The sequence below is a fragment of the Streptomyces sp. NPDC054786 genome (genome assembly GCF_053611685.1).
In genome coordinates, this window is sequence record NZ_JBSHAW010000014.1 from 1 (window position 1) to 56,417 (window position 56,417).

The 56,417-nt window shown below is 71.5% G+C and carries 50 protein-coding genes, 2 tRNA genes and 1 riboswitch; of the genes, 19 read left to right on the plus strand and 33 right to left on the minus strand.

Going from position 1 to position 56,417, the window contains the following annotated elements:
- Both ACWGI6_RS13775 and ACWGI6_RS13780 read left to right on the plus strand, forming a co-directional pair.
- A partial coding sequence (locus ACWGI6_RS13775; RefSeq protein ID WP_453267683.1) for an IclR family transcriptional regulator domain-containing protein occupies nt 1-436 on the plus strand: 436 nt, incomplete at its 5' end.
- A gap of 115 nt (nt 437-551) precedes the next feature.
- Nucleotides 552-625: transfer RNA gene (locus ACWGI6_RS13780), tRNA-Lys, on the plus strand.
- Nucleotides 626-812: 187 nt separating this feature from the next.
- Here the strand turns inward: ACWGI6_RS13780 and ACWGI6_RS13785 are convergent.
- The 4 genes from ACWGI6_RS13785 to ACWGI6_RS13800 form a co-directional block, all read right to left on the minus strand.
- Nucleotides 813-2,567 carry an AMP-binding protein gene (locus tag ACWGI6_RS13785; RefSeq protein ID WP_453267803.1) on the minus strand — a complete coding sequence of 585 codons (1,755 nt, stop codon included), beginning with the start codon at nt 2,565-2,567 and terminating at the stop codon, nt 813-815.
- Nucleotides 2,568-3,013: 446 nt separating this feature from the next.
- Nucleotides 3,014-3,607, minus strand: coding sequence for a lytic polysaccharide monooxygenase auxiliary activity family 9 protein (locus tag ACWGI6_RS13790; RefSeq protein ID WP_453267684.1), 594 nt, complete (start codon nt 3,605-3,607; stop codon nt 3,014-3,016).
- Nucleotides 3,608-3,914: 307 nt separating this feature from the next.
- Nucleotides 3,915-4,898 carry a hypothetical protein gene (locus ACWGI6_RS13795; protein WP_453267685.1) on the minus strand — a complete coding sequence of 328 codons (984 nt, stop codon included), beginning with the start codon at nt 4,896-4,898 and terminating at the stop codon, nt 3,915-3,917.
- A gap of 416 nt (nt 4,899-5,314) precedes the next feature.
- Entirely contained in the window at nt 5,315-5,734 is a 420-nt protein-coding gene (locus ACWGI6_RS13800; RefSeq protein ID WP_393906332.1) for an SsgA family sporulation/cell division regulator, read from the minus strand.
- Between the two features lie 458 nt (nt 5,735-6,192).
- Here ACWGI6_RS13800 and ACWGI6_RS13805 point away from each other — a divergent pair.
- From ACWGI6_RS13805 to ACWGI6_RS13815, 3 genes are all read left to right on the plus strand, one after another.
- Nucleotides 6,193-6,266, plus strand: a tRNA-Lys gene (locus ACWGI6_RS13805).
- Nucleotides 6,267-7,577: 1,311 nt separating this feature from the next.
- Complete coding sequence (locus ACWGI6_RS13810) at nt 7,578-9,545, plus strand: glycosyltransferase family 2 protein (RefSeq protein WP_453267686.1); 1,968 nt, start codon at nt 7,578-7,580, stop codon at nt 9,543-9,545.
- Entirely contained in the window at nt 9,542-11,494 is a 1,953-nt protein-coding gene (locus tag ACWGI6_RS13815) for a galactose oxidase-like domain-containing protein (protein WP_453267687.1), read from the plus strand. The genes ACWGI6_RS13810 and ACWGI6_RS13815 overlap by 4 nt, the downstream gene beginning before the upstream one ends.
- A gap of 87 nt (nt 11,495-11,581) precedes the next feature.
- Here ACWGI6_RS13815 and ACWGI6_RS13820 read toward each other — a convergent pair whose 3' ends face one another.
- The 12 genes from ACWGI6_RS13820 to ACWGI6_RS13875 all read right to left on the minus strand — a co-directional run bounded on the left by ACWGI6_RS13820 (nt 11,582) and on the right by ACWGI6_RS13875 (nt 24,182).
- Nucleotides 11,582-12,661: a glycoside hydrolase family 6 protein gene (locus ACWGI6_RS13820; protein WP_453267688.1), complete on the minus strand. Its 1,080-nt coding sequence runs from the start codon at nt 12,659-12,661 to the stop codon at nt 11,582-11,584.
- Nucleotides 12,662-12,804: 143 nt separating this feature from the next.
- Nucleotides 12,805-13,821 (minus strand): sortase domain-containing protein, encoded by a 1,017-nt coding sequence (locus tag ACWGI6_RS13825; protein WP_453267689.1) that lies wholly within the window; start codon nt 13,819-13,821, stop codon nt 12,805-12,807.
- Nucleotides 13,811-14,431, minus strand: a complete 621-nt coding sequence (locus ACWGI6_RS13830; protein ID WP_453267690.1) for a hypothetical protein — start codon at nt 14,429-14,431, stop codon at nt 13,811-13,813. Before ACWGI6_RS13830 ends, ACWGI6_RS13825 begins: the two co-directional genes overlap by 11 nt.
- A 448-nt stretch (nt 14,432-14,879) precedes the next feature.
- Nucleotides 14,880-15,659, minus strand: coding sequence for an HAD-IIA family hydrolase (locus ACWGI6_RS13835; RefSeq protein ID WP_393907266.1), 780 nt, complete (start codon nt 15,657-15,659; stop codon nt 14,880-14,882).
- Between the two features lie 366 nt (nt 15,660-16,025).
- A complete protein-coding gene (locus tag ACWGI6_RS13840; RefSeq protein WP_453267691.1) occupies nt 16,026-17,105 on the minus strand; it encodes a 2-aminoethylphosphonate ABC transporter substrate-binding protein in 1,080 nt (359 codons plus the stop codon).
- Nucleotides 17,106-17,180: 75 nt separating this feature from the next.
- On the minus strand, nt 17,181-17,978 hold the full coding sequence (locus tag ACWGI6_RS13845) for an ABC transporter permease (protein ID WP_453267692.1): 798 nt from the start codon (nt 17,976-17,978) through the stop codon (nt 17,181-17,183).
- A complete protein-coding gene (locus ACWGI6_RS13850) occupies nt 17,965-18,915 on the minus strand; it encodes a 2-aminoethylphosphonate ABC transporter permease subunit (RefSeq protein WP_453267693.1) in 951 nt (316 codons plus the stop codon). The genes ACWGI6_RS13845 and ACWGI6_RS13850 overlap by 14 nt, the downstream gene beginning before the upstream one ends.
- On the minus strand, nt 18,908-20,068 hold the full coding sequence (locus ACWGI6_RS13855) for an ABC transporter ATP-binding protein (RefSeq protein WP_453267694.1): 1,161 nt from the start codon (nt 20,066-20,068) through the stop codon (nt 18,908-18,910). The genes ACWGI6_RS13850 and ACWGI6_RS13855 overlap by 8 nt, the downstream gene beginning before the upstream one ends.
- Nucleotide 20,069: 1 nt before the next feature.
- On the minus strand, nt 20,070-20,723 hold the full coding sequence (locus ACWGI6_RS13860) for an HAD family hydrolase (protein ID WP_453267804.1): 654 nt from the start codon (nt 20,721-20,723) through the stop codon (nt 20,070-20,072).
- A 155-nt stretch (nt 20,724-20,878) separates the two neighbouring features.
- The gene (locus tag ACWGI6_RS13865) at nt 20,879-22,000 is read right to left on the minus strand and encodes a TIGR03364 family FAD-dependent oxidoreductase (protein ID WP_453267695.1); all 1,122 of its coding nucleotides are present in this window, start codon (nt 21,998-22,000) and stop codon (nt 20,879-20,881) included.
- Between the two features lie 164 nt (nt 22,001-22,164).
- Complete coding sequence (locus ACWGI6_RS13870; protein WP_453267696.1) at nt 22,165-22,938, minus strand: GntR family transcriptional regulator; 774 nt, start codon at nt 22,936-22,938, stop codon at nt 22,165-22,167.
- Between the two features lie 101 nt (nt 22,939-23,039).
- The gene (locus ACWGI6_RS13875) at nt 23,040-24,182 is read right to left on the minus strand and encodes an ROK family transcriptional regulator (protein ID WP_453267697.1); all 1,143 of its coding nucleotides are present in this window, start codon (nt 24,180-24,182) and stop codon (nt 23,040-23,042) included.
- A gap of 56 nt (nt 24,183-24,238) precedes the next feature.
- Here ACWGI6_RS13875 and ACWGI6_RS13880 point away from each other — a divergent pair, with 56 nt between their 5' ends.
- Both ACWGI6_RS13880 and ACWGI6_RS13885 read left to right on the plus strand, forming a co-directional pair.
- Nucleotides 24,239-25,360 carry a Gfo/Idh/MocA family oxidoreductase gene (locus tag ACWGI6_RS13880; RefSeq protein WP_453267698.1) on the plus strand — a complete coding sequence of 374 codons (1,122 nt, stop codon included), beginning with the start codon at nt 24,239-24,241 and terminating at the stop codon, nt 25,358-25,360.
- Nucleotides 25,357-25,845, plus strand: a complete 489-nt coding sequence (locus ACWGI6_RS13885; RefSeq protein WP_453267699.1) for a heme-degrading domain-containing protein — start codon at nt 25,357-25,359, stop codon at nt 25,843-25,845. Before ACWGI6_RS13880 ends, ACWGI6_RS13885 begins: the two co-directional genes overlap by 4 nt.
- A gap of 89 nt (nt 25,846-25,934) precedes the next feature.
- Here ACWGI6_RS13885 and ACWGI6_RS13890 read toward each other — a convergent pair whose 3' ends face one another.
- From ACWGI6_RS13890 to ACWGI6_RS13900, 3 genes are all read right to left on the minus strand, one after another.
- Nucleotides 25,935-26,792 (minus strand): fumarylacetoacetate hydrolase family protein, encoded by an 858-nt coding sequence (locus ACWGI6_RS13890; protein ID WP_453267700.1) that lies wholly within the window; start codon nt 26,790-26,792, stop codon nt 25,935-25,937.
- A 139-nt stretch (nt 26,793-26,931) separates the two neighbouring features.
- Nucleotides 26,932-27,951, minus strand: a complete 1,020-nt coding sequence (locus ACWGI6_RS13895; protein WP_453267701.1) for a YidC/Oxa1 family membrane protein insertase — start codon at nt 27,949-27,951, stop codon at nt 26,932-26,934.
- A 96-nt stretch (nt 27,952-28,047) separates the two neighbouring features.
- Nucleotides 28,048-28,383 (minus strand): DUF6412 domain-containing protein, encoded by a 336-nt coding sequence (locus tag ACWGI6_RS13900; RefSeq protein ID WP_453267702.1) that lies wholly within the window; start codon nt 28,381-28,383, stop codon nt 28,048-28,050.
- A gap of 162 nt (nt 28,384-28,545) precedes the next feature.
- On the opposite strand from ACWGI6_RS13900, the gene ACWGI6_RS13905 reads away from it, so the two are divergent.
- The 4 genes from ACWGI6_RS13905 to ACWGI6_RS13920 all read left to right on the plus strand — a co-directional run bounded on the left by ACWGI6_RS13905 (nt 28,546) and on the right by ACWGI6_RS13920 (nt 33,234).
- A complete protein-coding gene (locus ACWGI6_RS13905) occupies nt 28,546-30,444 on the plus strand; it encodes an AMP-dependent synthetase/ligase (RefSeq protein WP_453267703.1) in 1,899 nt (632 codons plus the stop codon).
- Nucleotides 30,445-30,586: 142 nt separating this feature from the next.
- Entirely contained in the window at nt 30,587-31,234 is a 648-nt protein-coding gene (locus ACWGI6_RS13910) for a DUF4142 domain-containing protein (protein WP_453267704.1), read from the plus strand.
- Nucleotides 31,235-31,381: 147 nt separating this feature from the next.
- Nucleotides 31,382-32,857, plus strand: coding sequence for a DUF1996 domain-containing protein (locus ACWGI6_RS13915; RefSeq protein ID WP_453267805.1), 1,476 nt, complete (start codon nt 31,382-31,384; stop codon nt 32,855-32,857).
- Nucleotides 32,858-33,030: 173 nt separating this feature from the next.
- Nucleotides 33,031-33,234: a hypothetical protein gene (locus ACWGI6_RS13920; RefSeq protein ID WP_453267705.1), complete on the plus strand. Its 204-nt coding sequence runs from the start codon at nt 33,031-33,033 to the stop codon at nt 33,232-33,234.
- On the opposite strand, the gene ACWGI6_RS13925 is transcribed toward ACWGI6_RS13920, so the two are convergent.
- Complete coding sequence (locus tag ACWGI6_RS13925) at nt 33,221-34,021, minus strand: PucR family transcriptional regulator (RefSeq protein WP_393907280.1); 801 nt, start codon at nt 34,019-34,021, stop codon at nt 33,221-33,223. The two genes, ACWGI6_RS13920 and ACWGI6_RS13925, sit on opposite strands and share 14 nt — an antisense overlap.
- Before the next feature lie 715 nt (nt 34,022-34,736).
- Between ACWGI6_RS13925 and ACWGI6_RS13930 the strand changes: the two genes are divergently transcribed.
- From ACWGI6_RS13930 to ACWGI6_RS13940, 3 genes are all read left to right on the plus strand, one after another.
- Nucleotides 34,737-35,348, plus strand: a complete 612-nt coding sequence (locus ACWGI6_RS13930) for a hypothetical protein (RefSeq protein WP_453267706.1) — start codon at nt 34,737-34,739, stop codon at nt 35,346-35,348.
- Nucleotides 35,345-36,883 (plus strand): NADH-ubiquinone oxidoreductase-F iron-sulfur binding region domain-containing protein, encoded by a 1,539-nt coding sequence (locus ACWGI6_RS13935; protein WP_453267707.1) that lies wholly within the window; start codon nt 35,345-35,347, stop codon nt 36,881-36,883. The genes ACWGI6_RS13930 and ACWGI6_RS13935 overlap by 4 nt, the downstream gene beginning before the upstream one ends.
- Nucleotides 36,884-37,070: 187 nt before the next feature.
- Nucleotides 37,071-38,039, plus strand: a complete 969-nt coding sequence (locus tag ACWGI6_RS13940; RefSeq protein ID WP_453267708.1) for an SCO0930 family lipoprotein — start codon at nt 37,071-37,073, stop codon at nt 38,037-38,039.
- Here ACWGI6_RS13940 and ACWGI6_RS13945 read toward each other — a convergent pair.
- From ACWGI6_RS13945 to ACWGI6_RS13960, 4 genes are all read right to left on the minus strand, one after another.
- Nucleotides 38,017-39,588, minus strand: coding sequence for a sodium:solute symporter family protein (locus tag ACWGI6_RS13945; RefSeq protein WP_453267709.1), 1,572 nt, complete (start codon nt 39,586-39,588; stop codon nt 38,017-38,019). The two genes, ACWGI6_RS13940 and ACWGI6_RS13945, sit on opposite strands and share 23 nt — an antisense overlap.
- Nucleotides 39,585-39,818 carry a DUF3311 domain-containing protein gene (locus tag ACWGI6_RS13950; protein WP_453267710.1) on the minus strand — a complete coding sequence of 78 codons (234 nt, stop codon included), beginning with the start codon at nt 39,816-39,818 and terminating at the stop codon, nt 39,585-39,587. Before ACWGI6_RS13950 ends, ACWGI6_RS13945 begins: the two co-directional genes overlap by 4 nt.
- 32 nt (nt 39,819-39,850) lie before the next feature.
- Nucleotides 39,851-40,639, minus strand: coding sequence for a class E sortase (locus ACWGI6_RS13955; RefSeq protein ID WP_453267711.1), 789 nt, complete (start codon nt 40,637-40,639; stop codon nt 39,851-39,853).
- Between the two features lie 70 nt (nt 40,640-40,709).
- Complete coding sequence (locus ACWGI6_RS13960) at nt 40,710-42,062, minus strand: DUF445 domain-containing protein (protein WP_453267712.1); 1,353 nt, start codon at nt 42,060-42,062, stop codon at nt 40,710-40,712.
- Between the two features lie 283 nt (nt 42,063-42,345).
- Between ACWGI6_RS13960 and ACWGI6_RS13965 the strand changes: the two genes are divergently transcribed.
- On the plus strand, nt 42,346-43,656 hold the full coding sequence (locus ACWGI6_RS13965; protein ID WP_453267713.1) for an SGNH/GDSL hydrolase family protein: 1,311 nt from the start codon (nt 42,346-42,348) through the stop codon (nt 43,654-43,656).
- 77 nt (nt 43,657-43,733) lie between these two features.
- Here the strand turns inward: ACWGI6_RS13965 and ACWGI6_RS13970 are convergent, their stop codons facing one another.
- From ACWGI6_RS13970 to ACWGI6_RS13985, 4 genes are all read right to left on the minus strand, one after another.
- On the minus strand, nt 43,734-44,414 hold the full coding sequence (locus tag ACWGI6_RS13970) for a DUF1707 SHOCT-like domain-containing protein (RefSeq protein WP_453267714.1): 681 nt from the start codon (nt 44,412-44,414) through the stop codon (nt 43,734-43,736).
- A 9-nt stretch (nt 44,415-44,423) separates the two neighbouring features.
- Nucleotides 44,424-45,452 carry an ABC transporter ATP-binding protein gene (locus tag ACWGI6_RS13975; protein WP_453267715.1) on the minus strand — a complete coding sequence of 343 codons (1,029 nt, stop codon included), beginning with the start codon at nt 45,450-45,452 and terminating at the stop codon, nt 44,424-44,426.
- Between the two features lie 47 nt (nt 45,453-45,499).
- On the minus strand, nt 45,500-46,264 hold the full coding sequence (locus ACWGI6_RS13980; protein ID WP_393907411.1) for an ABC transporter permease: 765 nt from the start codon (nt 46,262-46,264) through the stop codon (nt 45,500-45,502).
- A gap of 76 nt (nt 46,265-46,340) precedes the next feature.
- A complete protein-coding gene (locus tag ACWGI6_RS13985; protein ID WP_453267716.1) occupies nt 46,341-47,135 on the minus strand; it encodes an ABC transporter permease in 795 nt (264 codons plus the stop codon).
- A 287-nt stretch (nt 47,136-47,422) separates the two neighbouring features.
- On the opposite strand from ACWGI6_RS13985, the gene ACWGI6_RS13990 reads away from it, so the two are divergent.
- Complete coding sequence (locus tag ACWGI6_RS13990) at nt 47,423-49,624, plus strand: transglycosylase domain-containing protein (protein WP_453267717.1); 2,202 nt, start codon at nt 47,423-47,425, stop codon at nt 49,622-49,624.
- A gap of 170 nt (nt 49,625-49,794) precedes the next feature.
- On the opposite strand, the gene ACWGI6_RS13995 is transcribed toward ACWGI6_RS13990, so the two are convergent.
- The 3 genes from ACWGI6_RS13995 to ACWGI6_RS14005 form a co-directional block, all read right to left on the minus strand.
- Nucleotides 49,795-50,115 carry a DMT family transporter gene (locus ACWGI6_RS13995; RefSeq protein WP_453267718.1) on the minus strand — a complete coding sequence of 107 codons (321 nt, stop codon included), beginning with the start codon at nt 50,113-50,115 and terminating at the stop codon, nt 49,795-49,797.
- 33 nt (nt 50,116-50,148) lie between these two features.
- Nucleotides 50,149-50,209: riboswitch (guanidine-III (ykkC-III) riboswitch) on the minus strand.
- Nucleotides 50,210-50,339: 130 nt separating this feature from the next.
- A complete protein-coding gene (locus ACWGI6_RS14000) occupies nt 50,340-50,642 on the minus strand; it encodes a GroES family chaperonin (protein WP_048828920.1) in 303 nt (100 codons plus the stop codon).
- Nucleotides 50,643-50,874: 232 nt separating this feature from the next.
- Complete coding sequence (locus ACWGI6_RS14005) at nt 50,875-51,192, minus strand: DUF3618 domain-containing protein (RefSeq protein ID WP_393907294.1); 318 nt, start codon at nt 51,190-51,192, stop codon at nt 50,875-50,877.
- Between the two features lie 226 nt (nt 51,193-51,418).
- Between ACWGI6_RS14005 and bcp the strand changes: the two genes are divergently transcribed.
- On the plus strand, nt 51,419-51,886 hold the full coding sequence (gene bcp / locus ACWGI6_RS14010) for a thioredoxin-dependent thiol peroxidase (RefSeq protein WP_453267719.1): 468 nt from the start codon (nt 51,419-51,421) through the stop codon (nt 51,884-51,886).
- A 52-nt stretch (nt 51,887-51,938) separates the two neighbouring features.
- Here the strand turns inward: bcp and ACWGI6_RS14015 are convergent, their stop codons facing one another.
- Nucleotides 51,939-53,246 (minus strand): sensor histidine kinase, encoded by a 1,308-nt coding sequence (locus ACWGI6_RS14015; protein ID WP_453267720.1) that lies wholly within the window; start codon nt 53,244-53,246, stop codon nt 51,939-51,941.
- Nucleotides 53,246-53,752, minus strand: coding sequence for a hypothetical protein (locus tag ACWGI6_RS14020; protein WP_453267721.1), 507 nt, complete (start codon nt 53,750-53,752; stop codon nt 53,246-53,248). The genes ACWGI6_RS14015 and ACWGI6_RS14020 overlap by 1 nt, the downstream gene beginning before the upstream one ends.
- Nucleotides 53,753-54,093: 341 nt before the next feature.
- On the opposite strand from ACWGI6_RS14020, the gene ACWGI6_RS14025 reads away from it, so the two are divergent.
- On the plus strand, nt 54,094-55,632 hold the full coding sequence (locus tag ACWGI6_RS14025; protein WP_453267722.1) for an MFS transporter: 1,539 nt from the start codon (nt 54,094-54,096) through the stop codon (nt 55,630-55,632).
- 152 nt (nt 55,633-55,784) lie between these two features.
- Nucleotides 55,785-56,408 (plus strand): HNH endonuclease, encoded by a 624-nt coding sequence (locus ACWGI6_RS14030; RefSeq protein WP_453267723.1) that lies wholly within the window; start codon nt 55,785-55,787, stop codon nt 56,406-56,408.
- Nucleotides 56,409-56,417: the final 9 nt, after the last annotated feature.

Genomic DNA, 56,417 nt, shown 5'->3' on the forward strand with positions numbered 1-56,417 from the left:
CAGCCGGTACATCGACGGCGAGGTGAAGATCCTGCACTACGCGGACGGACCGCTGGCCCCCAAGGTCAACGAGTGGGCGGAGTTCCACCGCACGGCGCATGCCAGCGCGGTCGGCAAATGTCTGCTGGCGCAGCTCGACCACGACGGCCGCAAGGACCATCTCTCACGCCACAAGACCGCCCGGCTCACCTCCCGGACGATCACCAACGAGAAGGTCCTGTTCCACAAGCTCGACAGCCAGCCGGCCACGGTCCCCGTCCTCGACCTGCAGGAGTACGCCGTCGGCACGGTCTGCGCGGCCGTACCGATCACCGCCGGCGCGACGGTCGGCTGCCTCGCCCTCTCCATGCCGCTGGAGCACGCCCACCGTCTGCGCCAGGCCGCCGACGCCCTCAACCGTCAGGCCGCTCCGGTACTGCTGTCGCTGGCCATCTGAGCCGGGGCGAGCCGGGCGGACACGGGAGGGACCGGTCGGCGCCGCCGTTCGCCCTCCCCGGCCGCCGTGGTCATCAGCACCCCTCTCGGCCAGGTAGTATTTCTTTCGTCAGCGCGCGCCGCTAGCTCAGTTGGTTAGAGCAGCTGACTCTTAATCAGCGGGTCCGGGGTTCGAGTCCCTGGCGGCGCACGTATCGAGTGGGCGTTTCCGGTTCTCCGGGAACGCCCATTTTGTTTGTCGTGACGGGGTGGGCCGGATCAGCGGCCGGAGGCGGGGCGTCCGTCCGGGGCGGGGCGTCCGTTCCGGGGAGCGGCGAATCCGGTCCGGGGCTGGGCATCCGCTCCGGGGCTGGGCATCCGCTCCGGGGCCACCAGGGTCAGCGGTCCAGCAGAGGATCCCGGCCGTGCTCGCGATACAGCGCCAGCAGTGCGGCCCGGTCCCCGGCGGTGAACGGGCGGTACGCGCTTCCGGCCGGGACGGCAGGGGCGGCGGACCCGGCCGGGTCCGCCGAGGTGACCGGGGACCACCAGACCGGCTCCGGGCACCGGAAACCGGCCCGCCGCAGGGCAGCCCGGTGCACCTTGTGGGTGGCCGTCACCGGCAGCGCGTCCACGGTCCGTACGAACCGGGGCGCCATCTTCGTCCCGAGATCGGGCTGGGCGGCGAGAAAGGCCACGAAGTCGTCCGGATCGAACACGGCGCCGTCCCGCAGTGCCAGGGCCGCCATGACCTGGTCCCCGGCGACGGGGTCGGGCACCGCGTACACGGCCACGCCGGCGGCCGGGGCGTAACGGGCGAGGATGTTCTCGATCACCGCGACGGCCAGATTCTCGCTGTCGACCCGCAGCCGGTCATCCGTGCGCCCGGCGAAGTGGAAGAACCCCTCGGTGTCCCGGTAGAAGAGATCACCGGTCCAGTACCAGCCCGCGCCGACCTGCCCTTCGCCCCGGCCGCGGGTGCGGGCCGCGGTCGCCTCGGGGTTGCGCCAGTAGCCCTCGAAGGAGCTGCGGCCGCGGTTGACCAGCTCCCCTATCGCCCGGTCCCCGTTCAGCAGCCGGCCGGCCGGGCCGAGGCGGGCGCGCGGCAGCTCGGCGCCGGTCTCCGGGTCGACGACGGCGAGATCGTCTCCGGGCGCGGGCCGGCCGATGGCGCCGGGCGGGGTGTCCGGTGTGCGCTGGATCGCGGCGCCGCCCTCGGAGGAGCCGTACCCCTCCGTCAGGCGGACGCCGAACCGTTCGGCGAAGCGGGCGGCGTCGACGGCGCCGGCCTCGGTGCCGAACCCGCAGCGCAACCGGTGGTCCCGGTCGTCGGGGGCGGGCGGGGTGGCGAGCACATACTGCACGGCCCGGCCGACGTAGGTGAAGTAGGTGGCCCCGTAGTGGCGTACATCGGGGAGGAAGGCGGAGGCCGAGAAGCGGCGGCGCAGCGCCACGGCGGCGCCGCCGGCGAGTGCCGGGGCCCAGCCGGCGATCACCGCATTGCCGTGGAACATCGGCATACAGAGGTAGTGGACGTCGTCCCGGCGCACCCCGAGATACCCGGCCAGCGAGCGTCCGGCGGCGGCCAGCCGGCCCTGCGTGCACAGGGCGGCCTTGGGCGCGCCGGTGGAGCCGGAGGTGAAGTAGAGCAGCATCCGGGAGTCGGGCGTCGGGATACGGGTGCGGCCGTCGGTCATGATCTCGCCGGGCGTGGTGCCCTCGTACGGCGCGAGCAGCTCCCGGTAGGCAGGGTCGTCCACGACGAGGATCCGCTCGGGCGGGACGGGGAGGTCCAGGCCGGCGAGCAGCGGGAGCAGGGCGCGTTCGGTGATCAGCAGCGCGCAGTCGGTATGGCTGATGTCGCGGGCGAGCTCCGGCCCGCGGCGCGTGGGGTTGATCCCGGCGACAGCGGCCCCGGCGAGCGCCGCGGCACTCAGCCAGAGCGGGTACTCGGGCACATTGCCGAGCAGCACCCCGAGATGTGCCGGTGCACCACGCGGCAGCAGCTCCCCCAGCAGCGCCGCCCGCGCGGCGGCACCGCCCGCCAGCTCGTGATGGGTGAGCCGGAGATCCCCGTACTTCGCGCCCACCCGGTGATCACCCCACTGCGCCTGTACGAGCTCCGCGACGGTGGCGGCGCCGGAACTGCCCATACCGCTGGTGCCGTTGGCTGCCATGGCGCCGCAGGGTAGCTGACGTAGCGTCAGGTGTGGAGCGGGGCGGGCGGGCGTCGGGCGGGGGAAGGGGACTGCCGGTTCCGGCGGTGCGGTCGTGCGGACGGTTGATCTCGGCTGCGCGGGCTGCCGGTCCGGTCGTGCGTGCGGACGGTCTCGGCCGTGCGGGCTACCGGTCCGGTCATGCGGACGGCCGGTCTCGGCACCGTGTTGTCGCCGAGCTCGGCGCCACTAGGACCGCCGTCGCCGGCCGTGAGGACTACCGTCCTCGGCCAGGGGGCGAGCTCACCGCCCAGGGCGCCGGGCCGGCCCTCGGCCAGGCCGGACCCGCCGCCGACGGCGCACTGACCGGACCGGGCCTCCCCGGGGAAGCGGGGAGGCCCGGCTGGGGGGTGGCGTGCTGCGGTCCGGCGCGCGGGGTGGCCTCAGGAAAGGTCGACGTCCGAGCAGGCGTAGAAGGCGTTGCCCGTGTCGGCGATGTTCCAGACGCCGAGGATGATGTGGCGGCCGGACTTCTGGGTGGGGACGGTGCCCTGGTGCTGGACGGTCTCGCCCGGCTGCGCGCCGCCCATCGGGACCGTCATGAACGGTTCGGGTTCCAGGTCGGCGCGGGTGAGCGGCTTGCCGGGGTCGTAGCCGTCCTTGGTGATGAAGTACTCGAAGTCCGTGGTGGAGTGCCGTGCCGTCAGCCGCCAGGTGAAGGTGTAGCCCTGCCCGGGCGAGAGCTTGGTGCCGGGCCAGTTGCCGCCGCGCGGATCGTCCAGCTCGGCGAAGTTCTCATGCCCGCCGGAACAGATCTTGCCGTCCGCCGGGCCGGCGGCCGGGAAGCCCTTGGGGGCCTCGACGCTCTGCGGTTCGTACTGGATCGCGCCGCAATCCTTGACGGTGCCGTTGGCGCAGAGCGCCTGCCGACTGGGGGGCGCGTCGCTGTAGCCGTGACTGGAGGCGCTGCCCGTAGCGAGAAGGGAGACACCGAGGACGCCGAGGCCGATCACGGCAGCACTGATCTTTTTGCGCATGCTTCGCTCCTGAAGAACGTGGGGGGAGTTCCATGAGCCGGGAGAAATGCAGTGCACTGCGATGCCGAACTGCGGTCTAGACCAAACCGCAGACTAAAGGTGCGGCGTTGGCATGTCCAGACCAATGACCGGTTCTGTGCCGGACCGCGTCGACCGCCTGTCGGGAGCGGCGAGGCGGGCGCGACGGACCGGGCCGTCCGCGGGGCGGGCCGGGTATCGGAGCAGGCCGCGGGTCGGGCCGGATCGGGTCGGGCCGCGGATCGGGCGGTCGGGTCGGTCGGGCCGTATCGGGTCGGTCGGGGCGGCGTCAGGCTGCCGCCGTGAGCGGGGCCGTGGTGGGGCGGGCGGCGGCCTGTACGAGGGCCGTGTAGGTGCGGCGGAGCGCGATCAGGGACTCCTGGGCCTCGCGGTAGACGGCGGCATCGGGGCCGCCGCGGTGGGCGAGGGTGCGTACGGGTGCGCAGTGGCGGTCCATCGCGCTGAGCCAGGCACGGTGCTGCGCCGGGAGATGGCGTCGCAGCAGCTGGCGTCTGCCCTCGCCCATACGGCGTCCGCCGATGCCCAGCACCGCCTCGGCGGCCTGGAGTACCGGCGGCTCCAGGGCGCCCTGTTCGGCGAGCGCGCCGAGCACCGCACACTGCTGCGGCGTGGCCGGCGCGGCCGCCAGGTCCGTCGCCTCGGCCAGGAGCTGGGCGCGCAGCGCATGCTGGACACGGACCAGGCGGCGCAGCGCCGTCGGGGTGGAGGAGTCGTCAGGTGACCGGCCCGCAAGGGTCTCGGCGAGCCGGAAGAGCCAGATCCCGTGCGCCTCCAGGCGGGTGGCGGCCAGCATCAACCGGTCCAGCCGGCTGAGTGGCTGACCCTCCGGAGCCCAACGGACGATCGGCACGAGCACTTCGGTACGGGCCAGTTGATCGATGGGGATGTGGCGGCGGGGTTTGCGTTCGGGGACCCAGTTGTGGAGCGCGAGGGTGGGCAGGGCGACGAACTGATCGTGGTCGATACGGTGCGCGACCGCCGCCCACAGTTCGAGAAACGCCGCGTCGGCGACCTCGCGAGCGGCCGGAGCCTGCGGGTCGAGTCCACCCCAGCCACAGGAGACCGCGATCACCGCGATCCGCATGGCGGCGGCCTCCGCGTTGCGCAGGGAGAGACGGGAGACGCGCTGCCGCAGGGCGGACAACTCCTCGGCGCGATGAGCGCGTTCGACGAGCGCAATGGCGGCGTCCCGGTCGGGCGCGACGGCGGCCGCGCGCGCCATGGCGTCCAGCCGGGTCCAGGTTCCGATCATGGAACGGACGGGCGGCCGCTCGGGCAGAAAGCCGTGAGCACAGGGATCGTGCGGGGAGGAGGTGACGGGAACGGCGGGAGCCGCGGGAACGGACGACGCTATGCCGGGGCCGTGATCCGGTGTGCGGGCCGGGGTTCCGGAGCTCGCCGGCGGCACGGCAGACGGGCCGGCGGCACGGGACGTACCGGACGGGCCGGACCGTCCACCGGCCCCGGGAGCGATCGCCGGCACACCCGCAGGTCCGGCCGTGGTCGCCGGCCCGGTCGATGGCCCGGCCCCGGCCGTGACCGCAGACCTGGCCGCGGGCACCCCCGCAGCCCGGGTCGCGCCCACGGTTCCGGGCGCAGTCGTCGCCGGGGTCGGAGTCGTGCTCGTGGTCATGCTCGTGGTCGTGGTCATGATCGCCCTGTCCCCCATCAGCACTTCCCGGCGAACAGCCGGGCCAGGTGGGTGTCCATGTCGAGATAGCGGTCCTCATGGCCGGGCGGGACGATCGCCGCGGTCTGCTCCAGCCAGGCGGTCAGCTCGATCGCGCGTACCGACAGCTCGCACACGCTGTCATCGGTGGACAGCTCAATATGTACGCGGCGCGATGCGCCCGGCAGGCGGAAGGGCCACACCCGTACGTCCCCCTCACCTGCTTCGTCGTACAGCCCCGCCAGCAGCAGATCACGGGCGAACAGCCAGGTGGCCACCTTCTGGCCACGGCTGATGAACGCGACCTCGACCTCGTACGGGCGGTCACTGCGATAGCTGAACCGGCCGGCCACCGGAACTGCTTCGTCCGGCCCGAGGAGGAGCTGCATCTCAAGGGTGCGCTTGGCTGTCGACACCATGACGATCAACCTTTCCGACGGAGGGGCGAGTCCCGGGGACCCGGTCCGGGGCGCGCGTCCTGGCAGACGTAGCTGTGGAGGGTGGGGTTGCAAGAGGCGGCGGAGGAGTGACGGACGCCATGGCCCGGCACCCTCCGGGCGTGTTCAGTTCTTTCGTCCCGACGTTCGTCTCAGCCTCTCAACCGGCAGGAGATATCGCATGTTGACGGGGCAACTGATGATCTACCGCTATGGACTCGATGAACTCGATCTTCACGGAGCAATTCGGGCGAGCCAGCGGCCGAAGATCCCCGCACCAAGGGACTTTCGCCTCATACAGGACACCGTGCTCGTGAGGTATGACCGACGGACCGGACACCATCGCGCGTGGCCGGGATCACATGGGCCGGGCGCGTGAGCGGCGCGGTCGGGGGTACGGAGCAGCTCTTGAGTTCGTGTAAAGTTCTCCAGGTCAGCGCGCGCCGCTAGCTCAGTTGGTTAGAGCAGCTGACTCTTAATCAGCGGGTCCGGGGTTCGAGTCCCTGGCGGCGCACGTACGACTGAGGCCCCTCGCCATGCGGGGGGCCTCAGTCATGGGGTCGGCCGGACGGATGGCCGGCTCCTCCTTTCGTCGCGCATCGGGCCCGGAGGCCGAACGGCGCAAGCGCCGCCCTTGATGCCGCCGCACCCATGGCACCGCCGAGGCCATGGAGGCCATGGAGGCCACGGAGACCATGGAGGCCGCGCGGACGGTCGGCCACGAACCGGCCCGGGTCGCCGTTCTTCGCGATCCCCTGGACGGCAGTAGTCGATTTCCTTGCGATCACAAACAGTAATTGCCTGATCGCACACGGATTCGGTCGCCGGTGGTCTCCTTCCTTTCTCTCCGCAGGCCCGCCACCTTTCTCCGCGGGCCCGTCGTTCCGCCATTTCGCGCCTTTTCCGAGCCGCCCGGACCTGCCCACGGGCGGCGGCTGCCACCCCGGCCGCCAGGACGGCGAAGGCACCGTTACAGCAGGTACCGAAATCCCGGTGACACCGTCATGACGGGGGCTCACTTCCAGCGCCCCCACCGGCCGTCGCCGATGCATCGAGAGGAGAGGGATTCCCGGGGAGTGACCAGCACCTTCGGCCAAATCGGCGTACGCGGAGGTAACTTCACCTGGCCGACGCACGGGCCGAACGCGTCGCGGATCCGCCCCTCGCCCGTCCTGCCGGTAAATTCCCGCAGGCGCCGACCCCTCCCGCATGCATGGGCCCTCAAGTCACTTGATCAGGCCGTTCGTTCAGGTCAGGGCGATGTTGGCGCCCTCCGCCGTGCCCTGTCGGGGAATCCCCCGGCGGGCCGTTCGTCTTTGCCGGTTGACGGCGGATCGACGGGGGCATTACCGGTACGGAACGGCCCCATTACGCGCTGGAATCCGCCGCACACCGCAGAGTAATGGCCTCGCCGCCATTACCCCGAAATCCATCGACAGCGGGTAAATTAGCCCCACTTCCGGATCAAAGTAGTGTGCCCTGCGCCACACACGGCCCCGTCTTGCGCACTCTTGTACACAATTCCCTGGACAACTCTTGCCATCACGACGGCGGTTAGGGACCCTGACCTGGTAACTCGGCGCAAAGAGGATGCGTCCAGCCGAGTGGGACCAGACGGGCACGCCGGTTGGCGTGATGTGAACACGGGGAAATCGCCGCTTGGCAGGATCGCGGCAGCGTTGCATACGCAACCGGAAGATGGCTGCCACCGTCTGACGGTGCAGGCGGCCGGCACCAGAGCGCCCGAGTCGGTCGCGGGGGACCGTGGACTCGGGCCAGCAGCAAAACGGCACGCAGCCCAGGTTGCGTGCGGGGGGATGGACTCATGACCTCGCCGCCTGACGGCTCCCGGCCGCAGCGCCCGTACGACTCGTCGGCCACGGCTCGCCTGCGCGTGCCACGCCAGCACTGGCAGCGGCGGATACAGCGCAAGCCGCTGCCGCGCTATGACTACGAGCACTACAGTCGGCTGGCCGGGCCGCTCACCCGGCCCGACCCGGACAAGCCCTACCAGGTCCGCTACCGCTCGCTGCTCGCGGACGAACCGCACCGCATACGGGCGGCCCTGCTGCTCGGCGCCGCGCCGCTGCTCTCGTTCGGGCTGCTGGTCTGGCTGATGCAGCCGAGCCACTGGACCGAACGCGACTACCCCGCCTATGACTTCCTTCCGGCGCTGGACGTCGTCATGCTGGTCTCGATCGGGCTGATCGAGTTCTTCCGCTGCATGAATGTGCTGTCCAACGCGCACGCCACCCTGGTCGCCCGCGACCCCGTCCCGGTCATACCCGAGAGCGGCACCCGCGTCGCCTTCCTCACCTCCTTCGTGCCGGGCAAGGAGCCCCTCGCCATGGTCACGAAGACCCTGGAGGCGGCGGTCAAGATCCGCCACCGCGGTCTGCTGCACGTCTGGCTGCTGGACGAGGGCGACGACCCCGAGGTCAAGGAAGTGTGCCGGCGCCTGGGCGTCCACCACTTCAGCCGCAAGGGCGTCCCGGAGTGGAACCAGCCCAAGGGCCCGCACCGCGCCAAGACCAAGCACGGCAACTACAACGCCTGGCTGCAGGCACACGGCGACGCCTACGACTACTTCGCCTCCGTCGACACCGACCATGTCCCGCTGCCCAACTACCTGGAGCGGATGCTGGGCTTCTTCCGCGACCCGGACGTCGGCTTCGTCATCGGCCCGCAGGTGTACGGCAATTACGACACCTTCGTCACCAAGGCCGCCGAGTCCCAGCAGTTCCTCTTCCATGCGCTGATCCAGCGGGCCGGCAACCGCTACGGCGCGCCGATGTTCGTCGGTACGTCCAACGCCGTACGCATCAGCGCACTGCAGCAGATCGGCGGGCTGTACGACTCGATCACCGAGGACATGGCGACCGGCTTCGAGATGCACCGGCACCGCAACCCGCGGACCGGGAAGAAGTGGCGCTCCGTCTACACCCCGGACGTGCTCGCGGTCGGCGAGGGGCCCACGGCCTGGACCGACTTCTTCACCCAGCAGCTGCGCTGGTCGCGCGGGACGTACGAGACGATCCTCAAGCAGTTCTGGAAGGCGCCGTTCACGCTGCCGCCGGGCCGGCTCTTCAACTACACCATGATGGTGATCTTCTACCCGATGTCGGCGCTGAACTGGATTCTGGCGGCGCTGAGTTGTGCGCTGTTCCTGGGTCTGGGGGCGTCGGGTGTGCAGATCGATCCGGCGGTGTGGATGATGCTCTACGGCAATGCCTCGGCGCTGCAGATCGGCCTGTACATCTGGAACCGGCGGCACAATGTCTCGCCGCACGAGCCGGAGGGCTCCGGCGGGATCGCCGGCATGGTGATGTCCGCGCTGTCCGCGCCGATCTACGCCAGGTCGCTGTTCGACACGGTGCTGCGCCGCAAGAGCAAGTTCGTGGTCACGCCGAAGGGCGACTCCTCCAGCCCGGACACGCTCTTCGGGACGTTCCGGGTGCACCTGTTCTTCCTTCTCGTCTTCGGGGGCTCGCTGGGTGCATCGTTCGTGCTGGGGCACAGCCATCCGGCGATGGTCACCTGGGCCACCCTCGCGTTGCTGATCACCGCCGCGCCGATCATCGCCTGGCGGCTGTCCGTACGGGGTGAGCAGCGGAAGCGGAGGGCGGCGGCCGACACGGGCGCTGCCGCCGACCCGCCGCCGGCCACTGACCAGGCCCCAGACCAGGCCGCCGACCCGCCGCCGGCCACTGACCAGGCCGCAGACCAGGCCGCCGACCCGGCGCTCACCGCCGAACAGACCCTGCAGATCGCCCTTGGGGGACGTCACACATGAAGTACCGTCCGAGCCGTCGCACCCGCAGAGTGTCGATAGCGGCGGCGGTGGTGCTCGCGCTGGCCGCAATGAACGGGCCGGCCCTCTACGGCTTCGCCTCGGAGCAGTACCACCAGTACGAGATCAACAAGCCCGAGTACAAGGCGGCGAACGGCCACTGGGATGTCGTCAACGTCCCGGACAAGTACCGCATCAACACCATCCACGCGGCCCTGCTGCACACCGGGAAGGTGCTGCTGGTCGCGGGCTCCGGCAACAACGCGGCGAATTTCAAGGCCAAGTCGTTCCGTACGGTCCTGTGGGATCCGGAGAAGAACACCTTCAAGAACATCCCCACGCCCAAGGACCTCTTCTGCTCCGGGCACACCCAGCTCCCGGACGGCAAGCTCCTGGTGGCCGGCGGCACCCAGCGCTACGAGAAGCTGAACGGTGATGTGAAGAAGGCCGGCGGCCTCATGATCATCTACAACGAGGATCCGGACGGCCCGAAGACGTTCCCGGCCGGCACGCTCTTCACCGGCAAGCAGAACGGCAAGACCTTCGCCGCCAAGGACCCGGTCGTGGTGCCGCGGGCGAAGAAGACCACGAACCCGGCGACCGGCAAGGTCACCGTGGTGCACAGCGAGGCCCGGGTCTATGTCGAGGCCCTCAAGGACGGCCGCAGCCACTCCACCGGCTCCCAGGACAACTACCGTATTCACGGCCTGACCGGCGCGGCTGCCCACAACTTCTACGGCATCGCACAGAAGTTGTCCTTCGACAAGAAGGACTTCCAAGGGATCAAGGACTCGTTCGAGTTCGACCCGGTGGCCGAGCGCTACATACCCGTCGACCCGATGAACGAGGCCCGCTGGTATCCGACGCTCACCACGCTGCAGGACGGCAAGGTCCTCTCCGTCTCCGGGCTGGACGAGATCGGGCAGGTCGTCCCCGGCAAGCAGGAGGTCTACGACCCGAAGACGAAGAAGTGGAGCTACCTGCCCAAGCGGCGCTTCTTCCCGACCTACCCGGCGCTCTTCCTCACCGACCAGGGCCGGATCTTCTACACCGGCTCCAACGCCGGCTACGGCCCGGACAATATCGGCCGCACCCCCGGCATCTGGGACCTGAAATCCAACAAGTTCCAGGTCGTGCCCGGGATGAGCGATCCGAAGATCCTGGAGACGTCGATGTCGGTACTGCTGCCGCCGGCGCAGGAACAGCGGTACATGGTGCTGGGCGGGGGCGGGGTCGGCGAGGACCCGAAGGCGACGGACAAGACCCGCATCGTGGATCTGCACGCCCCGTCGCCGCGCTTCAAGGACGGTCCTCCGCTGTATGCGAAGGCCCGCTACCCGAGCAGCGTGATCATGCCGGACGACACCGTGCTGACCACGAACGGCTCCGGTGACTACCGCGGCCGCAGCGACTCCAACATCCTCAAGGCGGAGCTGTACGACCCGGCGACCAACTCCGCGCACCAGGTGGCCGACCCGCTGGTGGGCCGTAACTACCACTCCGGTGCGCTGCTGCTGCCCGACGGCCGGGTGATGACCTTCGGCTCCGACTCCCTCTACGCGGACAAGGACAACACCAAGCCGGGTGTCTTCCAGCAGCAGATCGACCTCTACACCCCGCCGTACCTCTACCGGAAGTCGCGTCCCGAGCTGACGGACAAGGGGCCCAGGACGGTCGCGCTCGGCAGCAGCGCGACCTACGGCTCCCCGCACGCCGCCGGCATCAAGAAGATGCGGCTGATCCGCCCCGGCTCGTTCACCCATGTCACCAATGTCGAACAGCGCTCGATCGCGCTGGACTTCACGGTGGCGAAAGGCGGGGACGGAGTGACGGTCACCCTGCCCAAGGACCCGTCGCTGGTACCACCCGGGTGGTACATGCTGAACGCGGTGGACGGGAAGGGGACACCGTCGAAGGCGGTGTGGGTGAAGGTGTCGGCGGACCGGCCCTGAGGGCTCTTCTTCCGCCGTGGCGGCGACCGGCCCCGGTCGCCGCCACGGACGCAGGCACGGGAGCGGTCGCCGCCACGGGTACGGACGCTACTTCGCGCTACGCGCCAGCCCCAGGGCGTACTTGGGCCACCACGCGCCCGCCTTGGGGCCGCCCTTGCAGGTGCCGTCGGACTCCCCCGGGCGTTTGATCCACAGGTAGGCGGCTATCAGGGGGTCATCGGTCTTGGTGGTCGGTGGGGTGCCCAGGGCGCGGCCGGGCGGGTTGCACCAGTTTTCCGGGTCGTCGCCGCCGGGGGCCGGGCCGTTGCCGTTGCGGCTGGTGTCGATAACGAAGTGCTTGCCGCCGACCATGGCGGACAGCCGCTTGCCGTACTTCGTGTTCTCCGCGGTGGTCTGGTAGTTGGAGATGTTCAGCGCGAAGCCGTCGGCGCGGTCGATACCGGCCCGCTTGAGGGGCTCCACCAACTGGCCCGGGTCCTTGATCCAGTGAGGATTGCCGGCGTCGAGATAGACCTTGGTGTGCGGCAGCGCCTTGAGCTTGCCGACCGCCTCCGTCAGCAGGGCGTAGCGCTCCTCGTGGAACTGCTGCGGGGTGCACTTGTCCGCGATGTGCGGTAGCGCGTCGGGCTCCAGGATGACAGTGGTGGCGCGGTCACCGATGCCCTTGAGCACGCCGTCCAGCCAGGTCCGGTACGCATTGCCGTCGGCGGCGCCGCCCTGGGAGTAGCGGCCGCAGTCGCGGTGCGGGATGTTGTAGAGAACGAGCAGCGCCTCGCGGTCGGCCTTTGCGGCCGCCTGGGTGAAGCCGCTCGCCTCCCCCTGCGGGTCGTCGACGCCTATCCACTCCGCGACCGGCTGCGCCGCGATCTTGTTGGCCAGGCGGGCGTCCGCGGACCTGCCCTCGTTGCCGTAGGCGGACACCTGGCGGGCCGCCTTGCTTTCCGGGTTGACCCAGAACGGTGCGACGGACTTGGGGCGTTGGCCCGGTTTGGCCGGAACGCTGTCGTCGTTGCCGTCGGACGAGGAGCAGCCGGCGAGCAGCAGCAGAGCCAGTGCCCCCACGGTCGCCCTCGTCGTTGCCGCCCTGGCATGCGCGGTGCGCCGCCGGCCGTCGCGGGGCCCGCCCGGCGGACCGACCCCGGCCATCCGTCGCAGATCGCCGTACATCCACTCCCCCTCGGAACATCGAACACGACCGGCGGGGACGCCGACCACAAACATCGTGGCACACGGCCGTCCGCCGAGGTCGGCCTGTGGAGGGGGCTGTCCACAGGCTGCTAAGAGGCTTGACGAATGACGTCCGTGGTGGTTCAGCCGTCACCCGCGCCCGCCGCCTGAAGGGACGTCAAGTAGGCGGAGACCACGACCACGTTCGCGAGGCCGTTGCCGCGCGCGTGTCCGGTGCCGTGGCCGCCGTGGCCGCCGTCTTCGAGGATCAGCCGGAGTTCGGAACGGCCCCGTTCTCGGGAGGCGTAGGCCTTGCGCGCGTCGAAGCGGTCACGGTCGTAGAGCTGGACGTCCTCGACGGTGAAGTGTGCGGTACTGCCGTCGGAGCGCTGGATGTCCACCCGCTCCCCCGGCTTGACGGCGGTCAGACGGTGGACGACGGTCCGCCGGGCGCGCGGGCCGCGATCGGCGCCGGCCCGGCCCACGAGCAACGCCGCGCCCGCCTCGCCCGGTTGCGGCCCTTCGGCGTACCAGCCGACGAGGTCCGGGGAGGTGCCCGGGGGCGGGGTGAGGATGCCGTGCTCATCGAGGCCTCGTTCGGCGATGCCGCCCTCCCGTACACCGAGTGCGTCGACAGTGATCCCGACGGGCTTCGCGGTCGCCGCGGCGGGCACCGGCGTGTGCGCATGCGGGGGCGCCTGACGGCCCAACGGGCGCCCGACGGCGGCGACATCGCCGGTCGTGGCGAGCTGCGCGGCCACCCCGTCCGCCAGATCTCGGCCCCACAGCCACAGGCCCAGCAGCAGCACGGCCCAGGCCACACCGGCGAGGAGCTGTCCGGGGGCGGGGCCGGGGGTGCGGCTGGGGCTGTGGGCAGGGCTGGGGGTGGTGGGGGTGGAGGTGGTGTGGGTGCCGGGCGGGGCGAGGGGGCTGAGGGTGTCAGGGGTGCCGGAGGTACCGGGCGCGCCGGACGTACCGGGTGCGCCGGAGGTACCGAATACGACGCTCATGCCGGGCGCAGCGGCCGCGCCATGTACGCCGTCCCGGCTCCGTACGCCGTCCCGGCTGCGTACGCCGTCCCCGCTGCGTACGCCGCCCGCGCCGGACAGGGCAGGCACCCCGACCACTGCCTCGGCCCGTCCCTGTTCCTCAGTGCTCATCGGCGTCGCCCTGCCGCTCGCGGCGCAGTCGCAGCCGGAGCCGGAGCAGTTGACCCGCGATGACCAGGATGGCGCCGCCGGCCAGCACCAGGCCGACGGCCGAGGTGCTGCTCAGCTCGCGACTCGGGGAAGCCTTGGCGGGCGCGTCGGGGTCAGCGGCCGAGGCGAGGTGGATGACCGGAATGGGGTGGACGGCCGAAGCGGGGTGGGCGGCCGGGACCAACTGGGTGGCCGACGCGGGATGGGCGGTCGAAGCGAGGTGGGCGGCCGGGGCCGCCGCCGTGGTGGCCGTGCCGGCCTGCGTCGTCCCCGCAGGGATTGCCGTGCGGCCGGTACCGACCGGACAGACGACGGTGCGCGGGTGGGCGCCGGGCAAGACATCGGGCAAGGCGTCGGGACGTATCCGGGCGCCGTCGGTCCGGCCCCCCGCGGCACGGACGAGCGGTACCGCGTCGGCGAAGGCCTCCGGTCGGATGGTGGCCCGCCCGGCGTGGCAGCCGGTGTCTCGCCGGGTGACCGCACCGCCGGGGGCGGCCGACGCGGGGGTGACCGAGACCGTTCCGGTCCGGGTGGCGCGTGCGTCCCCGGCGTACGCGGGCGGCGTCGTCACCGCGCAAGCCGCGACCGCGGCACAGAGAGCAAGTTGCCGTGAGCGCATGGTGAACCTCCGATAACTCCGAAGGTCCGCCCGCGCGCCCCCGGCCGCATCCGGTGCGGTCCGAGGCTGCGCCGTTCGAGTGGGGGTCCGGGACGTCCGGGCGCCGGAACGCCTGTGGGGGCGGTGGCCCGGGACGCCTGTGGCGACGTTCGACGACCACCATCCGGCCAGGTCGATCACGCCAGACGACGGCCAGGCAGTCACGACGACCGGCCGGCACCCTCACGCCCGACGACCGCCCGGCACAGCCAGGCCCGACGACCGGCCAAGGCAGTCACCACGACCGGCCGGCGCAGCCACACGCCCCACGCCCGGCCAGGGCAAGGCACCCCCACCGCAGCACCGCCCGGCCAAGCCCTCCAGACGCAGCTCCTGCCGGGTCACGCGCCCCCGACGCCGCTCACACCAGATCGATGAGGTCCGCGATCGAGTCCACCACACGGGAGGGCCGGAACGGGTGCCGGTCGACCTCTTCGGGGCGGGTCAGCCCGGTCAGTACGAGGAAGGTCTCCATGCCCGCCTCCAGACCGGCGAGCACGTCGGTGTCCATCCGGTCGCCGATCATCGCGGAGGTCTCGGAGTGGGCGCCGATGACATTGAGACCGTGCCGCATCATCAGCGGGTTGGGCTTGCCGACGAAGTACGGATCGATGCCCGTCGCCTTGGTGATCAGCGCGGCCACCGAGCCGGTCGCGGGCAGCGCGCCCTGCGGGGAGGGACCGGTCTCGTCGGGGTTGGTGGCGATGAACCGCGCCCCCTCGTTGATCAGCCGGATCGCCTTCGTCAGCGCCTCGAAGCTGTAGGTGCGGGTCTCGCCGAGGACCACATAGTCCGGGGAGTGGTCGGTCAGGACGTAGCCGATGTCGTGCAGGGCGGTGGTCAGGCCCGCCTCCCCGATGACGTACGCCGTGCCGCCGGGCCGCTGGTCGTCCAGGAACTGGGCGGTGGCCAGCGCGGACGTCCAGATCGACTCCCACGGCACCTCCAGCCCGATGCGGTTCAGGCGGGCGTGCAGGTCACGCGGGGTGTAGATGGAGTTGTTGGTCAGCACGAGAAAGGGCTTGCCCGACTCGCGAAGCCGCTTGATGAAGGCGTCCGCCCCGGGGACCGGAATGCCCTCGTGCATCAGGACGCCGTCCATGTCGGTGAGCCATGACTCGATCGGCTTGCGCTCTGCCACTGCCGGACTCCTGCCGTGCGTGTTGACCAGGGGCGCCGGCCGTCTCCGCGCGTGCCGTGGACCAGTGAGCGACCCACGCCTCGAACCTACGGCCGACGCCTCCACCCTAAGTCAGGGGGCGGAAGCCCTGACCCCCGCGATCACTCCGGATCTTCTGCCGGGGACCGGCCTGCCCCTCGGCGCTCCGCACTCCGCAGTCCGCAAATCCGCAATGCGCAAATGCGTCGCGCGGCGCCGTGGTCAGCCGTTCGGCGAGGAGGCACAGCTCGCCGTTCGACACCTGGCGACGAGTTCACGGCCGGATGCGGCCCGAGGCCCGTACCCACCCGGGCGGGCGGGTCGGCACGGGCACACCGGCCGCCGAGCTCAGCTCCCCGTCGCCGTCCTCCACGCCTCCACATACGAGTCCAGGTTCTTGTCGATGTCACTCCAGTCCGGCCGGAAGATCTCGACGTCCTTCATGATCCTGGCGAGTTCGGTGGCGTGGGCGTCGGTGGCCTTGATGTCCTTGCGGGAGGTGAAGCCGCCGCCCACCGAGGAGACCTGGCGCTGGACGGGGGCGGAGAGCAGGTAGTCCAGGAACTTCTTGGCGTTGGCGCTGTGCGGGGCGTTCTTGACCAGGCCGGCCGCGTACGGCAGGGCGAAGGTGGTGGGCCTGCTGCCGGACTTGGCGGCGGGGAAGAAGATGCCCTGGTGCGGCATCGACGTCATGTTGGCGTAGTTCATCTGGACATCGCCGTTGGCGACCAGGAGTTCGCCCTTGTCGGTCTTGGGGGCGAGCTGGCCGGTGGAGGAGGACGGGCCGACGTTGTTGGCCTGGAGCTTCTTGAGGAAGGCCATGGCCGGGCGCCGGCCGCCGAAGTCGTGCAGCGCCTTGATGAGGACGGCGGTGCCGTCACCGGCGACGCCGGGGGTGGAGTACTGGAGGTGGTTCTTGAACTTGGCGTCCAGCAGGTCCTGCCAGGTGGCGGGGGGCTGCTTGAGCTCCTTCTTGTTGTAGATGAAGCAGAAGTAGTTGTTCACGATCGAGGTCCACTTGCCGGACGGGTCCTTGTCCGCGGCGGCGACCTGGTCGGATCCCTTGGGGCGGTAGGTGTCCAGGAGGCCCTTGCCGTCGGCCTGCTGGATGAACGGCGGGAGGGTGACGACCACGTCCGCCTTGGTGTTGACCCGTTCGCGGGCCAGCCGCTGGACGGCGGCACCGGAGCCGGACTCGACGTAGTTGACCTTGATGCCGGTCTTCTTCTCGAAGTCCTTGAAGACGGTGTCGTAGAAGCCGTCGCCCTTCTCGCTCTTGAGGCCGTCGGCGCTGTAGACGGTGATCTCCTTGGCGTGGGGGTCGGCGGTGGAGGCGCCGCCGCAGGCGGTGAGCGAGACGCCGAGGACGAGGGCGCCGCAGCAGGCGGCGAGCGGCTTGCGGAGGGGGCGGGGGCGGGGGCGGGACATGGCGCGATAACTCCTCGGAAGGGCTTGGCTGTTGCGGGGAGGCGGCGGCAGGAGGCCGTGGTGCGGATACGGGGGTCAGCGGTAGGAGGCCCTGGTGCGGACGCGGGAGACGCCCAGCAGGACGAGCAGGGTGGTGGCCATCAGGGCGACGGCCAGTGCGGCACCGGCGAAGAGGGAGCCGCGGTCGGTGGCGGCGAAGATCTGGACCGGCAGCGGCAGCCAGTCCGGCGGATAGATCATCATCGTGGCGCTCAACTCGCCCATGGACAGGGCGAAACACAGGCCCACGGCCGCGGTGAGGGACGGCAGCAGCAGGGGGAGCTTGACCCGCCACAGGACGTAGGCGGGGCGGGCGCCGAGGCCGGCCGCGCTCTGTTCGTACGCCGGGTCGAGGCGGGCCAGCGCGGCCGTCACGGACTGATAGGCGAAGGCGGTGACCAGCACGGTGTGGGCGATGATCACGATCTGGGGGGTGCCGTTGAGCAGGAAGGGGGGCCGGGAGAAGGCCACGAGGAGGGAGAGGCCCACGACCACGGAAGGGACGGCGACGGGGAGCAGGAACAGCCCGTCCAGGAGGCGGCGGGCGCGGCGGCCGAGCTTTTCGGCGGCCAGGGCCGCCCAGGTGCCGGCGGTGAGTGCGAGGGCGCTCGCCGCCAGTGCGGTCAGGACGCTGGTGAGCAGGGCGTCCAGCGCATCGCCGTGGGCGATGTCCTGATAGTGCGTCAGGGTGGCGCCGGAGGGCAGTGCGCCGCTCCAGCTGCTCGCGAAGGACGCGGCGACGATCACCAGCAGCGGCAGGGCGAAGACGGGCAGGAAGAGGGCGAAGAAGAGGATGTGGACGGCCCGGCGGGCGGTCCTGCTATGCACCAGCACGGTGGGGTGCACCTCCTGTGCGCGGGCCGGTGCCGCCGCCCGTACGGGACATCACCGTCCGGTAGAGGGCGTAGAGCCCGACGGACAGCGCGACATTGACGACGGCGACGACGCAGGCTCCGGTGTAGTCGCCGTCGAGGATGGCCTTGGTGTAGACGAGCATCGGCAGGGTGACGACGTCCTTGGCGCCGGTGAAGAGCACGATCCCGAACTCGTTGAGGCACAGCACCAGTACCAGCGCGCCGCCCGCCGCGAGCGAGGGCAGCGCCTCCGGCAGGATCACCTTCCGTACGATCCGCCACGGCCGGGCACCGAGCGAGGCGGCGGCCTCCAGCTGCCCGGTCTCCACCTGCGAGAAGGCGGCGAGCAGCGGCCGCATCACGAACGGGGTGAAGTAGGTGACCTCGGCCAGCAGTACGCCCCAGGGGGTGTGGAGGAAGTCCAGCGGTCCGTGGGCGGCGCCGGTCGCCTCCGTCCACAGGCCGTTGGCCATGCCGACGGTGCCGTAGAGGAACAGCAGGGCGAGGGTGATCAGGAAGGAGGGGAAGGCGAGGAAGATGTCGACGAAGCGGCTGAGCGCCTTGCCGCCGGGGAACGGGACGAAGGCGATCACGAGGGAGAGCGTCAGGCCGAGGAGCAGGGCGCCGACGGTGGCGCCGACGGCGATCAGCACGGTGTTCGTCAGCGCTTCGCGGAAGGAGGCCTCGGCGAGGACCGTGGCGTAGGGGGCGGCGGAGTGACCGCCGTCCTCGGGGCTGAAGGACTGCCACACCACCAGGGCCAGGGGGTAGAGGAAGACCAGCGCGAGGGCGGCGACGGGGGGCAGAGTCCAGAGGGCGGTCCCGGTGCGGCGGGGGCGGGCCGGCGGGCGGGCGCTTCCCGCTGCCGGGACCGGTGCGGCCGTCGTGGCCGCCACCGCCGTATCCGTCCTAGGCATGCCGGGCACCGTCCTCCGTGAGCCCCGCCGGAATCAGCACCGCGTCCTCGGGCGCGAAGTGCAGTGCGACCTCCTCGCCCAGCGCCGGTGTCTCGCGCAGTTCGCGCACATCGGCCAGGACGCGGTGGCCGTCGACCGCCACATACAGCCGGTGCGTCGAGCCGCGCCACTGCACTTCGGTGATCGTGCCGCGCAGGGTATTGCCGTGGCCGCCGCCGTGCGGGCTCCCGCCGAGGCCGACGAGGTGCGGGCGCAGGCAGAGGGTGGCGGTGGCGCCCTCTGCCACACCGTCGCCGACGGGCACGGTCAGCGTCCGGCCGGCGAAGTCGACCCCGTTGCCGCGCACCGTCACCGGCAGCAGGTTGGCGGTGCCGACGAAGGAGGCGGTGAACTCGGTGCGCGGGCGGCGGTAGAGCTGCTGCGGGGTGCCGCAGTCCTGCAGCCGGGCCCGGTCCAGCACCGCGATCCGGTCGGCCAGGGTCAGCGCCTCCACCTGGTCGTGGGTGACATAGAGGAGCGAGACATCGGGCAACTCGCGGTGCAGCCGGGCGAGTTCGGCGAGCATGCCGGAGCGCAGCTGGGCGTCGAGCGCGGACAGCGGTTCGTCCAGCAGCAGCACGCCGGGACGGATGGCGAGCGCCCGCGCGATGGCGACCCGCTGCTGCTGCCCGCCGGACAGCTCCCGCGGGTGCCGGTCGGCGTAGGCGGCCATCCCGGTCATCTCCAGCGCCTCGGCGACCCGGCCGGGGACCTCGGCACGCGGTGTCTTCTGCGCCTTGAGTCCGAAGGCGACGTTCTCGGCGACCTTCATGTGCGGGAACAGCGCGTACTGCTGGACGACCATGCCGATGCCGCGCTTGTGGGGCGGCAGCCCGGTCACGTCCCGGCCGCCGATCAGCACCCGCCCCGAGACCGGCTGGACGAATCCGGCGACCGCCCGCAGCGCGGTGGTCTTCCCCGAGCCGGACGGGCCGAGCAGAGCCATCACCTCGCCCGGTTCGACGGTCAGGTCGAAGGAGTCCAGGACGGTGTGCTCCCCGTGCCTGCCGTACGCCACGGACACCTGGTCGAAGCGGATGCCCGAGGCGGGCGGGGCCTGAGCGGCGGACGGGCCGACGGTCCGGCCGGGTGCCGTGGCGGCTGGGGCGGGCATCTCACACCACTCCCAGCAGCGCGGGCAGTTCGGCGACCGAGCCGAGGACATGGGTGGCCCCGGCGGACACCAGCTGCGCCTCGTCGTGCGCGCCGGTCAGCACCCCGGCGACGACCGAGGCGCCGGCCCGCCGCCCGGAGAGCATGTCGTACGAGGTGTCGCCGGCCACCGCAATCCGCCGGACGGAGTCGGTGGCGTGGGTGCGCAGCAGCGCGGTGAGGACCATGTCGGGGTAGGGGCGGCCGCGACCGCCCGCGTCGGCCGGGCAGAGGGTGAGGTCGGCCAGGTCCTGCCAGCCGAGCGCGCCGAGGATGGCGTCCTGGGTGACCCGGGCGAAGCCGGTGGAGAGCACGACGGTGCGGCCGGCGGCCTGCAGCGCCTCGATGGCCTCGCGGGCGCCGGGGAGGGGCGCGATCCGTCCGCCGTCGACCAGTTCCCCGTAAGCCGCCTCGAAGGCGGTGTTGGCGCGCCGGGCGGCGGCCTCGTCGCCGAAGAGATGGCGGAAGACGGAGATCTTGGACTCGCCCATGGTGGCCCGCACATAGGCGAGCTTCTCGGCGTGATCGGGGCTGCCCGGCTCGACGCCCAGGTGGCGGGCGGCGACGTCGAAGGCCTGCTCCACCAGGCCGCCGTCGGCGACGGTGGTGCCGGCCATGTCGAGGACGATCAGCTCGATGGCGTGGTGGTCGGCGTGGTGGTCGGCGTTGTCGGCACCGTGGGTGTCGGCGGTGCTGTCTGTGTTATCGGTGATATCGGTGTTGTCAGCGTTGTCAGCGTTGTCAGTGTTGTCAGCGTTGTCGGTCAACTCACTCACCAGCCCAGTTCGTTCGCGGTGGTCTCGGCGATTGCCGGGGAACAGGTCATGCCGCGCCCGCCGGGCCCGGTGACCAGCCAGACGCCGTCGCGGACCTGCTGACGGTGCACCACACGGGAGGTGTCGGTGCACTGTGCGTAGACCCCGGCCCAGCGGTGGCGGATACGGGGCAGCGGGCGGCCCAGGATCGATTCGACGACGCCGGTCAGGTGCTCGTAGGGCTCCTCGACGGTGTCGAAGGCGAACGGCGCCTCGTACTCATGGGTGTCGCCGATGGTCAGTCCGCCGTCGGCGCGCTGGACCATCAGCAGCTGCATCTTGTGCTCGGCGGCGGTCGGCGCCTGCGCCTGGCTCGCGTTGAGCGCGTCCAGGGCATCGCTCCGGTACGCCGGGTAGTAGCGGAAGCTGTCGGCGTCGGCGACGGAGGTGGTCAGCGGTTCGCCGAGCGGGTCGGTCTGCATCATCTGCAGCCGCACCCGGCGCACCGGCAGCTCGGGGACCAGTTCACGGACCAGGCCGCCGAGCCAGGCGCCGGTGCAGAGGAGGACGGCGTCGCCGCGGTGGAGGTCGCCGTGGTCGTCGCGTACGGCGCGCTCGCCGGCCACCTCGCGGACCTCACGGCCGCCGAGGTAGGTGTACCGGCCGGACTCCAGCAGCGCCGCCTTCAGGGCGCGTTGGGCGATCCGCGGCTCGACGGCGGCGTCCCGCTCGCACCACAGCGCGCCCGCGAACGCGCCGCGCAGGGCGGGGTTGCGGGCGCGGGCCTCGTCGGCGTCCAGGAGCCGGTAGCCGCGGGCGACGGCGTCGGGGCGGCGGGTGGCGGCCTCGGCGACGGCCAGCTCCGCGGCGTTCTTGACGACGGTCAGCGAGCCGATGGCCCGGAAGCCGGTCTCGGGGACGCGTGCGCCGATGCCCTCCCACAGCTCGCGGGCGCGCAGGGCGGTCGTCAGCTCCTCGCCGCCCGCCCGGCCGCTGATCCAGATCTGGCCGAAGTTACGGACCGAGGCGCCGCGGGCCTCGGCCTCGCGCTCGATGTGCAGGACGTCATGGCCCCGCTCGACTGCGTGCCAGGCGTGCATGGTTCCCAGCACACCGGCTCCGACAACTATGACTCGCATGCCCCAGACGGTCGCGGCGGTGGGTGGCCCGTGGGGGGTGAGTGGGCGACGCGACGGTGAACAGGGTCTCAAGCTTGGCCTAGACCCGTTACCTTCTCGTGATATTTGGAGCTCGGATGCCGCGCGGCGGCGAACCGATTGCGGACCTGCCCCGGGCCGCGGCCTCAGTCCGACGTCGCCGGCTTCCCCAGGTGGGCGGTGAAGGAGAACCGGTCCCCCCGGTAGAGCGAGCGCACCCGCTCCAGCGGGCGGCCCCGGGTGTCCCGCGACAACCGGTGGATCAGCAGCATCGGCAGTGCGCCCGGCGTGCCGATCAGCAGCGCCTCGCGCGGGGTGGCAAGGACGGTCTCCAGCCGCTCGTCCGCGTCGCCGAAGCCGATGCCCAGCCGCTGGTGGAGATAGGCGTAGAAGGACGAGCCCGGTTCGAAGCCGCTGGCCAGGTCCGGCACCCGCTCGACCGCGACATAGGTGCTCTCCAGTCCGACCCGCTCGTCGTCCGCGAGCAGCACCCGCTCCATGTGCCATACGGCGTCGCCCACTTCGAGCCCCAGATCGCCGGCGAGCTGCGGCGGGCACGGGAACCGGTCCAGGCCGACGAGGTGCCGGCCGGGTCTGCGCCCCTGGCCGCGTACGCCCTCCGTATAGCTCGCGAGCGACAGCGGCTGCTCCATCTTGGGGCCCGCGACGACCGTGCCGCGCCCCAGCCGCCGCAGCCGCCCCTCCAGGATCAGCTCACGCAGCGCCTGGCGCAGGGTCTCGCGCGAGACCTCGAAGCGCAGCGCCAGCTCGCGCTCGGTGGGCAGCACCTCACCCTCACCCAGCTCCGCCAGCAGGGCGGCGATATCGACCTTGACCGCGTAGTACTTGGGAATGCGTCCGTGCTCGGGGATGCCGGACCGGACGGGTGCGCCAGGATCCTGGCCGTACGGGAACTCCACGGCGTGATCCTCGCACCACGGGGCGGGGCGGGCGGCGGCGGGCGGCGGCTGTGGCGCGGATGGCTCCCCCGCCCCGGGTGAGGGGCGCCCCGGAGCTCCCCTCAGGGCGCGAGCGCGGACTGCCGCGCCCCGAACAACGGCGCCAGCACCAGCTCCGCCGCCCCGTCAGCGACCACCCGCGCACCGCCGCGCGCGAGCGCCACCGGCACCACCTCCCCGGCCCCGGCCCTGCCGCGGGTACGCGCCTGCTCGTCGAGCGCCTGGGCCACCCCGCTCAGGAACGTCTCGGGGTGCTCCAGCACGGTGCGCCCGCCGAGCAGCACCCGGTCGATGTCCAGCAGCTCGACGAGGTTGGCGGCGCCCACGCCCAGCGCCCGTGCCGCGCCCGGCAGATCGCCGCCGGCCACCGCCGCCAGGCACAGCGCCTCGATGCAGCCGCGCCGTCCACAGCTGCAGCGCGGCCCGTCCCACTGCACGATCTGGTGGCCGAACTCACCGGCGCCGGTGCGCGGACCGCGGTAGAGGCTGCCGTCGAGTACGAGCCCGGCACCGAGGCCGGTGCCCAGGTGGAGGTATCCGAACGAGCCGGCGCCGGACGGTATCCCCTGAGCCAGGCCGAGTGCCGCCGCGTTGGTGTCCTTGTCGACGACGACGGGCAGGCCGAGCCGTTCGGCGAGCGCCTCCCGCAGGGGGAAGCCGTCCCACCGGGGTGCACCGGTGACCCGGTGCAGGACGCCGGTGGTGTGGTCCAGCGGTCCGGGGCAGGCGACCCCGGCGCCCAGCACCGGCGGCCCGCCGGCCTCCGCACGCAGCGCGGCCACCTCCCGTCCGGCGGCGGCGAGCACCTGCCCGGCGCCCGCCTCGAAGTCGAGCGGGGCACGGCGTACGGCGACCGCTTCGCCCGTGAGGTCGGCGAGTACGGCGGTGAGCTCGTCGCGGTCCAGATGGAGCCCGACGGCGTGCCGGGCGCCGGGGACCAGCCGCAGGACGGTGGCGGGCTTACCGCCCGTGGACGCGCGGCGGCCCGCCTCGGCGACCAGGCCGTCGGCCCGCAGCCGGGCGGTGATCTTGCTGACGGCCTGCGGGGTCAGCCCCGTGTGGGCGGCGAGTTCCAGCCGGCTGACCCCCTCCTCGCCGGCCGCCCGCAGCAGCCCGAGCACCAGCGCGGCGTTGTGGCCGCGCAGGGCGGGGAGATTGGCGCCCGGATGGCCGGCGGCGCCGTGGGAGAGGTCGTTGCTGCTCACCCACCCATTGTCCGCATCGCTTGCACTTTGGCAACACCGTTGCTTAAGTGGAGGCCATGAGCGAGATGAGCGACTCCACCGGCACCGCTGCCCCCCACGACCCGCTCCGCGTCGGCCTCATCGGCTACGGCCTGGCGGGCTCGGTCTTCCATGCCCCGCTGATCGCGGCCACCGAGGGCCTGCAGCTCGACACCGTCTCGACCGCCAACCCGGAGCGGCAGGCGCAGGCCCGCGCCGAGCATCCGGGGGTCCGTACGGTCGACACCCCCGAGGCGGTGCTCGAACGCGCCGCGGACCTCGATCTGATCGTGCTGGCGACGCCCAACAAGACGCATGTGCCGCTCGCCACCGCCGCGCTGGAGGCCGGTCTGCCGGTGGTGGTCGACAAGCCGCTGGCCGCGACCGCCGCCGAGGCCGAGAAGCTCGCCGCGCTCGCCGAGGACCGCGGCCTGCTGCTCTCCGTCTTCCAGAACCGCCGCTGGGACAACGATTTCCGCACCGCCCGCAAGCTGATCGAGGAGGGCACGCTCGGCGACATCTACCGCTTCGAGTCCCGCTTCGAGCGCTGGCGGCCGCAGCCCAAGGGCGGCTGGCGCGAGTCCGGCGACCCGGCGGAGATCGGCGGACTGCTCTACGACCTCGGCAGCCACCTCGTCGACCAGGCGCTGGTGCTCTTCGGCCCGGCCGTCTCCGTGTACGCCGAGTCCGCCGTCCGCCGACCGGGCGCGGAGGCCGACGACGACTCCTTCATCGCCCTCACCCATGCGGACGGCGTCCGCTCCCATCTGTGGATGAGCGCCACCACCGCCATGCTGGGCCCGCGCTTGCGGGTGCTGGGCAGCAAGGCCGGCTATGTGAAGCACGGCCTGGACCCGCAGGAGGCCGCGCTGCGCGAGGGCAGCCGGCCCGGCGACGAGGGCGGGGAATGGGGCGTGGAGCCGGAGTCCTGCTGGGGCCGGCTCGGTGCCGGGTCGTCCCCGCAGACCGGTGGCGGCGAGCGGGTACCGACGCTGCCGGGCGACTACCCCGCCTACTACGCCGCGATCGCCCGTGCGCTGCGCGAGGGCGGCCGGCCGCCGGTGACCGCCGCCGAGGCAGCGGCCGCGCTGCGCGTCCTGGAGGCCGCGAAGCTCTCCGCCGCCGAAGGCTGTACGGTCCGGATCGAGGCCCGCGCATGAGCCCGGCCGGCGGACGGACGGCGGGCGAGGAGATCGGCGAGCTGACGGCGCAGGAGGAGCGGCTGGTCCTCGACGCCTTCAGCAACGAGGATGCCTGGCAACTGGGCTCGCTGCTGGTGGAGCTGGCGCGGGAGCGCGGCGCCGCGGTGACGGTCGACATCCGGCGCGGTGCCCAGCAGCTGTTCCACTGCGCACTGGCGGGGACCTCCGCCGACAACGACGCCTGGATAGCCCGCAAGTGCGCCGTCGTCGAGCGCTACGGCGAGTCCTCGTACCTGGTCGGCGCCCGCTTCCGTGCCAAGGGCCGCACCTTCGAGGAGTCCTCCCGGCTGGACCCGGACCGCTATGCCGCGCACGGCGGGGCGTTCCCGGTCCGGCTGCGCGGGACGGGTGTGGTCGGGGTGGTCGCGGTGTCGGGGCTGCCCCAGGCCGACGACCATGCGTTGGTGGTGGAGGCGCTGGAGCGGTTTCTGGCGGCGGGCTGAGCGGGTCACCACGGCCCAACTGCCCCTGCACGGCAGGGCGAGAGCCCCGGGCGGACCGGGGCTCTCGCGCTGCCGTGGCACCGACCGGCTCAGGCGTCCTTGAGTTGCTGGCGCTGGCGGCCCAGGCCGTCGATCTCCAGCTCCACGACATCACCGGCCCGCAGATACGGTTTGGGCTCCGGCCGGCCCATGGCGACGCCGGCCGGGGTGCCGGTGTTGATTACATCGCCCGGATAGAGGGTCATGAACCGGCTGACATAGCGGACCACTTCGGCCACCGGAAAGATCTGCTCGGCGGTCGTGCCGTCCTGCTTCAACTCGCCGTTGACCCACAGCCGCAGGCCGAGGGCCTGCGGGTCGGGCACCTCGTCGGCGGTCACCAGCCACGGCCCCAGGGGGTTGAACGTCTCGCAGTTCTTGCCCTTGTCCCACTGGCCACCGCGCTCGATCTGGAAGGCGCGCTCGGAGACATCGTGCGCCACCGCATAGCCGGCCACCGCCGCCAGCGCCTGCTCGTCGCTCTCCACGTAGCGGGCGGTGCGGCCGATGACGACCGCCAGCTCCACCTCCCAGTCGGTCTTCACACTGCCCCGCGGCACCAGCACGGTGTCATCGGGGCCGACGACCGTGTCCGGGGCCTTCATGAAGAGGATCGGCTCCTCGGGGGGCGCGGCCCCCGTCTCCCGGGCGTGGTCGTGGTAGTTCAGCCCGATGCACACGATCTTGCCGATCCGGGCCAGCGGCGGACCGGTGCGCAGCCCGGCCGCGTCGAGCTGTGGCAGCTCACCGGATGCGGCGGCGGCGCGGATCCGCGCCAGTGCCCCGTCGTCCGCGAGCAGCGCTCCGTCGATGTCCGGCACCAGGCCGGACAGGTCCCGCAGGACCCCTGTCCCGTCGAGCAGCGCCGGGCGTTCCGCCCCCACCGTGCCGACTCGCAGCAGCTTCATCGGTTCAACTCCCGTGGTCGAAGGGTCGGCCCGGGAAAGGGATTTCCGGGCCGGCCGATGGGGGACGGCCATCGAGCGATTTGGCCGATCGTCCAAGAAGGGGGTCCGGTCCGCAAGACCCCGTTCAAGGACTGGACCGTTACCGAGCGGTAGTGGCGATCTCCCCGGGAGCCCCGCCGGCCTGCGGCTTCGCCCCGTCGGACGGGCGGTTCCCGGCCTGGGAGTTGGCCCGGGCCCGGGCCGCCCGCTGCCGGGCCGCGCGGCTCTTCGGCGCGCCCTTCCGGTCCGCACGCTGCGGGACCGGAGGCTGCTGCGGGGACCGGGTGCCCGACGCACCGTCAGCCGCGGCGCCCGCCGGCTGACCGGACGGAGCCGTCCGCGCCGCGGCCGGGGCCGGCTTCCCCTTGGCGGGGGCCGCCGCGGTGGCCGCGTCCCCGTCGCCGCGCGCCCGGTCCCGGTGCAGCAGCGCCCGCTCGCACGCCGTCCAGGTCGTCGTCGTGACCATGTAGAGCCCGGCGGCCAGCGGCACCACGGCCACCGTGATCAGCGTGCCGAAGGACAGCAGCGGCATCACCTTGGCCATGGAGGCCATACCGGGCAGTGCCGCACTGCCGCCCGCGGCCGGCTGCGGGACCTTGGCCGCCGCTGCCCGGGCCCGCCGGAAGTTCCAGGTGGCGACCGCCGCGATCAGCACGAACAGTCCGAGGTAGACCAGCCCGTGCGGCCCGAGAACCCCGCCGTCGGCGAGCGCCTCGCTCCAGTGACCGCCGAGCGGCGCACCCAGCAGCGTGTGGTCCAGGAGGCCGCCGCCCCCGGTGGAGAACAGGTGGTACATCACGAAGAAGACGGGCAGCTGCAGCAGGCTCGGCAGACAGCCGGCCAGCGGCGAGGAGCCGGTCTGGGCGTACAGCTCGGACGTCGCCTTCTGCAGCCGTTCGGGGTTGCCCTTGTGCTTGCGCTGCAGCTCGGTGATCTGCGGAGCGAGCGCCGAGCGGGCCTTCTCGCCGCGGGCCGCGGCGCGGGCGAGCGGGTGCAGCGCGGCGCGGACGCCGAGGGTGAACAGAACGATGGTGGCGGCCATGGCCGCGGTGCCGAAGAGCGGGGCGATCGCCTCGGCGCCGTGCGCCAGCGCCTCGCCGAGAAAGCCGAACATGGACATGGATGAGCCCTCCACGGGTCTCGTCGTGCCGGGATGTGGATTCGGCGTGACGAGCCGCGCGGACGCGGAATGCGGTGCGGTGACCGGACCGTGCGCCTACGCGGCCGTCGGGAGGGGACGGCCCGGTGCTCGGGGGCGCGGGCGGCCGGCCGCGTCGGGATCACGTTGCGGCAGGAAGGCCGTACGCCGCTGGCGGTCGCGCAGGGCCGTACGGATCCGGCCTGGTGGTACGGGCCGGGCGCAGGCCGCGATCAGGAAGGCGCGGCACAGGAGCAGCAGCGCGCCGGTGGTCGCGGCGGCGGTCAGGGCCGTGGTGAGCCCGCTCTGCGTGAGCAGGAACCCGGCCAGGACGAAGAACAGCGCCGTGGTGCAGCGGACGCCTGGGCGCACCGCCCGGACGAAGTCCAGGGGAGAGCCGACGATGCGGTACATGCGGCGCCCTCCTCAGGTTGTCCGGTCGTCAAGACTTATCGGCTTCCGCTCAAGAGTAGCCACACCTCTGGGCAGCCGGGAGACCGGCCGATAACTTGCCCACCTTGCCGTTGGGGACGACGGCGGACCAGGGGGACCAAGGGGGAACACCTAGGAGGTGCTGTGCGCGACATCAGCGTTCCGGCCGTCGCGGCTCCACTGCGGACCGGCGGTCTCGCCGACTCCGTTTTCGACACCGCAACTCACCAGCCGGATTTCGCTCAGCTCGCCCGCCGCGACGGCAGAGCGTCCGACGGCTGGCAGGAGGTGTCCGCGGCGGAATTCCGGGACGAAGTGATGGCCCTGGCCAGGGGGCTGCTGGCGGACGGGATCAGGCCCGGCACCCGGGTCGCACTGATGTCCCGGACGCGTTACGAGTGGACGCTGTTCTCCTATGCGCTGTGGGCGATCGGCGGACAGCTCGTACCGGTCTATCCGACCGCATCGGCCGAGCAGCTGCGCTGCATTCTCGTCGGGGCGAAGGTCGCCGCGATCGTCGTCGAGCACGAGGCGCAGGCCATGACGGTGGCCGAGGCCTGCAACGACCAGGCCACGCTGCGCCGGCTCTGGCAACTGGACCTGCACTGCGTCCAGCGGCTGACGGAGGAGGGCACCCGGCTGCCCGAGGCGGATGTGCACCGGCTGCGCCACCTGGTCTCGCCGAACAGCGTCGCGGCGATCGTGTACACCTCGGGGACCACCGGGCGCCCGCGCGGCTGTGTGATCACCCACGCCAATCTCGCCGCCGAGTGCGACACCCTCTACGCGGGATGGGGCGGGCTGCTGGCCGCGCCCGGTGAACGCCCGTCGCTGCTGGCCTTTCTGCCGTTCGCGCACATCTACGGGCTGATGGTGCAGGTGGCCTGTCTGCGCGGCGGGGTGAAGCTCGCCCATCAGCCCGATGTGACGTCGGAGGAGCTGCTGCCGGCCCTCGCCTCGTTCCGTCCGACCTTTCTGTTCGCGGTGCCGTACGTCTTCGAGAAGATCTGCACCCGCGCCCGGCTGACCGCGGAAGCGGCGGGCCGGCGGCGGACGTTCGACGCGGCGATGACGGTGGCGGTGCGCTACGCGGAGGCCCTCGCCGAGGAGGCGCGGGGCACCGGGCGCGGGCCCGACCCGTTCCTGCGGGCCCGGCACGCGCTCTACGACCGGCTGGTGTACTCCCGCATCCGGGAGACGCTGGGCGGCCGGGTGCGGACCGCGGTCTCCGGCGGCTCACCGCTCTTCCGTGAGCTGGGGCTGCTCTTCGCCGGGATCGGCATCACCGTCTACGACGGCTACGGCCTGACGGAGACCAGCGGCGCGATCACCGTGCAGCCGCCCGGCAGGGTGCGGTTCGGGACGGTGGGCCGCCCGCTGCCGGGCAGCGCGGTGCATCTGGCGCTGGACGGCGAGGTGTGGGTGCGCGGTCCGGTGGTGTTCGCCGGCTACCTCGACGAGGGCGGCACACCGGGCAGCGGGCTGTACGACGGCTGGCTGCCGACCGGCGACCTGGGCCATCTGGACGAGGACGGCTATCTCGTCATCACCGGCCGCAAGAAGGACATCATCATCACCAGCAACGGCAAGAGCGTGGCCCCCCAGGGTCTGGAACAGCGGCTGTGCGCCCACCCGTTGATCTCGCAGTGTGTGGTGGTCGGCGACAACCGGCCCTATGTCACGGCGCTGATCACGCTGGACCCCGAGGCGCTGACGCACTGGCGCAAGCTGCGTGACGAGCCCGGCCCGGACTGCACGGCACCGACACCGGAGGAACAGCTGCAGGCGGAGGTGCGGCGGGCGGTGGCGCGGGCGAACGCGTCGGTGTCGCGGTCCGAGTCGATCCGCGCCTTCCGGGTGCTGCCGGGCGAGTTCAGCCAGGAGTCCGGGCTGATGACGCCCTCGCTCAAGCTGCGGCGGGCGGCGATCGTACGGACGTATGCGGCGGAGATCGACGCCCTGTACGCGGAGGGCAAGCGCGAGGAGCCCGGCACGCGGCGGGACCGTCGCAGATGGGCGGCGGCGGGGCTGTACGCGCGCTGAGCGCAGCTCAGGCAGCACTGGGCGGGCCCGGCCGGGCATACGGAAGCCGGCGCACGTCACCCGTTCCCCCGGCCGGGCCCGCGGGCCCGGTACGGCACTTAGCGTCCGGTGAGATTCCAGTAGTGACGAACCGGGAGGCCGTGTGCGGTCGATCCTCAGCAATTCCGCAACATCCGGGCGGACCATCGCCACCGGACTGGTGGTAGCCGCGCTCGTCGCCACGCTTGCGGCGCTGCTGCTGCCCGTCCAGCTCTTCGGCGAGTCCGCGGCCGCGGCGACCACCACCCTCACGTACGACGACGACGGCGGGGGCACGGTGGAGACCCGCTACGGTCCGCTCACCGCGATGGACCGGGACTTCGTGCGCAAGGTCAAGCTGGCCGGGCTGTGGGAGCTGCCCTCGGGCCGGATGGCCCAGCAGCGCGGGACGACCACCGCCGTCCGCACGGCCGGCAACCATCTCGTGGCGGGACACACCGAGCTGGACCGGCGGTCGAACGAGGCCGGACAGGCGCTGGGCGTCGACCTGCCCTCGGAGCCCAACGTCGCCCAGCAAGGCTGGCTCGGGCAGCTCAAGGCCGCCCAGGGAAAGGAGTTCGACGCGACGTTGGCCGAGTTGTTGCGCCGGGCCCACGGCAAGGTCTTCGGGCTGATCGCCCTGGTCCGCGATCAGACCAAGAACACGATGGTGCGTGCCCTGGCGGACCGCGCCAACAGCGTCGTGCTGGACCACATCACGGTCCTGGAGAAGACCGGGGACGTCGACTTCAACACCCTGCACACCAGCTGACCAAGCGCAGCTGCCGCGTTGCGGCTGCGCCCCACCCCCGACCATCTGTCAACCGAAACAGGACGACACCCCTCACATCGGACGAAGCGAAGTGATCTCATGAGGCAACGGCAACAGGCCCATAAACGCTCGCGTTTGACGAACAGAATGCTCATCGGCGCCACCGCCCTCCTGCTGGGCGGCGGCGGACTGGCCGCCTACGCCACCACGGCGCTGGCGGGCAACAACACCCCCGGCACGACGTCCGGCCATCAGCACACCGCGTCCGGCATCACCATCTCCTGCCCCGATGTGGGCGAGCGGCTGCGGACCGTCCCGCGCAGCGCCCAGCTCCCGGTCTCCAAGGGGCTGTCCGCCCTCGACAAGCAGGTGCACGACGCGTACCACAAGATGATGGGCGGCAGCGGTACCGCCGTCATGTCCCCGCTCAAGGCGCAGCGGCAGAAGACCATCAAGATGATGGTCACCGCGATCGCCAAGAACACCAAGCGGCCGGGCTATCTGCTGAAGATGAGCGGCTGTACCACCAAGCCCGTGAACGAGGGCGCCGGCGCCGGCGGCAACGACTCCACGAAGTCCGTGCAGGACGGCTGGTACCAGGGGCAGAACCAGACCCAGGACGGCCAGCAGCAGGGCCAGGACCAGCAGGGCCAGGACCAGGGCCAGCAGCAGGGCCAGGATCAGGGCCAGCAGGGCCAGCAGGGCCAGGACCAGAACGGCGGCCAGCAGGGCCAGGCCGGCGGCCCCTCCCCCGACGACTTCGTCGACATCAACGACGTCCAGCCGAACGCGGACCAGCCGCCGTTCGCCGCCCCCCAGGGCGACAACGCCTCGACCGGCACCTTCACCACGGAGTGCGGCCGCAACGAGGAGGGCCACTTCAACTCCGACAACGTCATCGTCACCCCGGGCGTCAACAACGGCGCCCACCACACCCACGACTACGTCGGCAACACGACCACCGACGGGAACTCCACCGACCAGTCCCTGGCCGCCTCCGACACCACCTGCAACAACGGCGACCAGTCGACCTACTACTGGCCGGTACTGCGCAAGCTGGACGGGAACGCGGAGCAGAAGCCGGGCGCCGGGCAGGACGGCAACGTCGGATCGGTGCTCACCCCGGCCACGGTGACCCTCACCTACCGCGGCAGCCAGGCCGGCCAGGTCGAGGCGATGCCGCGATTCCTGCGGATCATCACCGGTGACGCCAAGGCGTTCACCAACGGCACCAAGAACGCCAACGCCTCCTGGAGCTGCACCGGCTTCGAGGACCGGCAGCTGAAGGACAAGTACCCGCTCTGCCCCCAGGGCTCCCAGGTCGTGCGCAACTTCGCCTTCCAGAACTGCTGGGACGGCCGGCAGACCGACAGCGCCAACCACCGCGACCACATGGCGTTCTCGGACCAGAACGGCACCTGCCCCAACGGGTTCAAGGCCGTGCCGCAGCTGGTGGAGCGGATCACCTACGACGTCCCGCAGGGCGACAGCTTCGCGGTGGACAGCTTCCCCGAGCAGCTGCACAAACCCGTCACGGACCACGGCGACTTCATCAACGTGATGCAGGACGACCTGATGAGCAAGGCCGTGGACTGCATCAACAACGGCAAGAAGTGCACATGACGGACGTCCGCACCTGATTGGACACGGTGCCCCTCAGGGAGACCCCCTGAGGGGCACCCGGCATCCCGGAACCGGGCACGGCAGCGGCTCCGCACCGGACAACGGCAGCAGCCCCTCGGGGGGCAGGACACGGGACCGGCCCCAGGGCCATGACGAGGCGGCGGCTCCAGGACATGGCACGGCAGACACCCCACGGCCACACGGCGGCGGCCCGGCGGGCACGGCACAGCGACGGCCCCGACCCGGGATTCCCGGGGATCGGGGCCGCCGCTCTGCGCCGGATGACGCTCGCCGTACCGGAGGGCTTCCGCCGTACCGGCCGGCTGTCAGCTCAAGGGGCGCGGTGGTTCAACCGTCGGTTCCTCAAAGACCGTTGACGCGGGCCTCACGCGCCATGCCCAACGGGCGTATGGACGAGGCGACGGCCCGTGCGCGGCGGCCGGCCCGTGCGCGGTAGCTGCGGACATGCGCCATCAGCCGGCGGCTGCGCAGCGCCATCTCCAGCTCGAAGCGGGTACGCGGATCGCGCAGCACCGGACCGAAGAGCTTCTCGATCTGACGGAGACGGTAGCGGACCGTCTGGGGGTGCACATGCAACAGCTTGGCCGCCTCGGGGGCACCGCCGCCCTCCAGCCACGCCAGCAGCGTGACTTCGAGCCGTTCGCTCTGCCGGGGCGTCAGCTCCTCCAGCGGGCCGAGCCAGCGGGAGGTCAGCGCGTCCGCCAGCGACTCGTCCTGGAGCAGCAGCAGCGCCGAGAGATGGTCGTCGACGAACGCGGGCCGCGACTCCGGGCCGACCCGGCCCGGCGCCAGCGTGAGCAGATAGCGGGCCCACCGCAGCGAGGAGGCGGTGTCGGTGGCCGGAACGACGTGTCCGACCGCGGCCGGCCGCCCCTTGAGCGCCGCCTCCAGGCGGGCCCTGGTCTGAGTGGCCGGGTCGGGGACGAACAGACAGGTGTAGCCGTCGACGGAGCCGATGAGGGCATGCCCGAGCGCCGCGGCGAGTTGGGCCGCCTCGGCAGGTGTGGCGAGGACGACGGCCTGGAGGGTGTCAGGGACCGGCCAGCCGGCCGCACGGGCCAGCTCGCTCAAACCCTCCTCCGGCAGCTCCCGTTGTCCGGCGAGTACGTCGAACAGGTCCTGGCGGGCCCGTGCCACCGGCATCGGAGTGACAACGGACGGGACCGCCCTAGGTTTACTCTCCGACTCTTTTTGGTACCCAAGAACTGTCAGCAAGGCCTGTTCAAGCGCCCATTGTGCCTCTTCTACGGGAGTATCCCCGAGAAGTGCGGACAATGCGGGAAATCCGCGTTGCAACTCCACGACCAACTTGTCGGCGAGATCCGGAAGTTCATTTCTGACTACCCGGTTCCACTCGCCTCGGGGACGCGACCAGATGCGGTTCAGGAGATCACACATCGCTACCTCGATCCTGGCGGGGATGCGGCTGTTACTGGGGATTGGCGCCCCCCGGGCGCCTGAGTCGGCATCATCCGGAGTCACGCCGCGCGACCGCGATGCCAGTGCAGGAATTTGTCACAGCGCGATAAACCTTACGAAAGCCTGAACGCGTTCGGAGATGCTTTTACACATCCGGATTACGGCCCTGCGTATCCGACCGGTTACAGAATGTTTAGTGTTACCGGGGGTCACCCGAACAAAAGCCCCGGGCAAATTGCACCCCCGGGAGATTTCATCGAAATTCGCATCCCGCACCCGCGCCCTGACACCGGGAGGTCCGATGTCCGCACCGCGTATGCAGAGCCGCCGCGCCGCACACCGAGCCCGACCCTCGCCCTTCGTGCCTCGCCCCCGGCGTCCCCCGACCGAACCCGGGCCGCCGGCCCGACGTCCGGCCGGCGGCTTCGCCGGAACTGCCATGCTCCGTCCGGCACTTCCGGCCGCACTGCTGCTCTTCATCGCGGTCATGCTGCGCTCCGGCGCGATGGACGCCCTGCTGAGCTTCCTCGACTACGGCGCCGGGGTGCTCGCGCTGGTCTCCCTGTCGGTCACCGTGCTGTGGGGCCTGGCCGCCACCGACCGGATGGTGCTGCACTCCGGCCACCGGCTGCTCGCCCAGGCCGTGCACCGCGGCACCGGCGTCGCCGGCCTCGGCTTCCTCGGCCTGCACATCTGGGTGAAAATCGCCCAGGCCCATACCGATGCGACGGCCGCCGCGGTGCCCTTCACCGATGGCGCCCGCCCCGGCCTCATCGGCCTCGGCACCCTCGCCGCCTACGTGTTCGTCGCCGTCGCGGTGACCGGTGCGGTGCGCGGCGCCTTCACCGGCATCACCGCCTCCCGGTGGTGGCGGGGCCTGCACATGAGCGCGTACGTCGCCTGGGGGCTGGCCCTGGTGCACGGCCTCAGGGCGGGCCGCGGCGCGGCCGGCTATGCCCTCGTCGGCTACGCCATCTGCCTCGTCGCGGTGGCCGTACGACTCGCGCTCCGTATGCGCGACTCACGCAGGAACACAGGAGAACTCCCATGACCGCCCCCGCTCCCACCCGCCCGCTCCCGGCCGTCCGCGACCCGGAGCCCGTACCGACGCTGGCATCCTTCGGCCCGCCGCGCCTGCTGGCGGGCCTCGACGAGTTGCCGCGCATGAACCGGGTGGCACACCTGTCCCGGCACGGCAGCCTGCCCCAGCTCAGCTCCACGGAACTGGTGGCGCTGGCCGAGGACATCGACCTGCGCGGCCGGGGAGGTGCGGGCTTCCCCTTCGCCCGCAAGCTCACCGCCGTCATGGACGGGATGCGCAAGGCCGACGGCAAGGGCGCGGTGGTCGTCAACGGCAGCGAGGGCGAGCCCAGTTGCCTCAAGGACACCGCGCTGCTGCTGCGCGCCCCGCATCTGATGCTCGACGGCGCCCTGCTGGCCGCCGACGCGCTCGGCGCCCAGGAGATCGCGATCGGGGTGACCCGTACGGACGTCCTGAACTCCGTGCAGCAGGCCATCGACGAACGCGGACCGGTGCGGCCGACGTTACGGGTCACCCTGCTGACCGAACGGTTCGTCACCGGCGAGGGCTCCGCGATGACGAACGGGCTGGGGGGCGGCCCCGGGCTCCCCTCCGGCCGCAAGATCCGCTCCAGCGAGCGCGGCCTGAACGGTGTGCCGACGCTGCTGTCCAACACCGAGACCTACGCCCAGCTCGCCGTGGCCGCCCGGCTCGGTGCGCTGGGCTACCGCACCACGGGCCTGCCCACGGAACCCGGCACGCTGCTGCTGACGGTCGCCGGCAGCCGGGTGGTGGAAGTCCCTTACGGCGTCTCGCTGGCCCGGGTCCTGGCGCTGTGCGGCATGGACCAGGGCCAGGGCGTGCTGATCGGCGGCTACCACGGCACCTTCGTGTCGCCCACCGACGCGCTGACCGCGACGCTGTCGAAGGAATCGCTGGCCGAGTACAACGCGGTGCTCGGTGCCGGTGCGGTGCTGCCGCTGCCGTACGACACCTGTCCGGCGGGCGAGACGGTACGCGTCGCGCAGTGGATGGGCGCCGAATCGGCCGGCCAGTGCGGCCCCTGTGTGCTGGGCCTGCCCGCGCTCGCCGAGCAGCTCGACCGCGCCGTCCGGGGCGGCGGTACCAGCGCCCTGGAGGCCGTACAGGCCCGGATGCGGGCGGTCGAGAAGCGCGGCGCCTGCAGCCATCCGGACGGCACCTCGCGCTTCGTCGCCTCGGCCCTCGCCGCCTTCCCCGAGGAGTTCGAGCGTCATGCGCAGGGGTTCGGATGCGGCCGCCCGGTGACCGGTGCGCTGCCGGTCACCGGGCACACGCCGCCACCGATCGCCACGCCGCTGCCCGCTCCGGCGCCTGCGCCGCCGCAGGAACGGCTGCTGGTCGACTGGACGCTGTGCCGCGGCCACGGCCTCTGCGCGGACGTGGTGCCCGGCGTCGTGAAGCTCGGCCCGGACGGCTATCCGGAGAAGGCCAGCATGCCGCTGCCGGCCCGGATGCGGCGCCGCGCGCAGCTCGCGGTACGCCGCTGCCCGGCACTCGCGCTGCGGGTGCAGGGCGGCAACTGACCCGCCGGGCACGGTTTTTGCCCCCGGAGAAAATTCTTCGGCCCCGTTGAACACCCGGCACCCCGTAGCGCGTATTCCCCCGGCGACGGCACCCCGCCGGGGGCCCCGGGCCACACCGGCACCCGGGCCACCGTCGCAGCCCTCACCTCAGCAAGCGACGGAATCACCACCCGACAGAGGAGACACAATGATCACTCGACGTCGTGCGGGTCTCGCGGCCACCGCGGTCGCCACCCTGGCCCTGACCGCCGCCTGCGGCAGCAGCGCCAACCAGAGCGCCGGCACCGCCACCACCGACAACGTCCAGCCCGCCGGCCAGGGCACCAGCGACTACGGCTACGGCTCCTCCGGCGGCTCGGGCAGCAGCAGCTACGGCGGCCAGGCGGGCGGCGACAACGGCGGCAAGGCCCCGCAGGCCGCGCCCAGCGCCGGCACGCTGGCCCTGCACCAGGACAGCGAGCTCGGCCCGGTCGTCACCGACTCCAAGGGCATGACCCTCTACCGCTTCGACAAGGACACCCCGGACCCGTCCAAGTCCAACTGCTCCGGCTCCTGCGCCACCACCTGGCCGGTGGTCCCCGCCGACGGCGCCAGCGCCCCGGCCGGCATCGACAAGAGCAAGCTGGGCTCGGTCACCCGCGCCGACGGCACCAAGCAGCTCACCATCGGCGGCTGGCCCGCCTACCGCTACGCCAAGGACACCAAGGCCGGCGACACCAAGGGCCAGGGCGTGGGCGGCACCTGGAACGCGCTGGCGGCCGACGGCAAGAAGGCCGGCGCCGAAAAGCCCGGCGACGTCTCGGTGTTCAACCACCCCCAGCTCGGCTCGATCCTCGTCGACGGCGAGGGCCGCACCCTCTACCGCTTCAACAAGGACAGCGCCTGGCCGATGAAGTTCGGCTGCAACGACGCCTGCCTGGACACCTGGAAGCCCGCCAAGCCGGCCGACCGCTCCAAGCTCAACGGCATCGCCCCCAAGCTCATCTCCACCGTCACCCGCCCCGACGGCACCCGCCAGCTGGCCGTCGACTGCTGGCCGGTCTACTGGTTCACCGGTGACAAGCAGCCCGGTGACATCAACGGCCAGGGCAAGATGGGCCTGTGGTTCGCGGTCTCCAAGGAGGGCAAGAAGATCACGACGACGCCGGCGGGCTGACCGTCCCGCCCCGCGAGGACGCACCGTCCCGGGGGAACTCGTCGTCCAGCGCCAGCACCTCGGCGTCCGGCCTCTCGTCCCTGTCGCGCGGCCCCAGCCAGGTGACCACGAGCGCCACCGCCACATTCACGGCGAGAGCGACGATCCCCGCGTTCATCCCCCAGACCGGGTCGTGTCCCCCGAAGACCAGGACACAGACGAGCGCAAAGCCCGCCACCAGGCCGCTCACCGCGGCGCACAGCGTCAGCCGCCGCCACACCAGCCCCAGCAGCAGCATCGGCACGAGCTGCGCCATGCCCTCGTACGAAATCAAGGACAGCCGGACGAGGGTGTCGGGGGCGGTGTAGGTCAGCAGCAGCGCCAGCGCGCCGGCCACCACCACGACCAGCTGCGCCCACAGCTTCTGACGCCCGCCCGCCGCCAACCGTCCTTCCCCGGAGGCCTCCCCGGCCGGCCCGCCGCCCGGACGCGGTAGCGCGCCCAGCACGCTCCTCCCCCACATCGTGCCGATGACCAGCATGAATACGGCCATCGGCACGATGGAGGAGAGGGCGGCGGCCACCCCGATCAGCCCCACGGCCCAGGCCGGAAGGGAGTCCACCACCAGTTTGAACAGCGCGAGATTGGAGTCCGCGCCCACCAGCCCGGGCACCACGAACAGCGCCGCCATCCCCAGCAGCATCGGCACGAACAACAGCACGTTGTAGAAGGGGAGGTAGAGGGCGTTGCGGCGCAGCACATCGGCGTTGCGGGCACCCAGATAGCCCGCCACGGTCGTCGGGAAGATCACCACCGTGAGGGAGTTGACGACGGTGGTGGTGGCGAACCAGACCGGGCCCAGTCCGCCCGACGCATGGCCCGGGAAGGTCAGCCACTGCGGCTTCTCGGCGACGATCCGGTGCAGGAAGGGCCCGTAGCCGTCGAAGTAGTGCAGCGGCACATAGACCGCGAGGAAGCCGAGGGTGGCGATGACGAGGATGTCCTTGAGCACCGACACCCAGGCGCTGCCGCGCAGCCCGCTGATCACGACGAAGCCGGTGGTGACGGCGAAAGCGAGGAAATAGCCCCAGTTGAGACTGATGGCGCCATAGGAAATGGTGGAGACGACCACGCCCATGCCGGTGATCTGCAGCTGGATGTACGGCAGCAGACAGACGGTGGCCAGGAGGGCGACGGCGGCGCCGAGCCAGGGCGCGCGGTAGCGGTGCGCGACCATGTCGGTGATGCCGACCAGGTGGTGCCGGCGGGCGTAGGCCCACAGCATCGGCCCGACGACGTAGCCGATCGCATAGCCGCACGACATATAGGCCAGGACGTAGAGCACCGGGGCGCCGGAGTGGTAGCCCCAGCCGGCCGCGCCGAGGTAGCTGAAGCTCGTATAGCTCTCGCCGGCCATCAGCACCCAGATGAAGACGGTCCCCAGACTCCGGCCGCCCACCGACCACTCGGCGAGCCCCCCACCGGAGCCGCCGCGCACCGCGAGCAGGCCGAGGGCGACGGTGAGCACCATGAAGCCGCCGAAGACGGCGGTGGCAACCGTGGCGTTCATATCCGGCCCCGCTTGAGGTCGCCGCGCCGCGCCAGCCACACCGACAGCGGTGTCGCCAGCGTCGCCACCAGCATCCAGAAGAACAGGAACGGCAGCCCGAGCACCGTCGGTGTCACCCGGTTCACCAGCGGCAGCACCGCCAGGAACAGCACATACGGCAGCAGCAGCCACAGCAGCGCCGGGCGCTTTCTCGTACCCGGGGTTCGCCCGCCGGAGGACTCGTTTCGCACGTGGCCAGAGCCTAGGCCACCCGTGGCCGGGCTCACCGTGACTGTGTCGACCGCAACACGCCCCACACCACCAGCCGGTAGGTGGAGGTGTACTCCGGCGTACAGGTCGTCAGGGTCAGATAGGCGCCGGGCTCCGTGAAGCGGTAGGCCGGGTGCACGCTGCTGTACGGGACCGTGGCCAGGACCGTGCCGTCGGCGGGTGTGGTCCGCGGCAGGGTGCGCCGGACGGCATAGGTGTAGCGGGCCTCGGCGGTGTCGATGAGGACGGTGTCGCCGGTGCGCAGCCGGTCGAGGCGGCGGAACGGCTCGCCGTGGGTGTTGCGGTGCCCGGCCAGCGCGACGTTGCCGGCCTCGCCGGGCTGCGCGCTGTGCGGATAGTGGCCGACGTAGCCCTTGTTGAGGACCGCGGCCTTGCCGACGCCCTGGGCGACGGGGGCGGTGATGCCGATCCGCGGGATGCGCAGGACGGCGTACGCCAGGTTCCGGGGCGGCGACGGTGGCCGGCCGGCGGCGCGGCGGGCGGGCGTACCCGGCGGCGCGGCGCTCTCCGCGGTCCCCGCCGTCGCTGCGTCGTCGTCACCGCGTGCCGGGGGCGCGACGGGTGACGGCGGCCGCGCGTCCCACTGCCGCTCCAGCCGGTCCACCTGGTCGTCCGCCGCGTGCTGCGCCTGACGGTTCGTCCACCACAGCTGGTGGACCACGAGGAGCAGGAGTACGGCGCCGAGCGTCACGGCCAGCTCCGCACCCGTCCACAGCGCCCGCGCGGCACGGGAGCGACGGGTGCGCCGCCCCTGTACGACTACCGGTATCCGCTCCCGCACGCGGGCACCGTAAGCCCTGCGGGCACAAGCCACCAGAGGCGGCGCACCCCCGGCCCCCGCCCTGGCGGGGTCAGCCGCCGAAGGCCTGGGAGACGGCGTAGATGGCGAGCCCGGCCAGGGCACCGACTACCGTGCCGTTGATGCGGATGAACTGCAGATCACGGCCGATGTGCGCCTCGATCTTCTTCGAGGTGTGCTCGGCGTCCCAGCCCGCGACGGTGTCGGTGATCAGGGAGGTGATCTCGCTCTGATAGGTCGTCACCACATAGACGGCCGCGCCCTCCAGCCAGCCGTCCACCTTGTGCTGCAGCCGCTCCTCGCCGGCCAGCCGCCGGCCCAGGGACAGCAGCGCCGCCCGCACCCGCAGCCGCAGTTCGCTGCGCTCGTCCTCGGCCGCGGCGACGATCATGGCGCGCACCGAGCCCCAGGCCGAGGCGATCAGGTCCTGCACCTCGCCGCGCCCCAGCACCTCGGACTTCAGCCGCTCGACCTTGGCGCGGGTGTCCGGGTCGGACTGCAGATCGTCCGCGAAGTCCCGCAGGAAGCGGTCGATCGCCCCGCGTGCCGGGTGCTCGGGCATATCGCGCATTTCGGTGACGAAGCGCATCAGCTCCTTGTAGACCCGGTCGCCCACCTTGCGGTCGACGAACCGCGGGGTCCATCCGGGCGCGCCGCCGGAGACCGCGCTCATCACGGAGTCGCCGTGCTCGACCAGCCAGTCATGGGCGCGGGCGATGACCAGATCCACCACCCGCCGGTGGCCGCCCTCGGCGACGACCTTCTCCAGCATCGTGCCGATCCCGGGCGCGATCTCCTGGGCGTCGGCGCGGCGGGTGATCGCCTCGCCGACCACCGCCTGTACATCGGAGTCACGCAGCACGGTCAGCGCGCCGCGCAGTGCGGTGGAGAGCTCGGCGGTGACCCGGTCGGCGTTCGCGGGCTCGGCGAGCCAGCCACCGACCCGGCGGCCGATGCCGACGGAGCGCAGCCGGCTGCGGACGACCTCGCCGGAGAGGAAGTTCTCACCGACGAAATCACCCAGACTCTGACCCAGTTGGTCCTTTTTGGTGGGAATGATCGCGGTATGCGGGATCGGCAGTCCCATCGGCCGTTTGAACAGCGCGGTGACCGCGAACCAGTCGGCCAGCGCACCGACCATCCCGGCCTCCGCCGCCGCCGCGACGAACCCGGTCCAGCCGCCCACCCCGGAGGCGCCGGCCCATTTCGCCAGGACGTAGACCAGCGCGACGGCCAGCAGCAGGCCGGTGGCCAGCGTCTTCATCCGGCGTACGGCGCGCCGGCGCTCCTCGTCGGCGGCGCCGTACGCGAAACCGCCGGCCGGCACGGGCCGGCCCGCCGGCGTCGAGTGCGGCACCGGTGCCCGTTCCGCTTTCGGCGCCGTATCCGCATTTGTGCGTTCCATCCGCTCCACCGCTCCCACCGTGCCCCCCGCCATCCATCCGGACCGTCCCGCTCCGCACACCGGCCGCCGGTCCGGCCGTATATCCCACTGTGACCTACTCCTGGAACGAACCACGAGTTCCCCGCGTCCATGCCATGGGGGCATCGAGCGGGGCGCCGGGCGGCGCGCCCGAGGTCCGTGGGATCATGAAGGATCGATCGGACCGCAACGGTGCCGCTGATCATCCGCTGCCCTTGCCCGCCCGGAGCGCGCTGCTCCGCTTTACCCAGGAGACCTCTCCCGCATGAAGAAAAGTGTGGGTTACTCCCTGCTCGCCGGTCTGGCGGCAGTGGTGGTGCTGATCTCGACCGCGATATTCGTCGGCTTCGGCGGCGATGACGGCGGGCTGGGCAGCTCTCCGCACAAGCCGCGCGACCCGGCGGCGCCGGCGGTCTCCGGACAGTGGATCGGCACCTGGTCGGCGGCCGCGGCGGCGGCCGAGCCCGGCACCCTGAACGGCTACGCGGGGATGTCCATACGCAACGTCGTGCACACCAGCGTCGGCGGCTCGGGCGTCCGCATCCAGCTCTCCAACCTCTACGGCACCCGTCCGCTGGTGGTCAGCCACGCCACCCTGGCGCTGGCCGCGGCCCCCAGCAACCCCACGGCGGCGAGCGGCACCATGCGGCGGCTGTCCTTCGGCGGCAAGCCGGCGGTGACCATCCCGGCGGGCGGCGCGGTCACCAGCGACCCGACCCGGCTGAAGGTGCCCGGCGACGCGGACCTGCTGGTCACCACGTACTCCCCGTCCCCCTCGGGGCCGGCCACCTATCACCCGTACGCCCGGCAGACCTCGTACCTGGCGCGCGGCGACCGCGCCGAGGACGCCACCGGCGCGGCCTACACCGAGCAGAGCCCGTACTGGCGCTATCTGACCGGTGTGGACGTGTGGAGCACCCAGGCCCGCGGCTCGGTCGTCGCGATCGGCGACTCGATCACCGACGGCATCACCTCCACCGCCGGCGCCAACCACCGCTGGACGGACTTCCTCGCGGCGAGGCTGCGCAACGAACCCGGCGCGCCCCGCTACGGCGTCCTCAACCAGGGCATCAGCGGGAACCGTCTGCTGGTCAACGGCTCCCGGTTCTCCCCGAACAACGGGCCCAGCGTGCTGACCCGCCTGGAGCGCGATGCGCTGTCCCGTACCGGAGTGAAGGCGGTGATCGTCGAGATCGGGCTGAACGACCTGTTCAAGACCCCGCGCCAGCTCGACCCGCAGAAGGTCGTCGCGGGTATGCGGGAGCTCGTCCGCCAGGCCCACGCCCGCGGTCTGCGCGTCACCGGCAGCACCCTTACGCCGTTCGGGGGGCACCGCGGTTACTCCACGCTGCTGAATTCGGTCCGCGAACGGGTCAACCGCATCATCCGCTCCGGCACCGTCTACGACGAGGTCGTGGACTTCGACAAGGCGCTGCGCGACCCGTCGGCGCCGCTGCGGCTGCGGCCCGCCTACGACTCCGGTGACCATCTGCACCCGAGCGACGAGGGCTTCCGGGCGATGGCCAACGCGGTGAACCTCGCCCACCTCAAGCTGGCCGCGCCCGCCGCACTGTAGGGCCGGTCCGATGGATCAGCACCGCCAGGGCCGTGATCCGTCGGACCGGCCCGCAGGCGAACGGAGCAGCCGCCGCCTCAGCCCAACTCCTTGCGCGGATTGCCCTCCAGGCGGCGCTGCTCCTCCTTCAGCCGGCGCTTCTCGGCCTTGAGCAGCTTGCGCTCGACGCCGACGCCGCCCATCAGCGCCAGGCCCCGGACGATCACGCGGGGCGCACCGGGCTCGCCCGGCACCCCGTCCTCACGCGAGTCGAAGCCGCCCATGATGCCCAGACCGCGCACGTCGACATCGACGCCCGGCGGCACCACGATGTTCACCCCGCCCATGAGCGCCCAGCAGGTGATGACGACTTCGGACCCGGCGAAGTTCGCCTCGCGCAGATCGATCTCGCCGCCGCCCATGAGGCAGAACGCCGTGAAGCGGCGACCGATCGTCCACCGGCCCTTGCGCTGGAAGCCGCCCAGGAGGGCGATGCCGACCGCGGAACCTTCCGCGCCGTCCACGATCCGCTCCGCCCACGGCGTCGGTGCCGCGCTCTCCTTGCGTAGCGACAGCGGGGCCGGGCCCGCCGCGGCCACCGGCAGATCGGCGGTGAGCGGCTCCAACTCCCCGTAGGTGCGGGCCTGGTACGTCGCATCGAGCCGCTCGTCGAACTCCTCCATCGCCAGCCGCCCTTCCGCGACGGCGTCCCGCAGGACCTCGGCGACCCGCTCACGGTCGGCGTCGGAGGCGCGCAATTCAGGGAGGTCTTCAGTCATACGGACACGTTAGAGGGCGCGGCCCCCCTTGCTCCCGCTCCGCCCGGTATCCGCCCGCTTCCCGCCCCCCGCGTACAGCTCGGCGATCAAGGTCTCGATGTCCGGCTCCCGCACCGACAGATCCACCAGCGGATAGCGCGCGGCGACCGCCGCGACCAGCGGCGCCGCGCTCTGCGACGCCGGGAACGCCAGCCACTGCCGGGGCCCGTCCACCTTGACCGTCCGGGCGCCCGGTACGCCCTCGATCGGCGGCAGTTGCCGCTCCAGGTCCACCACCAGCATCCGCTCACCGTCACCGGCCGCCCGCAGCCCGTCGAGGCCGCCGTCGTAGACCAGACGGCCGTGGTCGATGACCATCACCCGGCGGCACAACTGCTCGATGTCGGTGAGGTCATGGGTGGTCAGCAGGACGGTGGTGCCCCGCTCGGCGTTCACCTCGCGCAGGAACTCGCGCACCTTCGCCTTGCTGATCACATCGAGGCCGATGGTCGGCTCGTCCAGATACAGCACCTCGGGGTCGTGCAGCAGCGCCGCCGCGATATCGCCGCGCATCCGCTGCCCCAGCGACAGCTGCCGCACCGGTACGGCCAGCAGCGGGCCCAGGTCCAGCAGCTCGACACAGCGCTCCAGGTTGGCGCGGTGGACGGCGTCCGGGATCCGGTACATCCGCCGCACCAGCTCGTAGGAGTCCTTCAGCGGCAGGTCCCACCACAGGGTGGTGCGCTGCCCGAAGACCACCCCGATCCGGCGGGCGAGCCGGGTCCGTTCGCGCGCCGGATCGATGCCCGCGATCCGCAGCCGGCCACCGCTGGGGACCAGAATGCCCGTCAGCATCTTGATCGTGGTGGACTTTCCGGCGCCGTTGGGACCGATGTAGCCGACCATCTCGCCGCGCGGCACCCGGAAGGAGATGCCGTCCACGGCCCGGACCTCCTGGCGTACCCTCCGCAGCCGGCCCGCCTTGCGCCGCACCGAGAAGACCTTCTCGACGCCGTCCACCTCGATCAGCGGCTGTGCCGCGGCCCCCTCGCCCACCACGCGTCCTCCTCCGTCGTCCCGTTCGTCGTCCACTACTTGATAGGCCGTCAGCTTCCGGTGCTGCGGTACGACCGGAGCCCCAGCCGCCACGCCAGCCCGGCCCCCGTACACATCAGCGCCGCCACCACGGGCCCCAGAAAGTCCACCCAGCCCGGCAGCCCCAGCGGATCGGGGCGGCCCAGCAGTCGCAGCGCGGGCAGCCAGTTCACGAAGGCCAGCGGGACGAGGAAGGTGACACCGCGCACCAGCTCCTTGGCGAACACCGTCGGCGGGTACTGCAGCATCGCGTTGCCGCCGTAGGTGAAGGAGTTCTGCACCTCGGCCGCGTCCTGCGCCCAGAACTGGAAGGCTGCGCCCGCCGTGAAGACCGCAGCGAAGATGGCCGTTCCGCACACCGCCATCAGCGGCACCATCAGCACCCGGCCCACCGTCCAGTCCACCTGGAGGCGGGACAGCGACCAGCCGAGCACCAGCAGCGCCTGGGTGATCCGGCCCAGCCTGCGCAGCGCGAAACGGTCCGCCGCGATCTGCGCGAAGACCGGTGCGGGGCGCAGCAGCAGAACGTCCAGGGTGCCGTCCCGCACCCGCCGGCCCAGCCCTTCGATGCTGCCCAGCAGCAGATCCGCCAGACCCAGCGAGACTCCGGACGTCCCGTACAGGAAGGCCACTTCGGGCAGCGAGAACCCGCCGAGGGCGTCGATCCGCGAGAACATCAGCATGATCGCGACGAAGTCCAGGGCGTTGGCCGCGAAGTTGCCGAACGCCATCATCAGGAACGAGGTCCGGTAGGCGAGGGCGGAGCGCACCCACATCCGCACGATCAGCCCGTACGCGAAGAGCCCCTGGGCGAGGCGGCCCCCGCCGCCGGCCCGGTCCTCCGGCCAGCCGCTAACCACCGTGCACCACCACCTTGCGGGTCGCCGCCGACTGCACCAGCCGCCCCAGCGCCAGCAGCGCCCCACCCCATGCGGCCTGGAACACCAGTCCCCGCAGCACCGCACCGCCAGTGCGCGCACCCACCAGCACATCGGCCGGCACCTGCAGGACCGCCGCCCATGGCAGCAGCTGGGCGACCTCGCCCAGACCGCCGGGGAAGACCCGCAGCGGCAGCACCATCCCCGAGAAGAACATGCAGGCCAGGCCGCTGATCAGGGCCAGCCCCGCGCCGTCGAGGAGCCAGAACGACGCCAGTGCGACGAGATAGCGCAGCGTGAAACTGACCAGCACCCCGAGCAGCACCGACAGCAGAAAGCAGCCCCAGGTCAGCGGATCGCCGGGCAGTGCGAGCGGAAAGGCCAGGGCGCCCACCGTCATCGGCACCACCCCACGGCCGAGCAACTGCAGCCCGGCGCGCCCCAGATCAGCGGCCAGCCACCACAGCTGCAGATCAGCGGGCCGGTAGAGGTCCACCGCGATATCGCCGGTACGGATCCGCTCCTGCAGCTCGTCCAGCCCGCCGCCCATCAGCCCCGTGGTGGCCAGCAGCGCCTGCGCGGTCCACACGAAGGTCAGCGCCTGCGCCTGGTCATAGCCGCCCAGATGCGGCCGCTCGTCCCACAGTGCGATATACGTGAAGGCGACGATGAAGCCGAAGACGGTGTTCGTGAACACGCCCGCCACGGTCGCGATCCGGTAGGTGGCGTACCGCCGGAAGCTGCCGGCCGCCACCGCGACGTACCACACGACGCGTTCCCCCAGCCCCGTTGTCGTCGGACGGCCAAAGAACCGGAGCCTAGGCCCCGGGGCGCGGCAGCCGCCATCGCATTATCACCGCTTCGGGTGAGCCGTGGGCGCCGTTCAGCCGGTCAGCTGGCGGACTTCGGTGCGCGCCACCCCACCTGACCGGGGCATTTGATGCGAGAGTTTCCCAACGGGCGGCAGTTGCTCTTGCGGCGCACCGCGCGAAACCCCCGACACGACACGACCGCCGCGGTACAACCTTCGGCGGCGGCCGAGGAGTCCTTACCTACATGAGCGGACAACGCACGGGCTGGCGCCGTGTCCTCCCCACCTGGCGCATGGTGCTGGGCACCGTGCTGCTGTTCCTGCTGCTCATCGTCGGCGGGCTGGTCGCCGGCTATCTGCTCGTCGGCATCCCGCCGGCCAACAGCGCCGCCAAGGCCCAGAGCACCGTCTACCTCTACTCCGACGGCTCCGAGTTGGCCCGCGACGGTGAGATCAACCGGCAGAACGTCACCCTCAGCCAGGTCCCGAAATCCGTCCAGCAGGCCGTACTCGCCGCCGAGGACCGCGACTTCTACGCCGAGTCCGCTGTCGATCCCGCCGCGATGCTCCGCGCCGCCTGGAACACCGTGACCGGCAAGGGCAAGCAGTCCGGCTCCACCATCACCCAGCAGTACGTGAAGAACTACTACCTCGGCCAGGAACAGACCGTCACCCGTAAGGCCAAGGAATTCTTCATCGCCATCAAACTGGACCGCGAGGTGAGCAAGGACAACATCCTGGAGGGCTACCTCAACTCCAGCTACTACGGCCGCAACGCCTACGGCATCCAGGCCGCCGCGCAGTCCTACTACGGCCGCAACGCCGATCAGCTGACCCTCGCCCAGGGCGCCTACCTCGCCACCCTCCTCAATGCCCCCAGCGCCTACGACATCACCGCCCACCCCGGGAACCGGGCGCGGGTGCTGGCGCGCTGGAACTACGTCCTGGACGGCATGGTGAAGCAGAAGTGGCTCACCAAGGCCGACCGGGCGGCGCTGGAGTTCCCCATGCCGAAGGCCGCCAAGCCGTCAGCGGGACTGTCCGGCCAGCGCGGCTACCTCGTCGAGGCGGTCAAGAACTACCTCACCGACAACAAGATCCTCGACGAGGACACCCTGCGGGCCGGCGGCTACCGCATCACCACCACCATCAGCAAGAAACGCCAGAACGCCTTCGTCAAGGCGGTCAACACCCGGGTGATGGACCGCCTCGACGACTCCCGGAAGGTCGACCGCTACGTCCGGGCCGGCGGCGCCTCCATCGACCCCGCGAGCGGCCGGGTCGTCGCCCTCTACGGCGGCATCGACTACGCCAAGCAGTTCGTCAACGGCGCCACCCGCAGCGACTACCAGGTCGGCTCCACCTTCAAGCCGATCGTCTTCGCCTCCGCCGTACAGAACAACTCCACCACCCAGGACGGCGCCCGGATCACCCCCAACACCCTCTACGACGGCACCAACAAGCGGATGACGATCAGTCACGGCTCCCGCACCGGCTTCGCGCCCGCCAATGAGGACGACCGCTCCTACGGCCCGATCACCGTCACCGAGGCCACCGACAAGTCCGTCAACGCCGTCTACGCGCAGATGGGCATGGACGTCGGCCCCGGCAAGGTCAAGGCCACCGCCGTCGACCTCGGCATCCCCGCCCGCACCCCCAGTCTCGCCTCGTCCCAGGGCGCGATCTCGCTGGGCACCGCCACCCCCAGCGTCCTGGACATGACCCAGGTCTACGCCACGCTCGCCCACCACGGCACCCACCGGCCGTACACCCTGGTCGACAAGGTCACCAAGAGCGAGGAGGACCTCGAACTGCCCGAGCGCGAGGAGACCACCGCCGTCCCGCGCTCCGCCGCCGACACCACCACCTCGATCCTGCGCAGCGTCGTCGACGGCGGCACCGGCACCGCCGCCCAGGGCGCCGGGCGGCCGGCGGCCGGCAAGACGGGAACCGCCGAAGAGGACAAGGCCGCGTGGTTCGCGGGCTACACCCCCGATCTCGCCACCGTCGTCGCGGTGCTCGGCCAGAACCCGGAGAGCGCCGCACAGGAGCCCCTGTACGGCGCCGGAGGGCTGTCGCGGGTCAACGGCGGCGACTACCCCGCCCAGGTCTGGGCCGACTACACCGCGGCCGCGCTGAACGGACGCCCGGTCCGCGACTTCGACCTGCAACTGGAGGCAGGCGCTGAGTCGGTGTCACCGTCGCCGTCCAGCAGCGACTCGGCCTCGCCCGGCGTCTCGGGCTCGCCGTCCACCGGCCCCAGCGACTCGCCCACCCTCCCCACGCCGACCCCCGGCGGCCCGACCCCGCCGACCGGCCAACCGCCCACCCCCACCCCGCCGACCCCACCCGCACCGACCGCCGAGCCCACCAACGACTTCCCGACGTTCGAGCCCCAGAGCGACGACCTGGAGCAGCGGCTGCGGTGGCGGTGGGGCGGCGGGTAGCGGAGCGCCGTACGGCAGGCGGCGGGCAGCGGCCGGGCCACCGTACGGGGACGGGGAAGGCCGTAAGGGGACAGGGAAGGCCGTACGGGGACCGCGTACGGGGACCGCGTACGGGGACCGCGTACGGGGCACGCAGCACGGCAGGCGCGCGCCACGGAGCCGACGTCCCGTCAGTGCCCCGACGTGGCCTTGAGGCCGACCACCGCCACCAGCAACAGGCAGATGAAGAAGACCCGGGCCGCCGTGGCCGGTTCGCCGAGCACCATCATGCCGACCACCGCCGCACCCGCCGCCCCGATGCCGACCCACACGCCGTAGGCCGTACCGATCGGCAGGGTCCGGGCCGCGTACGAGAGCAGCAGCATGCTGGCGACGATGCCCGCGCCGGTGAACACACTGGGCCACAGCCGGGTGAACCCATCGGTGAACTTCATCCCGATCGACCAGCCGACCTCCAGCAGGCCGGCGACCATGAGCAGGATCCATGCCATGACGGGCACCTCCGCGAAAAGAGCTTCAACAGGGGTGCGTCGTCTTGTCGTGACCCGGTACGGCGCGTCTCGTCGGGTGCTTCCCGAGGCTAGCAAAGGGCAGCGAAACGGGCGGTGACCTCGGTCACCGCCCACCGGGCCCCGGACAAGGGCCCGGAAAAACCAGGGCTACCGGCTCCACCTTGGCGACGTACCGACCCGCCCGGGGGGAACCGCGGACGGGGCTACAGGTACAGCCCGGTCGCGTCCTCCGCGCCCTCCAGCCGCTCCGCGGCCACCGCATGCAGATCGCGCTCGCGCATCAGCACATACGCCACCCCGCGCACCTCGACCTCGGCCCGGTCCTCCGGGTCGTACAGCACCCGGTCGCCCACCTCGACGGTCCGCACGTTCTGCCCGACCGCTACCACCTCGGCCCAGGCCAGGCGACGGCCGACCGCCGCGGTCGCGGGAATGACGATGCCCCCCGACGAGCGGCGCTCGCCCTCGGGGATGTCCGTCCGGACCAGCACACGGTCGTGCAGCATCCGGATCGGCAGCTTGTCGTGGGTGTCCTTGGTGTTATTCGGGCTCACGGCATGACCGTACCTGCCCGCGGACGCCCGGCACGCACCGCGGCCGCCCCGGGCCCCGCCCCGAGCGGCCTCGCCGACGTCCGGTGCGACGGGGTCGCACCCCGAAGGGGCGCGGGGAACCGCGCGACCCGCCACGACGCAGCCACGGACGGGACGGCACCGCTCGGCACTTCCCGCCGAACGCTCAGCCGCGCCGCCTGGCGCGCAGCGTCAGCAGACCGATCACGGCCACGCCGGCCATCGCCACCGGAACGATCCGCTCCAGCCGCGGCACCCCGTCCTCCGACACGAACTGGGCCCGCACATCCGAGATCGCTCGATTGGCGGCCACGTACGCCCGCCCCGCCGTACGGTCCACGGCGGCCGCCGTCCTCGCCTTGGCATCGTCCATGATCGTCTTCGGGTGCAGCCGCACACCGATCTCGTCGAGCGTGACGGCGAGCTCCTGCCGCCTGCGGACGATGTCCGCCTCGATCTGCGCCGGGGTCCTGGCTTCCGCCACCGCGCTGCCTCCGTCGTCTCGCGCCGATGCGTACGAGGGCCGGGCACGAGGCCCCGTACGGAACCGGCCACATAGCTGACTGCCGATTCGTGATGGACAGTCTGTCAGCTCACGCCCCCATGCGCCCCACAGCACCCCCGTTTCGCACCCCCGAGACGCCCCTGGCACCGTTCCGCACTCCGGCTGGCTAATGTCGGGGGCGTACGGACCCACGCTAAGGAGAGCCATGAGCGAGCGACTGCAGCCCGGCGACACCGCCCCCGCCTTCACCCTGCCCGACGCGGACGGCAAGCAGGTCTCGCTCGCCGGCCACCAGGGCCGCAAGGTCATCGTCTACTTCTACCCGGCCGCCCTGACCCCCGGCTGCACCAAGCAGGCCTGCGACTTCACCGACAACCTCGACTTCCTCACCGGCCACGGCTACGACGTCATCGGCATCTCCCCCGACAAGCCGGAGAAGCTCGCCAAGTTCCGGGAGAAGGAAGACCTGAAGGTCACCCTCCTCGGCGACCCCGACAAGCAGGTCCTCACGGCATACGGCGCCTTCGGCGAGAAGAAGCTCTACGGCAAGACCGTCACCGGCGTCATCCGCTCCACCGTCATCCTCGACGAGGAGGGCAAGGTCGAGCGCGCCCTCTACAACGTCAAGGCCACCGGCCATGTCGCCAAGATCATCAAGGACCTGGGGCTGTAGCGCACCTCGCCCCCACCCGGTCCGGCAGCTCCAGCACGGCCGGCGCCCCGCGTCAGGGTGGCCCGGGGCAGAAGCCGTTGTCGGTTGCGGCGAGTGGAAGACCGATTCCCGGCGCTGTCGCCGTAGAGTCCGGCAGTTCCAGCACCGCTTCGGCGCCGCCGTCCGCGGCGGCGCCGAAGTCCAGCCGGGCCCCCAGCACATCCGCCTGCCCGGCCGCGATCGTCAGCCCCAGACCGTGCCCGGTCCCCCGCTCCGGCGCAGCCGTACGGAACCGCCGCGGCCCCTCCGCACACAGCTCCGCCGGATAGCCGGGACCGTGATCGCGCACCACGATCCGCGCCCCCGCCACCACCACCTCGATCGGCGGCTTGCCGTGCTTGGCCGCGTTCGCCAGCAGATTCACCAGCACCCGCTCCACCCGCCGCCGGTCCGTCTCCACGATCCGCGGCTCGCCCTCCACGGTCACCGACACCTCGTCCACCCCGCGCTGGCGCGCCGCCCGCTGCACGATCCCGCGCACCAGCGACGGCAGCTCACAGGCGTCCAGATCCGCCCGCTCCACGCCCGCGTCCAGCCGCGAGACCTCCAGCAGATCCTCCACCAGCCGCCGCATCGCCTGCGCCCGGTCCCGCACCAGCTCCACCGCCCGCGGCTGCGGCAACAGCTCCGCGGCCGCCACCAGACCGGCCACCGGCGTCCGCAGCTCATGCGCCACATCCGCGGTGAACTCCCGCTCCGCCTCCACCCGTGCCGCCAGCGACGTCGCCATGTGATGGACACTGCGGCCCAACTCGGCCACCTCGTCGCGGCCATGGCTGGCCAGCGCATCCGCGTCCGGCGCCGCACCCGCCGCGATCCGCCGCGCCGCCGCCGCACTCAGCCGCAGCCGCCGCGACAGCCGCTGCGCCACGAACCACGACACCCCAGCCATCAGCACGACCGTGCCGCACCCCGCGATCAGCAGCGCCCGGTCCAGGGCCAGTTGCGCCGGATCGTCATGGGGATACGCCGCCGACACCGACAGCGAGCGCGTCGGAGCGCTCCCACCGCCGTCACCGACCCCGGTCGCCGCCCACACCCGCGGATCCTCACCTCCGCTGACGTACGTCCCCGACTGCTTGTGGAACACCGCCGCCCGCAACGGCCCCGGCAAGGTCGCATCGTCCAGCTGCGCCCCCAGCGCCAGCGTGCCGTCCCGCTCGTAGATCTGCAGCGCCGAACTCAGCCGGTCATCCTGGTACGCCCGCGCCGACCGCTCCCGCTCGGCATCCGCTATGTGATGCACCGCAAACCCGAGCACCACCACGGCCAGCGCCGTCATACAGGAAATGGCCAGGGCGATCCGGCCTCGAATGCCCATCACGCGAGGTTGTACATCTCCGTCGTGTCACCGAGCGGCGTCGAGCCGTCGTACGTCACCTCAAGACCGGTGAACACCAGCCCGCCGTCGACCGGCTTCGGACCGTAGAGCCGGAAGGTCGCCGGGTAACCCGAATCCGCGCCCGCCCCCGCGGCGGTCTTCTCCACCTGCACCACACCCGCACCGAACGCTTCCCGCGCGCCATAGACCTTCCACCGGATCGCGGTCGCCACCATCCCCGCGTCCCGGCAGGTCAGCGTAATCACATGCGGCTTGACCGCCGGCTTGCCGATCCCGCAGTCCCGGACGCCCGGCAGCCCTCCCGGCTCCTTGGCATCCTCCTTCACGTCCTGCACCGCCGACGTCTTCGGCGCGGCATCCAGGGCCGACGCACGGTCCGACGCCTGGCCGAACCACACCCCGCCGCCCGCCAGCGCCGTCACCACGCCGAAGGACGCCAGCGCGGTACGCCCCCGAACCCAGCGAGACCCTTCGCGATCGGTCATCACGATCTCCTCCCGGGGACCAGCCCCGTACCCCCACCCCAGCAAACACGAATGCCGCGCCCGGCGCCCCACTCTCCCGTCCCCCGGACACAGGCTGATTGCTCGAACGCTGCGGTGACCGCTCGGCTGTGTACCAGTCCTGTAACAAGCCCCGTCATACCTCTGGCGCGGACCCCGCCCCGGCCTGTCCGGACCCGGTCCCGGTGCTCCGGACGGCCCATCCGGCGTGACGAATCTCGCTTCATCCCGCCAGAGTGGTTTGGATCGGCGCTCCGCTGCGCAGGCGCACCTGTCGTATACCTACCGCGCACCGCGCGCTGACCGACCGAGAGGACCGCCTCGTGCCGACCGGCAGCACCGAAGCCGAACCCGCTCCCGACCCTGACCGGGACGCGCTCAAACGCCACCGGGTGCTCTTCCGTGCCGTCGCCCGGCGCAAGAACCCCAAACTGCGGCGCACCGACATCACCGTGACCGACGAACGCGTCGTCAAGCGTGCCGTGAAGGCCGCCGCACTCGGTAATGCCATGGAATGGTTCGACTTCGGGATCTACAGCTATCTCGCGGTCATCATCGGCAAGGTCTTCTTCCCCGGCGGCAGCGACACCACCAGCCTGCTGTCGTCCTTCGCGACCTTCGCCGTGGCCTTCCTCGTACGCCCCATCGGCGGCGCCTACTTCGGCCCCCTCGGCGACCGGATCGGCCGCAAGAAGGTCCTCGCCTTCACCATGATCATGATGGCGCTGGGCACCTTCTGCATCGGTCTGATCCCGTCCTACGCCACCATCGGCTTCTGGTCCCCCGCCCTGCTCATCCTCTTCCGCCTCGTCCAGGGCTTCTCCACCGGCGGCGAGTACGGCGGCGCCTCCACCTTCATCGCCGAGTACGCCCCCGACAAGAAGCGCGGATACTTCGGCAGCTTCCTGGAGATGGGCACCCTCATCGGCTACACCGGTGCCGCCGGCATCGTGCTGCTGCTCAACACCACGCTCGGCGACGACGCCATGCTCCACTGGGGCTGGCGCATCCCGTTCCTGGTCGGCGGCCCCCTCGGCCTGGTGGGTCTCTACCTCCGGGTCAAGCTCGACGAGACCCCCGCCTTCCAGAAGTTCGAGGCCGCCCACACCCACAGTGCCACCGGCTCCGTCGTCGAGGCCGAGGCCGAGTTCTCGCACCTCTCCGAGAACGCCCCCAAGAAGAAGATCAGCGAGATCTTCGCCCAGCAGTGGCCCACCCTCATCCTGTGCATCGCCCTGGTCGGCGCGTACAACATCACCGACTACATGCTGCTGTCGTACATGCCGACCTACCTGACGGACACCCTCCACTACGAGGAGTCCCACGGCCTGCTGATCCTTCTCGGCACGATGATCGCCCTGATGTGCATCATCAGCACCATCGGCAAACTGAACGACCGCTACGGCCGCAAGCCGCTCCTGATGACCGGCATGCTCGGCTTCTTCATCACCGCCATCCCGGCCTTCCTCCTGGTCAACCAGGGCAGCATCGGCGCGGTCATCGGCGGAATGGCCCTCCTCGGCCTCTCCCTGGTCTGCCTCCTGGGCACCATGTCCGCCGCCCTCCCCGCCCTCTTCCCCACCAGCGTCCGCTACGGCTCCCTCTCCATCGGCTACAACCTGGCCGTCTCCCTCTTCGGCGGCACCACACCCCTGGTGATCACCGCCCTCATGGACGCCTTCAACCAGAACGTCATGGTCCCCGCCTACTACACGATGGGCGCCGCCCTCGTCGGCGTCATCGCCGTGGCCTGCATGAAGGAGACCGCCCAACAGCCCCTCGAAGGCTCCCCGCCCTCCGTGGCCACCAAGGAGGAAGCCGTCGAACTCATCGAGGCACAGACACCGGAACCACGCTTCTGACCTGCGCCGCACAGCGCGAAGGGGCCTCGGGAGATCTCCTCCCGAGGCCCCTTCCGCCTTTTCCGTCACCCGCCGTAACCGGCCCTGCGTTCGATCGTTGTTCAGTTCGAGAGGCGCGCGGGGGTGGGCCCGGTGCGCGGAAAGAGGGGGACATGGCGGTCAAGTACACACCCGAGCGGCTCGCTGAGGCCGCACGCGCATCATCGTCGTTCGACGACGCCGTGCGATGGTTCGGTGGGACACCGACGCCGGGCAGCAGACGCTATCTGCGCGCAAAGATGCGGGAAGCGGGCGTCGACACGAGGCACTTGGCACCCCTTGGCGTACGGCACACCGAGGCCAGACTTCGTGAGCTCGTGGCCTGCTCGCGCAGCAACGCCGAGGTCGTACGCCGCCTCGGCATCAGCCCGGTCGGCGGGAATCAAGCTCACATCGGGCGACGCATCGCTGAACTGGGCATCGATACCTCGCATTTCACCGCCGTGCCCCGCAAACACCCCAAGAACACCAAGCGCGACCATCTGGTGCTGGGCGCGCCGGCCGACGGACGTACTGGGGGTGAGCGCCTTCGCAAGGAAGTGCTGCGCCGAGGGGTTCCGGAGCGATGTGCAATATGCGGCACGGGTGTGGAATGGAACGGCAGACCGTTGCGCCTGGAAGTCGACCATCTCAACGGTGACTGGTGGGACAACCGCCCGGCCAACTTGCGTTTGCTGTGCCCCAACTGCCATGCGGTGACCGATACCTATCGCGGCCGCAAGCCGCGGCGGAAGTGACGTCCTGTC

What these genes read in the sequence shown, in the direction of transcription:
- ACWGI6_RS13990 (WP_453267717.1), top strand. Translation starts at nt 47,423, where the DNA reads ATGAGCGGACAACGCACGGGCTGGCGCCGTGTCCTCCCCACCTGGCGC.
- ACWGI6_RS13860 (WP_453267804.1), bottom strand. Translation starts at nt 20,723, where the DNA reads ATGGCCGGCACCACCGTCGCCGACGGCGGCCTGGTGGAGCAGGCCTTC.
- ACWGI6_RS13945 (WP_453267709.1), bottom strand. Translation starts at nt 39,588, where the DNA reads ATGAACGCCACGGTTGCCACCGCCGTCTTCGGCGGCTTCATGGTGCTC.
- ACWGI6_RS13790 (WP_453267684.1), bottom strand. Translation starts at nt 3,607, where the DNA reads ATGCGCAAAAAGATCAGTGCTGCCGTGATCGGCCTCGGCGTCCTCGGT.
- ACWGI6_RS13995 (WP_453267718.1), bottom strand. Translation starts at nt 50,115, where the DNA reads ATGGCATGGATCCTGCTCATGGTCGCCGGCCTGCTGGAGGTCGGCTGG.
- ACWGI6_RS13865 (WP_453267695.1), bottom strand. Translation starts at nt 22,000, where the DNA reads ATGCGAGTCATAGTTGTCGGAGCCGGTGTGCTGGGAACCATGCACGCC.
- ACWGI6_RS13885 (WP_453267699.1), top strand. Translation starts at nt 25,357, where the DNA reads ATGAGCCCGGCCGGCGGACGGACGGCGGGCGAGGAGATCGGCGAGCTG.
- ACWGI6_RS13960 (WP_453267712.1), bottom strand. Translation starts at nt 42,062, where the DNA reads ATGGAACGCACAAATGCGGATACGGCGCCGAAAGCGGAACGGGCACCG.
- ACWGI6_RS13925 (WP_393907280.1), bottom strand. Translation starts at nt 34,021, where the DNA reads ATGCCGGTGGCACGGGCCCGCCAGGACCTGTTCGACGTACTCGCCGGA.
- ACWGI6_RS13965 (WP_453267713.1), top strand. Translation starts at nt 42,346, where the DNA reads ATGAAGAAAAGTGTGGGTTACTCCCTGCTCGCCGGTCTGGCGGCAGTG.
- ACWGI6_RS13935 (WP_453267707.1), top strand. Translation starts at nt 35,345, where the DNA reads ATGACCGCCCCCGCTCCCACCCGCCCGCTCCCGGCCGTCCGCGACCCG.
- ACWGI6_RS13800 (WP_393906332.1), bottom strand. Translation starts at nt 5,734, where the DNA reads ATGGTGTCGACAGCCAAGCGCACCCTTGAGATGCAGCTCCTCCTCGGG.
- ACWGI6_RS13890 (WP_453267700.1), bottom strand. Translation starts at nt 26,792, where the DNA reads ATGAAGCTGCTGCGAGTCGGCACGGTGGGGGCGGAACGCCCGGCGCTG.
- ACWGI6_RS13815 (WP_453267687.1), top strand. Translation starts at nt 9,542, where the DNA reads ATGAAGTACCGTCCGAGCCGTCGCACCCGCAGAGTGTCGATAGCGGCG.
- ACWGI6_RS13840 (WP_453267691.1), bottom strand. Translation starts at nt 17,105, where the DNA reads ATGTCCCGCCCCCGCCCCCGCCCCCTCCGCAAGCCGCTCGCCGCCTGC.
- ACWGI6_RS13900 (WP_453267702.1), bottom strand. Translation starts at nt 28,383, where the DNA reads ATGTACCGCATCGTCGGCTCTCCCCTGGACTTCGTCCGGGCGGTGCGC.
- ACWGI6_RS13810 (WP_453267686.1), top strand. Translation starts at nt 7,578, where the DNA reads ATGACCTCGCCGCCTGACGGCTCCCGGCCGCAGCGCCCGTACGACTCG.
- ACWGI6_RS13915 (WP_453267805.1), top strand. Translation starts at nt 31,382, where the DNA reads ATGCTCATCGGCGCCACCGCCCTCCTGCTGGGCGGCGGCGGACTGGCC.
- ACWGI6_RS13895 (WP_453267701.1), bottom strand. Translation starts at nt 27,951, where the DNA reads ATGTCCATGTTCGGCTTTCTCGGCGAGGCGCTGGCGCACGGCGCCGAG.
- ACWGI6_RS13940 (WP_453267708.1), top strand. Translation starts at nt 37,071, where the DNA reads ATGATCACTCGACGTCGTGCGGGTCTCGCGGCCACCGCGGTCGCCACC.
- ACWGI6_RS13880 (WP_453267698.1), top strand. Translation starts at nt 24,239, where the DNA reads ATGAGCGAGATGAGCGACTCCACCGGCACCGCTGCCCCCCACGACCCG.
- ACWGI6_RS13785 (WP_453267803.1), bottom strand. Translation starts at nt 2,567, where the DNA reads ATGGGCAGTTCCGGCGCCGCCACCGTCGCGGAGCTCGTACAGGCGCAG.
- ACWGI6_RS13820 (WP_453267688.1), bottom strand. Translation starts at nt 12,661, where the DNA reads ATGTACGGCGATCTGCGACGGATGGCCGGGGTCGGTCCGCCGGGCGGG.
- ACWGI6_RS13920 (WP_453267705.1), top strand. Translation starts at nt 33,031, where the DNA reads ATGGCACGGCAGACACCCCACGGCCACACGGCGGCGGCCCGGCGGGCA.
- ACWGI6_RS13825 (WP_453267689.1), bottom strand. Translation starts at nt 13,821, where the DNA reads ATGAGCACTGAGGAACAGGGACGGGCCGAGGCAGTGGTCGGGGTGCCT.
- ACWGI6_RS13855 (WP_453267694.1), bottom strand. Translation starts at nt 20,068, where the DNA reads ATGCCCGCCCCAGCCGCCACGGCACCCGGCCGGACCGTCGGCCCGTCC.
- ACWGI6_RS14000 (WP_048828920.1), bottom strand. Translation starts at nt 50,642, where the DNA reads ATGCTGCACGACCGTGTGCTGGTCCGGACGGACATCCCCGAGGGCGAG.
- ACWGI6_RS14015 (WP_453267720.1), bottom strand. Translation starts at nt 53,246, where the DNA reads ATGGGCATTCGAGGCCGGATCGCCCTGGCCATTTCCTGTATGACGGCG.
- ACWGI6_RS13850 (WP_453267693.1), bottom strand. Translation starts at nt 18,915, where the DNA reads ATGCCTAGGACGGATACGGCGGTGGCGGCCACGACGGCCGCACCGGTC.
- ACWGI6_RS13970 (WP_453267714.1), bottom strand. Translation starts at nt 44,414, where the DNA reads ATGACTGAAGACCTCCCTGAATTGCGCGCCTCCGACGCCGACCGTGAG.
- ACWGI6_RS14030 (WP_453267723.1), top strand. Translation starts at nt 55,785, where the DNA reads ATGGCGGTCAAGTACACACCCGAGCGGCTCGCTGAGGCCGCACGCGCA.
- bcp (WP_453267719.1), top strand. Translation starts at nt 51,419, where the DNA reads ATGAGCGAGCGACTGCAGCCCGGCGACACCGCCCCCGCCTTCACCCTG.
- ACWGI6_RS14020 (WP_453267721.1), bottom strand. Translation starts at nt 53,752, where the DNA reads ATGACCGATCGCGAAGGGTCTCGCTGGGTTCGGGGGCGTACCGCGCTG.
- ACWGI6_RS13930 (WP_453267706.1), top strand. Translation starts at nt 34,737, where the DNA reads ATGCTCCGTCCGGCACTTCCGGCCGCACTGCTGCTCTTCATCGCGGTC.
- ACWGI6_RS13980 (WP_393907411.1), bottom strand. Translation starts at nt 46,264, where the DNA reads ATGTGGGTGCGCTCCGCCCTCGCCTACCGGACCTCGTTCCTGATGATG.
- ACWGI6_RS13795 (WP_453267685.1), bottom strand. Translation starts at nt 4,898, where the DNA reads ATGATCGGAACCTGGACCCGGCTGGACGCCATGGCGCGCGCGGCCGCC.